We start from the raw sequence: 47,866 nt of genomic DNA, 5'->3' as shown, positions 1-47,866 counted from the left end.
CCCCCAACCCACAAACACCGCCGAACCGACGGCAGGCATGGGTGAGCGCCCCGTGAAGGTCACCGAGCCTGCGGCGGGCATGGGTGAGCGGCCCGTGAAGGTCACCGAGCCTGCGGCGGGCATGGGTGAGCGGCCCGTGAACGTCACCGACCAAACGGCGGGCATGGGTGAGCGGCCCGCGGACGTCATCGAACCGACGGCGGGCATGGCGGAGCGTCCCACGGGCGTGGGGGAAGCGCCTGTGGGCATGGGTGGGCGGCCCGTGGGTGTTGGGCAGTTGGTGGTTGAGGTGTCGGTGCACTTCGACACGGTGGACGCTCGGTTGACGTGTGGTGGGAAGTCGCCGGTTCAGGTGCGGCGATTCGAGTTACACGGGATCGAGTCAGTCGGAGGGTAGTTCGCGGTCGTCGTGGTGGGCGCCGTAGAAGGTGGATTGGCGCGCCATGATGTCGCGCATGGCGGTTCCCCGCGGGACGCCGTACACAGTGCCGGGGAAGTCCAGCTCGCGTTGGATCTGCCACAGCTCCTCGTGCCGGTCGGGCGAGAAGAGCTGGGCCGGGTCTCCGACTGCGATCCAGCCGATCGGGAGGACCGCGCCGGCTTCCAGGCGCGAGTTGACCTGCAGCACGCTGTTGATCCGAAGCTCCGCGCCCGCGCCGACGACAGAACCGGGGAACAACGCGGCGCCCGTGGCGATGAAGACCTCGTCCTCGACCGTGGCGCCGTTCACGTGTGCATGGGGACCTACCAGGACCGCGTCGCCGAGCAGGGCGGGATGATTCGCCCGGCCGCGCACCAGGGCGTTCTCCATCACCACACTGTTCGTGCCGAGCCGGACCTCACCGTTCTCCGCCGTCAGCACCGCACCATGCAGAACCCTGCTGCCTTCGCCGAGGACGACGGCGCCGCAGAGCACGGCCGATGGTGCGACATAGGCGGATTCGGGCACGACCGGTCGCCGGCCGCGGTGTTCGAGCAGCATCGAGTGCATCCCTCCGTCGAGCATCACCTGTTCTCTCAAGTCGTACACGAATTTCGGGCTGGGCGGTTCTCCGTCGCCCGGGACCTCACACCCCGGGCGGCGGGTCCGTCTGCGGCCGTCCACATCAAAGGTGGGAGACTCGGCCGGCCGGACGTCCGGGTGGAGAAACCTCGAACTGAGAAAACATTAGAACAGATGTTCGATCGAGCGCAACGAATCCTGACGCGTCAATCGGTCTGGTTCGGCAGCGTTCGGCCGACCACGGCGAGGGTGCCCGCAGCGACCAGTGCGAGCAGCGCGGTCGCCAGCCAGGGCAGCTCGTGCCGCGCCTCGAACAGCTGTGCAAAGAACGCCGGTGCCAGCACGCTCGCGAACGTGAAGCTGTACTGCCAGTACGACAGGTACTTCCCGCGCCCGGCCATCGGTGCGACCGACGCGGCCAGCGCATTGTTCGTCGCCGCATGCAGCAGATCAGCGAACGCGTACAGCGCAGTCGCAAGCACCAGTACCACCACAACCACCGGGCCGGGCACCTGCGTGAGCGAGGCCATCAGCAACCCCCACACCGCCCACACCACGCCGGCTACGACCATCACCGACGTACGACGGCGCTTCTCGGTGTGCCGGACCACCAGCGTCTGCCCGGTCGCCAGTACGACGGATGCCGCGGCCAGCAGTACCCCGACCAACCACTTGGGCACCGGCAGCGCGTCTGCGACGTACACCGGCAGACCGATGCTCAGCATCATCACGCAGAGCGCGAAGAGCGTGTTGGCCGCTATCAGGATCAGGAACGGCCTGTCCTTGCGCAGCAGCGGTGCTGGGCCGGTGTCCTGCACAGTGCGCTGGTGGTGCGATGCATGCAGACCCATCAGGAGCACGCCGGCCAGGTAGAACGTCACCGCGTTGACGCCCATCGCAATGAGGAACGGCGTGGTTCCGCCGATCGCCAGTAGCGCACCGGCCGCCAGACCGCCGAGTGCGAAGCCTCCGGCCTGCATCATCCCGCCCAGACCGAACCACCGGTCGCGGTCTCCCTCGTCCGCCACATCTGCCAGCAAACTGAAGATCGATGACCAGAACACCCGCTGTCCGGTCGTGGTCACCAGTGCGCAGAGAAACAAGAGCCACAGCGAGCGGCCGAAGAAGAAGCCGGTGAAGGCCAGGCCCTGCGCAAACTGGGCACCGACCACCAGGTTGCGTGGGCCGATCCGGTCGATCACCACCCCCACCGCGGCCGGGGCCGCGATGGAGAACAGGGTGGCGACGGTCAGCAGCACACCCGCCGTACCGAGTGGGATGTCTGCGACGCGAACGAAGTACAGGAGCAACAGCGGCCCTGCGCAGCCGCCACCGAACGAGTCGATCGCCAGACCGATCAGCAGTGGTAACCGCCCGCGGACGTTGGGTAGGCCGAGGGAAGTCGCTGAGGGCATGCTCCATCCTTACCAGTCTCGGGCCGCGGGGCGACCCGATTTCAGTCCGGTACGGCGGCCGTCCGCCGTACTGAGACGTGGCGCAGCGGACGCCACGCCACCGCAGTCATCACCACCATGGCCGCGAAAGCCGCAGTGAACGGAGCTGTCAGACCGAACCGCTGGGCGAGTAGGCCGCCCAGCGCAGAGCCGATCGCTGCACCGCCAACCGAGGCCAGTAGGTAGACGCTGTTGACCCGGCCCATCAGCGCATCAGGTGTCGCCAACTGGCGTGCTGTGGTCGACACAATGCCCCACACCACCGCATGGACGCCGAACACCGCCATAGTCGCGCCGGCGACCCACGGGTTCCGAGTCAGCGCCAGAACCAGGTGGACCAGCGTCTCGATGATCAGACCAGCCCGCAACAGCGTCAGCGAACCCACCCGAGGCTCGAGCAGGTGGTACACCGGCATCCCGACCACACCGCCGACAGCACCGACCGCCACGAGCAGTCCGAACTGTGTGTCGCTCAGCCCGAGATGCTCCCGCGCATAGAGCACCCAGGTCGCGAAGGCCGCGCAGAACGTGACGTTCATAACCAGGATCGAGCAGGCTAGCGTCCGGACACCCGCGTGCCCCCACAGCCAGCTGATACCCACGCGCACCTCGGTCCAGAGCGCCGTACCAGCGGACTCCGTAGGCTCCGGACGGACGGTGACACGCGAGATGAGCGCCGCAGCCGCCAGGACCGTGACTGCGTCGAACACCAGCGGCACGCCCGCACCAACCGCGAACAGCAACGCTCCCAACGGCGGACCGCCGAGCTGCTGCACCACAGTCCCGGTGGCGTACAGCCGCGCATTCGCCTTACCCAGCTGGTCTTTCGGCACAGCACTGACCAGCAGTGCGCCGGATGCGCTGTCGGCAAGCGTCTCCGCCGTACCGAGCAGGAACAGTGCGACGTAGATCGCCCACAAAGGCGACGCGCCGGCCAGCACCGCAACCCCGAGCGCAGTAAGCACTACCGCGCGAAAGAGGTTGGCGGCAACAGTCATCGTCCGCCGGTCGAACCGATCGGCCAACGCACCACTGAACAACGCAAACAACAACCAAGGCAACTGCTGCACGAACGCCGCAGCACCCACCGCAGCGGGCTCACAGGTGATCGAGGCAACCAGCAACGGCCCCGCCGCCAGCAGCGCCCCGTCACCAAGATTGGAAAGAATCGCCGCCGGCCAGATCCGGCGAAAGTCGGATCCGAGCGCAGCAGGCAGCACGGTCTCACGAAGAGAAGGCATGAAAAAACTCCAGAGGGCATGACGAAACAACCGGACCAGCCGGCACTCCGCCGGCCGAGAGCCCGATCAGCGACGAATCAGTACGCCGACCGGACGGTGACTGCCATGTCCTCGACACTCCGTGACATCAGCGCACCTCCGTCCACACACCCCAGGCGGCTCGTCCGCCATGCACCCCGCACCCTACCGCCGCCCCTGCGCTATCCTCAACGCTCGGCGGCAAGCCGCCAGGAGGGCTCGCATAGTGGCCGAGTGCGCTGGTCTTGAAAACCGGTATGGCGGGTGACCGTCATCGTGGGTTCGAATCCCACGCCCTCCGCTTTCTGTCGATGACGTGTCGGATCTGGAGTGTGGCGTTCGTTGCATGGGTGACGGGCGGCGAGTGGCCGCCGGAACGGCAGAGAGGTCTGGCGCCATGCGGAAACTGATCTACGGCATGAACCTGTCCCTGGACGGCTACATCGCCGCGCCCGGCGACGACATCGGCTGGGGTGTGCCGAGCGACGAGCTGTTTCAGTGGTGGCTCGACCGGGAGTTGGCGATCGGGATGCTGCTGTACGGGCGCAAGCTGTGGGAGACGATGAGTTCGCATTGGCCGACCGGTGATCAGCAGCCCGGCGCCACCCCGGCGCAGGTCGAGTTCGCGCGGAACTGGCGGGACACACCGAAGGTGGTGTTCTCCTCGACGATCGACAAGGTCGACTGGAACACCCGCCTGTTCGCCGGCGACGCCGTACCGGAGATCACCCGCCTCAAGGCCGACGACGGCGAGCCGATGCGCGTCGGTGGCGCCACGCTCGCCGCCGCGGCCCTGCGCGCCGGCCTGGTCGACGAGTACGAAATCGTCACCCATCCGGTGCTGGTCGGCAGCGGCACGCCGTTCTTCACCGCCCTGGACAGCTGGGTGAACCTGAACCTGCTGGAGACCCGGACGTTCCCCGGCGGTCTAGTCGTCACCAGGTACGAAACCAGGCGCTGAGCCCTCGGGCGACCGTCGTCGCGGGTTCTAACACCGCCCGACTGCTGCGGCTCGAACGACCCGGGTGGCCTCGCCGTGATCGGCGCCGTCAGGCCACGCAGTGTTGGACCACCAGGTGCCGCCCTCCTCGGTGCTGGTGCCGGCGAGGTACTTCGCCAACGACTCGTCCATCGCGACCGCGAAGATCGAAAAACGATGACCGACGGCAGCGCCGGGATCCGCACGGTCTCCGAGATTGACCTGAGCAGCCCATTGGCCCTTGCCGAGAAAGTGGACGGTCTGCTCGAAATAGATTCGAGTGTCTTCGTCTTCCTGGACCGCCACGACGATGGTCTTTCCCGACGGCACCGCACCGATGCTGCCCTTGACGTCCGCGCAGAGCGGCACGATCGCGTTCTCCTCCGGACTGGTGATCGCTCTGGTAATGGGAATTTCTGGCTGTGGACTGGGCGCGACCGTCACGGTTGTCGTCACGGTAGTTGGTCCACTGCCAGGGTTCTTGCTGTCGAACTCGTCTTTCAGCAGCGCGCCGCCCGTGCCGATCACGGCTACCAGAACGGCAACCCCGCCCGTAATCAGTGTCGTCCTCAGGCCTCCCCCCTTCTTCGACTCATCGAGTTCCGCTGAATCCGGGTTGTTCTCGTTCATTTACCCACCCCCCGATGGCGAGAGTACGACCGGGTGGTGAGCGAGAACAGAGTGCATTCATTCCAAATTCGCATCGCACGTTTTGTGCGCTATTTCTTCGGGGTGCGGCTCCGCTGTCGTTGCTCTTGCGTTTGATTGAACTGGCCGAACTTTAAATAGCGCCGAAATAACGTCGACCGCTGGTCAGAAGCAGAACGGGTGTCCGGCTGGGTCGGCGTAGACGACGTTTCGGAGGTGGATCGCGCCTAGCGCTTCGGCTCGGGCCTTTGCGGCCTTGGCTGCCGGGGTCTGGAAGTGCGGGGTTTCGTGGTCGACGGTGAAGCGGTAGTCGACGTGTAGTTGCGCCGGATACGCGGGATCAGGCCACCGGGGAGCGGGGCACTCCGTGTGCTGGAACGCCAGGTTGGGGAGCTCATCGTCGTCGAGGTCGATCACGACTCGCTCAGGTGAGTTTTCGAGCCGCTCCTGCGTGCCGATGAAGCCCTCGTAGAAGCTCGCCAGTGAGCGCGGGCTGAAGCAGTCGTAGACCAGGCGGGTGATCGTCGGCGCTGTCGCTCCGGAAGGGTAGAGGCAGAGCGGGTGACCAACGGGATCGGCGTAGACCCGGTGGTCCGCGTTCTCGTGAAGTAGCGTCCCGCCCGCGGATGTGGCGCGCGTGCTGGCGGCTTCCAGGTCCGGTACGGCGATGTCGAAGTGGATCTGCTGGGGGAATTCGGGGTCGGGCCAGCGTGGTGGCCGCTGATCCGACCAGCCGTCACCATCGAACCCGATCCGAAACTTGGGGCTTCTCGAGAGGAACAATGTTCCGTAGGCGTCGTACACGGGCCAGCCGAGCACCTGGTGGTAGAAGTCGGCCATGACCGTCCCGCAGTCCTTGCCGGTGAGCAGGCGGGGGCACCCGATGTAGACAGTCATGCCGGAGTCGTCAGCGAGAAGATGTGCCACCGGTACCTCCGAGCTCTTCGCTATCTTCTTCTGATGGGTCATGAATCCCCGACGATATGGTGCTCGGTCGTTGCAGGGCAGTATCAGGCGACCCTTGATGATCTGGGCATTGTCTTGCGGGGTTGTCCGGATGAGTTGTGGGAGGCGAGCCTCTACGCGGTCAGAAAGACTGATCCGGGGACGTGGCCTCCGACCGACCGGGACGGTCGGGCGTTTGAGGACCCGGTCGTTCGGGAGCGCAAGTTTCAGGCGATGACGGCGGTATGGCGGATTGCCGCGCATGCGCTCTGGTTCACGGACCGCGACCTGGGTGTGCTGGAGGCTGGTTGGGCGCCTCCGGAGCCGTTCTCGGTGAGGGACGAGGAGGCGTACGTCGTACCGCCTACGTACTCGCGTGAGCAGCTGTTCGGGTACCTCGACCACTGTCGACGGCGGGCCGATGAGCTCTTTGCTGATCTGACTGACGCGCACGCGGCTGCGGATCTGCCTGAGCAGCATCGGAACGGCGGGACGTCGCTGGCGGCGATCCTCGTGCAGGGAGCGATGCACCTTCAGTTGCACTCGGCCCAGATCCGCACGTTCCTCAGGGCCCAGGGCATCCGCTGCTCCGACGAGTGACACCACAGCCGGCCTTTGTGGAGGCTGGCTGCCGCTATCTGGCAGTACAACTCCACAGATCTCCCATCCGCGCTGATCGGCTGCGGTCTGGCGGCGCGCGGTGGATGCTCGTTGCCTGAGTTTCCGGGCTTCGGTTGCTGTGCGGAAGATGAGGGGATCTCCGCTGAAGTCGCCGGTTCTCCCCTCGAAATATGACCGGAGAAGGGTCAACTTGAACGGACATCCGGCCAAATGATGCGGACCAGCCACCCGGTCGGGCCTGGGGGTTTGCTGGTACGGCGAATTTTCTTGTATGCGCGGCGAATTGGTCAGCATGCTGGCTGGGTGAAGAGGAATGATGCGGGACCGCCACGGACCGGTGGTAGTGAGAAGGAGACGCTGGTGGGTTTCCTCGACTACCTGCGGGAGGCGGTGGCGCGGAAGGTTGAAGGGGCGCCTGAGCCGGCGGTGCGTACGCCGGGGGTGGAGTCGGGGACGAGTGTGTTGGGACTGGCCAAGCATCTGACTGCTGTGGAGCGCTACTACTTTCTGGGAGCGGATGTCCGGAGTTGGCCGGGCACGATGCGGCCGGGCGCCAAAGACACCGTGGAGTCGGTAGTGGCGGCGTACCGGGAGGCGGTGCGGCAGGCGAATGAGGTCATCGCGGGCTACGTCGACCTGACGGCTCCTGCGCCTCCGACTGCGCGCAAGGGGAGTGAGGCGAGCATGCGGTGGTTGCTGGTGCACATGATCGAGGAGACCGGCCGGCATGCCGGGCACGTGGACATCCTGCGTGAGCAGATCGACGGTGCCACCGGGCGGTGAAAAGGCTGTGCGGCCGGTGATGGGTGCGGGCTACTGTCGCGACCATGCATGTGAGCGGGCGGGCGCAGTCCTGGACGGACTGTGACGCGGACATTCGCGAGTATGTGTTGCAGGCGGCCGGTCTGGTGGACGGCTGGGTCTACGTGCATGGCTCGTTGGCGATGGGGTGTTTCTACCGCGCCAAGAGCGACGTGGACCTGCTGGTGGTAGTACCCGCGCCACTGACTGCAGCTGAGCGCGAGCAGGTCGCCAGAGGCTTCGCTGGTACGGCGGCCACGCGGCCGGTGCTCGGTGATCTCGAAATGTCGGTGCTCACGGCTGAACAGGCCGCGACGCATCAGCACCCGCGGCCGTACGAGGTGCACTACTCGGCGATGTGGACAGATGCGATTCTCGACGGCCAGGTGGACTACACGGGGTCAGGTGCTGATCCGGACCTGGCCGCGCACATCACTGTCACCAGGAAGCGTGGAGTGGCGCTGAGCGGTCCGCCGCCGGACGAGGTGTTTGCGCCGGTCCCGTACGACGACTACCTGTCCGCTGTGCTGGAGGACCTCCACGATGTGATGGCAGGAGACGCGCTGCTCAAGTCGCCATACTACGGAGTGCTGAACGCATGCCGCGTCCTGGCGACTCTGGAGCTGGGGCCGGGGACTGTGCTCAGCAAGGAAGAGGGTGCCGTGTGGGCGCGTGAGCACCTGCCGGAAGCGCACCACGCGGTCGTGGAGCAGGCGCTGAGTTGCTACCGGAGTGCCACGCCGGTGTCGGCCGCGGAGCGTGAGACCGACGGACACGACTGGGACAGTACGGCGCTACTTTCCTTCAGGGACTGGGTTCTGACGCAGGTATGACTCGCGGCTGATGCGAAAACACCGAGTGGGCGTAGAGACGCCCAGGTAGGTGTCGACGCCGTGGTCGTCGGTTTCGCTCAGGCCCAAGCGCTGGAGGATGCGGACCGAGGCGTGGTTGGTCTCGGCTGCTTCGGCGTCGACCCAGTCGAGCCCCAGAACAGTGAACGCGTGCTGCAGGCCCAGCCGAGCGACAGCCGTCCCGAGCCCCACGCCCCAGCGGGTCGAGGGGCCGACCACGTAGCCGAGCTCCCGGTGATCCGAGTCCGTTCCGTGCAGGTCGACGTATCCGATCACCTCGTCGCCACGGACGGCCGCAAGGCGCAGGACGCGCCCCTCCTCGATGATGCGCAGCCAGTGCGCTTCGTGCAGGGACCGGGGCCGGTCGACAGTCCACCCGGCGTGCTCGCACAGGCGGCGGTCTGCACCCCAGTCCGCGTACGTCGCGATGTCGGTGAGCTGCAACGGTCGCAGGTACACCGAGGACTCCACGCACTCAGCCTACGAGGCGAGTGGGAAGGAGTGGTGCTCGTGGCTGACGACCCAACGGCCGTTCTCACAGCGGAGGCCCAGTGTGAGCCGGAGGCGGAGGTCAGGGTTGGTCTTGAACTCGTCGGGAGTGCCACAGCGGAGAAGGGCGTAGGCAAAGGCGACGTCGGCGCCGGCGGTCACGTCGAGCGACTCCAGTTCGAAGCACGCGCCAGCCTGCTGCCACTCGAAGAAGCCGGGCCACGTCTGCCGGTAAGCCTCCAGCCCGCGCACACCGTCGTACGGCGGCGGTACGTCGTACATGACGATGTCGGGGGCGTGGTCGGCGAGGACTGTGGCCAGGTCACCGGCGTGGACCGCGGTGACCCAGCGCTCGATCAGGGTTCGGATCTGCTGTTCATCTGTCATACCCCTAGAACCCGGCGACCGCCCGAAACTCATCGCGGGAGTTCTAAAGGCAGTCCGAACGGGGCGAAGTCCGCCTCCAGGAACGAAACGACCTCTGCGATCTCAGCGCCCCGCAGGACCAGCAGGTCGAGTCCTGCGGGTACATAGCGGTCGCCGTCGAGCAGATAGGTGCCCACTGCGAGCTGGCCGTTCGCATGCGCCGGCAGGATGCGCCAGCGGCTCTGCAGCGGCCCTTCCACCAGGAACGACCGGATTGCCGCCCGGCCTGCGAACCACTGCGGCTGCGGCGGCATCGAGTACTTCGCGTCGTCCGCCAGCATCGCCACGATCGAGTCGACGTCACCGGCCTCCCACGCGACCATGTACCGCCGTACCAAGTCCCGCTGCGCAGGTTCGCCCAGGGCGCGCAGAGTGGTCTGTTGTGTCGGAGCTGACCCGACTACCGCCCGCGCACGTTGCAGTGCGCTGTTGACCGCAGCCACTGAGGTATCCAGCAGTTCAGCGACCTCACGCGCAGCAAACGCCAGTACGTCGCGCAGCAGCAGTACTGCGCGTTGCAGAGCCGACAGGTGCTGCAGGGTGGCGACGAACGCCAGTTCCACCGACTCCAGCGTCGCTACTCGAGTCTCCGGCGTGGTCCAGTCGAGACGGCTAGTCGGGTACGGCTCCAGCCACAGAACCTCCCCAGAGCCCTCAACATCCACCGGGAGCTCACGGCGGCCGCGGCGTTCGATCAGAGTGAGACAGCGGTTCGTGGCGATCTTGTAGAGCCATGGCCGGATCGACCCGCGGTCGTCGTACCCGTCCAGGCTCTTCCAGGCCCGCAGCAACGTCTCCTGCACCGCATCCTCCGCGTCGGCAAACGAGCCGAGCATGCGGTAGCAGTGTGCATGCAGTTCACCCCGCCATGGCTCGACGAGCTGACCGAATGCGTCCTGGTCGCCCGCGCGAGCCGCCTCCAACAGTTCCTGCATCACTTGGAGCCTATCCAGCGAGCCAGGGTTGCCGCCGTACGGCCGCTGTCCAGTGCTGCGCGGCACTCGTCCAGGCAGGCGGCCAGTTGGTCGAGGAAGTGGTCGGTCTGCAGGTTCAGTGTGGTCAGAGCCGCTGCAGCATTGAGCAGTACGACGTCTCGCACCGGACCAGGCTCGCCATTGACCAGTGCCTGCAGGACGCGGGCGTTGCTCGCAGCATCGCCACCGCGCAGAGCCGGCAACGTGGTGGGTCGCAGGCCGAGTCCACGCGGATCGAAGACCGTCTCACGCGCGGTGCCTTCAGAAACGAGCCATAGTCGGGAGAACGTGGTTGTGGTGAGCTTGTCCAGCCCGTCGTCCCCGCGAGCGACCAGTGCTGTTTTCCCTTGCTGGCAAAGGGCTTGAGCGATCACCGGCAGCATCTGCGGATTGGCCACTCCAACCAGCTGGTGCTGTGGGTCAGCCGGGTGCAGTAGTGGCGCCAGCACATTGAAGGCGGTCGGTACGCCGAGTTCCCGCCGTACGACGGCCGCCTGGCGCAGTGCAGGGTTGAACCGCGGCGCGAACAGATACGCGAGCCCAACCTCAGCGGCCGACCTGGCAGCTTCAGAAGCAGACAGGTCGAGTGGGACACCCAACTGCTCGACCAAATCGGCAGAGCCGCCCGCAGCTGAGGAGGCGGCTCGGCCACCGTGCTTGACCACGGTCACTCCGGTAGAGGCTGCCACCACCGCAGCCATGGTGGAGACGTTGATCGCACCGGTCCGATCGCCACCTGTCCCGACGATGTCGACGAACGGCCCGTCGATCCGCACAGGTATCGCGTGCGAACGGAGTACCGAGGCCAGTCCGAGCAACTCGTCGGCCGTCTCGCCCTTGGCGCGCAGCGCGATCAGGAAGCCGGAGATCTGGGCCGGGGAGACGTCGCCCAGCACCACTTGGTCCATGGCCCAGCCGGTGTCCGCCGTGGTCAGGTCGGAGCCGTTCAGCAGGGACGAGATAAGCCCGGACCAGGTCCGGAGTGCGGTTGCCATAGCAGTCCTCGGGACAGGGACCGCTCCTCCGAGGAGACATGACAACGGCCGCCTCGGAAGAGACGGCCGGAGTGGGTTACACGCGGAAGCAGCCGTCTAGCCGACGGCCCACCACATCCCCGCGCGCACGAACATGTCAGCGATCCTACGCAACGATGTGGTCGACGGTAAACGTCGGCACCAGGCGGTCGTCGTCGCCGACCGACCGGTCCGGGAAGTCGAACACCGCCAACATCAACTGCAGCGGGTACGTCGGCGCCCCCGTGCACCGGCGGATCGGCGAACCGTCGACGCTGAACACCGCCGTACCGTCGGACCACTCCACCGAGTAGGAGTGGAACTCGCGGATGTCGATCGGCAGCCGCACCGCCTCGAAGTCCTCGGTGACCGAGGGATCACGGAAGCTGTGCAGCCCCATGCCGACCGCAGCGGACTCCCCAGGCACTATGGCGTCGCCGAAGACCTCCATGACGCAGATCTCGGCGCACCGCTCGGGCTGATCCTCCAGTCCGACCATCCAGAGCGAAACCATCGAGCGGGGACTCAGGTCTGCCCGCGCGCGCAGCTCGACGCGTCCACTGGACGGCGTCCAGCCCCAGAACGGCGGCTGCTCTTCCTGGACGAGCAGTCCGTCGCGGTACGGCTGCTGGCCGACAGTGCTGCCGACAGGACCCGAGTACCGACCAGACTGCAGGCCCGAGACCCGCAGGTCAGGCTTGTGGTCACCGGCGCACCACAGTCCCTGGTCAGTGGGGATGCTGAGCGTCAGACATGAATCACTCAGCGCATAGCTGGCCGCTGTCGCAGCACGGGAGCTCCATTGCGGCAGGTAGTACGGCGACCAGACGGACTGGTCGAGCTCTGGGCCGGCGAAGTCGTCGGAGAAGGCCATGGCTCAACATCTTCGCACCGTGTCACATGATGTGGTCCCCATCCGTCAAGAGAATGACCGGACGGGCAAGTAGAGGGAGAACGAGCAGTGGACGAGCTGGCGCGGAGTTTCGAGGAGCAGCGGGACCACCTGCGCGGGGTGGCGTACCGGATGCTCGGTTCGCGCAGTGAGGCCGAGGACGCCGTACAGGAGGCGTGGCTGCGGCTCAGCCGGTCTGATGTGAGCGAGGTGGCCAATCTGGCCGGCTGGCTGACCACTGTGGTGTCGCGGGTCTGCCTGGACATGCTGCGGAGCCGGAAGTCGCGGCGGGAGGACTCACTCGACACGTTCGTACCGGACCCTGTCTCGCTGAAGGCGGACACCAGGGCGCCCGAGGACGAGGCAGTTCAGGCAGATGCGGTCGGGCTCGCACTGCTCGTCGTACTGGAGACTCTGGCGCCGGCTGAGCGGCTGGCGTTCGTACTGCACGACATGTTCGGGCTGAGCTTCGATGAGGTGGCAGAGGTCGTCGGCAAGTCGCCCGCCGCCGCACGGCAGCTCGCCAGCCGTGCACGGCGGCGCGTCCAGGGCGCACCGGCCAATGACGGCGACCCGAGTCGGCAGCGCGCCATTGTGGAAGCCTTCATGGCCGCCTCTCGTGGCGGCGATTTCGAGGGTCTCCTGGTGTTGCTCGACCCGGACGTTGTGCTGCGGGCCGACGCCGGAGACGGCAGCAGTGGGCCGGCCGTCTCGAAGGTCGTCCGCGGTGCCCTGGCCGTGGTGGAGCAGGCGCTGATGTTCACCCGCCTGGCGCCCTACACCGAGTTCGCCCTGATCAATGGCGTCCCGGGCACTGTGACCGTGGTCAACGGCCGCATCCAGTCGGTGATGGCCTTCACCATCACCGACGGCAAGGTCACCGAACTCAACATCCTCGCCGACCCCGACCGCCTCGCCGAACTCACCGTGGAGCGATAAGCCCCAGCAACCGTTCAGCCTGGGCCTCCGCAGTCCCGGGCGGGTTTCGCGAAAAGCTGGGTCCACCAGGCCCGATCAGCCCGAGCCAGAAGGCGGCCCAGAGCGTGCGAGCCGTCTGCAACCGAGCTGTATCCACAGGCCACCTGTGGATAAGAGCCCCCCAGTCGGTACGGCGGCCGGCCAGGTGCTCGAGCAAGTTGGCGAGCTCGACTGTCCGATCACCCAATCCCGCGTCCTCGAAGTCGACGATCCGAACCCGGCTGCCGTCCCACAGGTAGTTCGCCACATTCGGATCGCCGTGCGCGACCACGGGGTCGTGAATCACCAGCAGGCTGGACCAGTCGAGGCCAGCGCAGGCTACAGCAGCCGCCCCGATCACGTCGTCGCGCTCGCTCAAGGAGGCGAGCCCGACAGAGGTTCGCTCGATCAGCGCAGCGATGTCGAGCGGAACCAGGGACGGCGAGACCGACCACAGCGTGTCCAGCGCGACGCCCAGCGCTTCGACCTGCTGAGGCGTCGCCGGATCGGTGAGCGGCTGGCCAGGGACAACCGACATGGTCACCCACATCGGCCCACGGGACAGCGGCGTCGGCACCAGATCCGGCACCGCATCGGCGAGCAGTGTGAGCGCAGCCCACTCGCGGTCCGGTTCGCCACGAGGCGCGGACGTGAACTGCTTGGTGAAGGTCATCAAGAAAAGTTTGGCGGGAGTGTCAATCTGGACGGTTCTCCTTCGACGTCTGGGTGAGAGCACAACGGCGAAGGGGATCGAGACATGTCTACGCAGGTTGAGGTGGCCACGGGGCGGGACCTGGTGGCTGGGCTGCTCGGGGCGGGGTTCAACGGCGAGGTGCGGTTGCCGGGTGAGGCTGAGTACGACGTGCAGCGGCGGGCGATCGTGCCGTCGGTGGACTCGCGGCCGGTGCTGGTCGCCGAGGCATTCAGCCGGACTGACGTCCAGGCGGTGGTTCGGGTCGGGCGGGAGTACGGCGTACCGGTGGCTGTGCAGGCGACCGGTCACGGGACGAAATTGTCGGCGGATGGTGGCATCCTGCTGAAGACGACGCCGATGACGGCGGTCTTCGTGGATCCTGAGCGGCGGATCGCCAAGGTGGCACCCGGCGCGCGGTGGGGTGCGGTGATCGATGCGGCGCGGCAGTTCGGGCTGGCGCCGTTGTCGGGATCGTCGCGGGACGTCGGCGTCACCGGGTTCACGCTCGGTGGTGGAGTCGGTTGGCTGGCGCGGAAGTACGGGTTCGCGGCCGACAGTGTGATCCGGGCCGAGGTCGTGACCGCGGACGGACGGATGGTGACGGCGACCGCCGAGCAGCACCCGGATCTGTTCTGGGCGATCCGTGGTGGCACCGGCAACTTCGGCATCGTCACATCGCTCGAGTTCCGCCTGTACCCGGTTCGCCAGGTGCACGCCGGCATCGTCTACTACGGCATCGACCGCGCCGCCGAGATCCTCCGCCGCTACCGCGACTGGACCGCCACGATCCCCAACGAGCTGAGCACAGCGGTCGTCCTGACCCGCATCCCCGGCACCGAACAGCGCGCGGTCGCGATCAAGGTCCTGTACGCCGGAACGCGTGAACTGGCCGAGCACCTGCTCAAGCCGTTGTTCGCGGTCGCCGGTCCGCGGCTGGCCGGTGAGCTGACCACGATCGAGTACGCCGACGCCGCGATGGGCGGGACGCCTGCCCGGCACCTGGACTTCCTGGACGAACTCACCGACGACGTCATCGACGTACTGACCAGCATCGAGGACGAGCCGACGATCGAACTCCGGCACTGGAGTGGAGCGATGGCTCACCCGGGTCCGGGCGCCGGCCCGATCGGTCACCGCCAGGCGCAGTTCTCGCTGATCATCGACCGCGAGTTGCCGGCCGGGCTACTCCCCGCCTCGGGTCGCACGTTCGTGAACTTCCTCGGTGACCACGGTCGCGCCGAGACGTCGTACAGGCCGGCCGATCTGCAGCGGCTGCGTGCGGTCAAGCGCGCGTACGACCCCACGAACTTCTTCCACCTGAACGCGAACATCAAGCCCTGAAAGCCGTAGAACAGCACAGCAGCCCGGTCCTTAGGAGGGTAGGACCGGGCTGCTGCGGGGTGGAACTCAGACGGTGCCGGAGTTGCCGTAGACGCTCACGTGCACGTGGTCGTAGTGGTTGGCCGTGTCGCCGCCACGGTCCTCCATCGAGCGCCAGCCTTCGCTGCTGCGCTGGACCGTCCAGATGCGCTGCGACCAGATCAGCTCACTGATGCCGAGCTTCCGGTAGTTCGCGCGCAGGTAGTCCGCGACCTCTTGGCCCAGCGAACCTCTGACCATGATGTCGAGCGCGCGCCCCGACGAGTGCTCGGAACCACTGTCACCGGAGCGGAGACCGCCGTACGACGTGATGCTCGGGAAGAGGTTGCAGATCGCGCGGTGGACGCGGATCGCATCCTGCGTGAGACCGGACTCGACCGACGAACCCGACTTGCAGGCGGCCTGTGAGACTCCGCCGGCGACCTGCTCGACCGGCTTGGTGGCCGACAGGTACTGCGCCTTCACCCAGCGGGACTTTCCGTTGCTGACGATCTCGGCCCAGATGCCGTCGACCTTGCCGGTCACGGAGACCTTGGTACCGCGCTTCAGGACATCCAGCAGGACGCCGGTCAGCGGGACGGTCCACACGTTCAGATCCGTGGTGGTGAACTTCGAGCCGGTGATCTTCGGCGGCAGCGCGGCCGCGGCGCGCGTCTTGGTCGCGGTCGCCTTCGGGATCGGCGCCTGCTTCTTCAGGTGCTTCGGCGTCGGCGCCGCGGAGGGCTTCGCCGAGTTCAGGTTCAGCGGGGGTCGCAGTGCGTCCCGGCTGGTGGACGTGTCGCGCGACAGCTGCAGGGACGAGCTGGCGATCGAGGTGTCCATCTTGACGTCGTGCTGGCCAGGAAGAGCGGCGGCGGAACCTGTGGCCACCAGGGCCACTGCCGCTCCGGGAATCGCCACCTTCACGATGCCGGGGCCGATCAGCTTCGGGCGCGGTTGACGGTGCCGCGCCTGTCTATGCCGTCCTGCAGTCATTACGTTGAACCCAATCTGCCGAGACCAAAACGTTATCGACCGGAGGAGTCAAGCACAGATCCGCCGAAGGTTCGCAATCGACCGGCGTTTTTAACGCATTGCGAACATGCCGAAGGGGTGTTGAGCGTGATCTGCCCGCTATTCGGATGTAACCGATCCGAGATCAAACGCTTGGCTCCGGCAACAGGCTCCCGACGAGACCTGCCGTGATGAACTCTCCGTACTTCCGTGGTGACCATCCGCGGATCACGACCAGCAGTTCGTAGAGCTCGACCGCGATATAGGTCCACAGAATGTCGGCGACTTCCTCGACCTCGAGCCCAGGCCGCAGGTCGCCGGTGGCAACCAGATGCCGGGCCAGGAGAGTCATCCCGGTCAGTCGCTCGTCGAGCAGTGTCTGCCAGGTCTCCCGCAGGGTCTCGTCGCTGTGCCGGCCGTCCCGGATCATGATCTGCACTCGCGCGGACCGCTCCGCCCGCTCGACCATCCCGTCGACGTACAGCTGGAGCTTTCGCCGTACGTCGGGCTCGGCCTGGATGGTCTCGGCCTCCGAGCGCTGGGCGATCGGCACTGGTTCGTCGTCACCGGCGATCACCTGGTCGAAGACCGCCTTGGCCAGCGCGGCCTTGGTGCCGAACCCCTTGTAGATGCTCTCCGCCGAGACGCCTGCCTGTCGAGCAACGGCCGCGATCGTGGTCGCCTGGAAGCCGTCGGACTCGAACAGTTCGCGCGCCGCGGCCACGACGGTACGGCGTCGCTGCCGCGCCTGCTCGCGCCGGCCGGACGCGTCGTACTGCCGCTTGACTTCCGCCATTCACCGTCCCATGCTTTTGAGTACAGTAACACTGTATCTAATTAGGGGGAGAACCTGATGGACACCACCGAAGCGATCGGCATCGCCGCTCGCTGTATCAAGATCATGGCCGACGGGGAGCCGGCCGACTTCGAGGAGCTTGTGCACCCGGAGGCGGTCAACCACGAGGACAGCACCGAGCCGCCGGAGTGCCGCAAGCCCGGACCGGCCGGCTACTACGCGACCGCGCTCTGGCTGCGGACCGCGTTCGCGGACCTTGCCTACGACATCCACTACGTCGTCACCGAGGGGGATCTGGTCGCGATCAACTCGACGATGAGCGGGCGGCACGTCGCGCCGTTCGCCGTGTACGACGAGAGTGGCGCGGTGGACTCGGTGTTCCCGCCGACCGGCAAGACCTTCGCGGTGAGCCAGTCGCACTGGTTGCGGATCAAGGACGGCAAGGTCGTCGACCACTGGGCGAACCGGGACGACATCGGCCAGGCCAAGCAGCTCGGCTGGATCCCGCCGACCCCGCTGTACCTGATCAAGATGGCGCGCGCCAAGGCACGGCTCAAGCGCGCGATGTGATCCACGAGGCGGCGCGACCACGGCCTGCGCTGGTTGACTGCGGGCATGGATGACCTCGGGTTCCAGATCCAGAGTGGCGTGGTGGCCCGGCTGGTGATCGATCGGGTGCCGAAGCGCAACGCGCTGACGCGGGCGATGTGGGAGGCGCTGCCTGGTCTGCTGGCCGAGCTGGCCGCGAACGACGAGGTCAAGGTGCTGGTCGTCACCGGAGCCGGTCCGAGCTTCTGCGCCGGTGCGGATATCGGCGAGCTGATCTCCGGCGCCGACCCGGCCGATCCGATGGCTGAGCTGCGGGCCTTCAACCTGCGGGCCCAGCAGGCCTTGCGCGAGTTCCCGAAACCGACGATCGCGATGGTCCGCGGCCATTGCATCGGCGGTGGGTTGGAGATCGCGGTGAACTGCGACTTCCGGTTCGCTGCGCACGGTTCGACGTACGGCGTGACTCCGGCTCGGATCGGGGTCGTGTATCCGCCGGCGGCGATCAAGGTCCTGCTCGACCTGGTCGGTCCGGCGACGACGAAGTACCTGCTCTTCAGCGGTGAGCTGCTGACCGCAGAGCAGGCCGAACTCAAGGGCCTGGTCGATCGCGTGGTCGGCGAGGTCGATCTGGAGTCGGAGGTCGACGAGTTCGCGGCCACGCTCGTGTCGCGGTCGCAGCTGACGATCCGGTCGGCCAAGGAGACCGTGAACGCGCTGCTGGCCGAGACGGATGCGGACGCGGCCGCGCTGGCGCGCTACCAGGAGACGATCGCGAGTGGCGAGCTGGCGGAGGGCATCACGGCCTTCGGGGAGCGGCGCTCGCCGCGCTTCCCCTGGCACTCAAGCTGAGATCAGCGTCCCGCGCAGCTCGACCCGATCACCCACCGCAGCCGAAACCTGCGCAGCAACTGCCTCAGCCCGGGCTTGGTCCGGTACGTCGATCAACAGGAACCCGGCGAGTTGCGCCTTGCTCTCGCCGATCGGCCCGGCCGTGACCATCTGAGCGCCGTTGCGGATCTGAACGATCCGGCCGTCGGTGGGCGGCAGGAGGCCTTCAGAGCTGACCAGCTCACCACTGGCCGTCAGCTCGGCCCGAACTGCATCCAGAGCGGCGGGGGCGTTGGACGAGAAGATCGTCACGACGTACTTCATGGCGACACCGTAACCATCGCCTCCGACAGAAACCTCGCGGAGACAGAAACCCTTGCGGAGACAGAAACCCCCGCGGACCGGATCGGCCCGCGGGGTGGGCGTTCTGCTGCGGCTTAGTACCAGTGTCGGCGTCCGCCGACGGCCCGGCCGGTCGACCCGAGCAGGAACAACACCGCTCCGACCACGAGCAGGATGATGCCGATCGTCCACAGGATCGAGATCTTCAGCAAGAACCCGAGCAACAACAGAATCAGTCCGAGGATGAGCATGGAGCCTCCTTACGAGAGCCGCCCGGCGGAATGAACGGCGGCCGCTCCTCCAGTGCCCACCGGATCGAACGGCAACCTCCAACGATCGTTTTGTCGAAGTCGCTGCCACAGTCCCGACGTACCTGGTGAGAGGCTCGGAACGAGTTAGAGGATGGTGCCTGTGAAGTACATGCTGATGATCTACAGCAGCCCTGAGAGCTGGGCCGGGCTGTCTGCCGAGCAACGCGACGGACTGTCGCGTGCGCACAACGAGCTGACGCAAGAGCTGCGTGAACAGGGCCTACTGGTCAGTGCGGCCGGTTTGGCCGACCCCATCACCAGCCGAACGGTTTCGGTGCGCGACGACGCCACTACGACGACAGACGGACCCTACGCCGAGGCGAAAGAGCACTTGGCCGGGTTCTATGTGGTCGAGTGTGAGGACATCGACCAGGCGATCGGCTACGCCGCGCGGATGCCGGACGCGGAGTACCTCGCAGTGGAGGTGCGCCCTGTGATGGAGACGTCCGGGCTGGAGATGTGAAGGACTTCGAGCTGCTCCTGCGTGAGCAGACGCCACAGGTGCTGAGTGCTCTGGTGCGGCACTACGGTCACTTCGACCTGGCCGAGGAGGCTGTGCAGGAAGCGCTGTTGGCTGCTGCACAGCAGTGGCCGGACCAAGGAGTGCCCGACAACCCGCGTGGGTGGCTGATCCGGGTCGGTTCGCGTCGGCTGATGGACCTGCTGCGCAGCGAGTCGGCCCGGCGCAGGCGCGAGGAGAACGCCGCACAGCTGGCAACACCCGAGGAGTTCGTTGCCTCAGGCCCCGAAATCGACGATCTGGGCGGACAGGACGACACTCTGACGTTGTTGTTCCTGTGCTGCCACCCCGCACTCTCGCCGGCCTCGCAGATCGCGCTCACGCTGCGCGCTGTCGGCGGTCTGACCACCGCACAGATCGCTGCGGCGTTTCTGGTGCCGGAATCGACCATGGCGCAACGGATCAGCCGGGCGAAGCGTGGCATCAAGCAGGCGGGTAGCACGTTCGAGCTGCCGCCCGAGGCAGAGCGGTCCGAGCGGATGAGCGCCGTACTGCATGTCCTCTACCTGATCTTCAACGAGGGCTACACGGCCTCATCCGGTACGGCGTTGCACAGTGCCGAGCTGACTAGTGAGGCGATCCGGCTGGTGCGTGCGGTGCGGAGGCTGCTGCCGGATGACGGTGAGGTGGCCGGGTTGCTGGCGCTGATGCTGCTCACCGATGCACGGCGAGCAGCTCGGACGACCAGCGAAGGCGCACTGGTTCCGCTGGGCGAGCAGGACCGGTCGCTGTGGAACAAGGAGGCGATCGTCGAGGGTGAGGCGCTGGTCTCCGATGCGCTCACTCACACGCGGATCGGGCCCTACCAGGTGCAGGCGGCGATCGCTGCGGTCCACGACACCGCCGAGCGCGCCGAGGACACGGACTGGCGGCAGATCGTCGCTCTGTACGACGTACTCGAGCAGCTCGTCGACAACCCGATGGTGAAGCTCAACCACGCAGTGGCAGTCGGTATGGCGGTCGGCCCGAAGGAGGGTCTCGCCGTACTCGAGCCGTTGGAGTCCGACGGCCGCGTGACCGAGCACCACCGGTTGGAGGCCGTCCGTGCACACCTGCTCGAGATGGCCGGTGATGCGGCGGCTGCACGGGAGAGCTACCTGCTGGCAGCCCGCCGTACGACGAGTGTGCCGGAGCGGGACTACCTGCAATCCAAGGCGGACCGCCTCAGCTGAAGTCGCGGTAGCCCCTCAGGTGTGATCAAGTTGGAGCTGTGGACCTGACGAGGGCGTCGCTCCTGCGGGAGATGCTGACCGGGACCGAGCTGGGCACACAGACTCGGGCCTTCGGCCACTCACTGCGGCGCTACACGACGCGCACCGGCGGGCTGATGCTGTTCGGCCCGGTCGACGAGGAGCCGTGGCACCTAACCGCGCACCTGGACGACGAACTGCACCGGGCCGGCGTAGAGAACATCCGGCCGTCCCTGGTGCGCTGGGCGCCGCCACCGGACGCACCGCCGCACCTAGCGATCGGACTGGACCGCCTGCGCGACGCAGGTCGTGGCGAGTCCCTGCTGGTGGTCGCCGAGGAGCACCCCGCTGCCACCCTGCTGGAGCGCATCAGCGACGTACGGCGTCGTGGTACGACGATCTTCAGCATCGGCAACGGTGACAAGGAGCTGTCGTCGCTCAGCCACGAGGTGCTCACTCCGGAGTTGCTGGTGCCGGACGGGTTCGGCTGGGCCAGCCGGCCGATCAGCTTCGACCATGACGAGCCGGAGTACGAACCACAGCCCGCCGTGACCGACCTGGACTCACAGGTCGCCGAGGGCTTCGAGATGGCGCAGCACCTGGTCAGCCTGGCCGCAGCCGACGAAGAGGCCGGCCAACCAGCCTGGCGCCGCCGCCTCCGCACCGCCATCGAACGCCTCGGAGGCGAACCCGGCTGACCCTCGGTAACTGGTAGAACGAGAGAAACCGGTTAGTGAGGAGTGGCTAGATGGTCGAGATCACGCAGCTGGATCCGCAGATACTGCCGCAGCGGATCGGGCAGTACACGAACGGAATCCTGGTGACCGGCGGCGAGCGGACGGTCTACGTCAGCGGTCAGGTCCCGTGGGGAGACGAGAACGGGCGCGTTCCGGAATCGTTCGAGGACCAGTGCCGGATGGTCTGGCGCAACGTGCTCGCCGTCCTCAGCGAAGCCGGCATGGGTGTGCAGAACATCGTCAAGGTGAACACGTACCTGGCGGATCGGCAGTACCGCGCCGCCAACACCGACATCCGCCTCGAGATCCTTGATGGCCACGCGCCGGCGCTGACCATCATCATCTGCGACATCTACGCCGAGGAATGGCTCCTCGAGATCGACGTCGTCGCAGTCGCCTAACCCTCGAGGTACAGGACCGCGAGTCGCGGCAGGTGGTCGTGGAGATCGTCTTCGTTGTCGAAGTCGATCTCCTGGCCCAGCGGAAGGTCCGGCGTATCCGGTGCCTCGGCCTCGACCGCCTTCCAGTACGCCGCCTCGTCCCCGGTCACGTTCTTGTACGCGTGACTCCCGACATGCAGCATGCCTTCGCCGTCGAACCCCTCGAACCCGTCCGGCCGGTCCTCGTCGACCACATCGGCGAGCGAATCAGGGTCGACCAGCGCGGCCTCCCAGATCTCCCGCCCCTGCGCGACCAGCCAGCCCCGGAACGAGTCGAACCCGTCCTCCGAAGCGCCGCCGTTGATCAGGTACGCCGCCGCCCACAGGTCCCACCGGTACGACTCGACCTGCAGCCGCGCGAGCTCGATCCCGAACTCCGCGATCTCCTCGGCCGTCAGCCCACCCAGCTCCCGCGTCAGCGCGTCCGCAACCCCGTCCGGATCCGCGACGGTGTCGTCCACCGTTTCGCGCGCACCCTCCACTGCTTTCCAGAACCCGTCCCTGTCCACCCCCAAAGCGTCTCAAAACCCCAGCTCATTCGGGAGGGGTTCATCCAGCGAATTCGCGCAGGTTCTCAGCCAGTACGTCGGCAGTGGTGCCGTGGTCGGCGCCGGGAACGGCTTTGAGGGTGGCCGTGGGGATGTGGGCGGCGACTGCCTTGGCGCCGGGGACGAGCGTGGGCCAGGTCTGGTCGCCGTACAGGACGTGGACGGGGACCTCGATGGTCGTCCAGCGGTCGGCGGGCAGCGGGTTGCCGGACATGGTCGTACCCATGATGCGGCCGTCGTACGAGATGGTGTGGGCGACATCGACGACCGGCTGGAAGTACGGCGACTGGCGCATGCCCGCGACCATCTCAGGCGTGAGACCGACGGCAGCGGTCATGAAGACCTCGGCGGCCAGGTCAGGGTGGCCGGCCGCGATGTGGGCTTCGAGCTGCTCGACGTAGTCGCTGGGCAGGGGCGGGCGGCAGTCGTCGACGACGACCGGGGGCTCGAAGGCGACGACCCTGCTGATCGGGAGGCCGGCTTCGGCGGCGTCGAGGGCCAGGAGTGAGCCGGACGACCAGCCGAAGACGATCGCGGGCTGACCGGCGTCCTCGATCAGGGCGGCGATGTCCTCGATCTCGCGCTGGATCGCGTACGGCGCGGTGTCGCCGCTCTGCCCGCGGCCGCGGCGGTCGTAGACGTAGGTGCGGAACTGGTCGCTCAGCAGCTTGGCGGTCTCTGCGTTCAGTGGGTTCACCGCGCTGTGGGCGGTGGCGCCGTCGACGATAATCAGCGGCTGACCCTCGCCGTACACGTCGTAGCTGATGACGGTGCCGTCGGCGGACTTCACGGTGCTCATGGTGGTCTCCTCAGGGGATCGTTCGGAACTAGACCGTACAGTACTCGACGGAAAACTAGACTGTCCAGTATGATTTCGGGATGGAGCTGAACCCGGAAGGCCGCACCGCCACCAAACGCCGCGCGATCCACGCGGCGGCCACCGAGGTGTTCCTCCAGCACGGCTATCTCGGCGCGAGCATGGACGAGGTCGCGGCCAAGGCCGGCGTCTCCAAACAGACCGTCTACAAGCAGTTCGAGAACAAGGAACGCCTCTTCGCCGAGATCGTCCTCGCGACGAACGACCAGCTCGCGGTCAACCTGGCCAAGGCGTACGCCGAAACTCTCGACGGCGCGACCGACGCCCGTGAAGCCCTGCGAGCACTGGCCTTCCGGCTCCTCGAGAGCCTGACCGCCGACCACGTCCTCCAGCTCCGCCGCCTCGTGATCGCCGAGGCCGACCGTTTCCCCGAAGTCTGCGGCGCCTGGTTCACCAGCGGATTCGAGAAATCCCTGGAAACCCTGGGCCAGGCCCTCACCGGCCTCACCGACCGCGGCCTGCTCCGCACCCTCGACGACCCCACCCTCGTCGCCTACCAGTTCGCCGGCCTCGTCATGTACAAACCCATGAACCGAGCCATGTTCGCCGGCACCCGAGAACGCCCCAAACCCAACGAGCTCGAAACCCTCGCCACCCAAGCCGTAGACGTCTTCCTAGCCTCCTACGGCGCCTAGACCACCCGCCCGCGACCATCCGCCGTACAAGGGTTGCCGGCTCTAACGTCCGAAAACCCGGAGGCGGGCCCTCCGATCTTTCGGACGTTACGTGAATGCTGCCGCTAACGTCCGAAGCGCCGGAGGCGGGCCCTCCGGTCTTTCGGACGTTGTGGGGCGGGTCAGGTGGTGCCGCGGGTGGAGGTGCGGACTACTAGTTCTGGGGTGAAGGTGACTCGTTGGTGTTCGTGGTCGGGGTTGGAGGACTCGTCGAGCAGGAGTTCGGCGGCGGTTCGGCCGAGGAGCTGGCGGGGCTGGCGGACCGAGGTGAGCGGTACGGCGGCGGCCTCGGCGAACTCGATGTCGTCGTACCCGACGATGGCGAGGTCCTCGGGGACGCGCAGGCCGAGGCTCACGCATTGCTGGAGCAAGCCCAGTGCCAGCAGGTCGTTCGCGCAGAAGGCGGCGGTCGGGCGGCGGGATGCGGGGAGGCCGGCGAGTCGTTGCCCTGCGCCCCTACCTTCGGCGACGGTGAGGGCGCCGGTGGTGATCTCGATCAGGTCGTCCTCGGAGCGGCCGGCCTTGCGCAGCGCGTTGCGGGCGCCGTCGCGGCGGTCCACGACCTGACCGATCGTGAGCGGGCCGCCGACGTACGCGATCCGCTCGTGGCCGAGCTCGAGCAGGTGCGCGATCGCGAGCTCACCGCCGAGGATGTCGTTCACCGCGACCGAGCAGTGCTCGCCGCCGTCGATCGCGCGGTCGACCACGACCACCGGCGTACCGCGGGCGGGTAGTGAGCGCAGGCGCGACGAGTGCTGGTCGACCGGGGTGATGAGCACACCCTGGACGCGCTGCTGCTCGAGCAGGTCGAGGTAGTCGGCCTCGCGCTCGGCGTCCTCGTTGCTGTTGCAGAGGAAGACCGAGAGACCGGCCGCGCGGGCCGCCTCCTCGACGCCCTTCGCGACATCGGTGAAGAATGGGTTGCCCGCGTCGAGCATCAGATACGCGAGGATCCGGCTGCTGCCGGCCCGGAGCTGCCGGGCGGACTCGTTGCGGACGAAGCCGAGTGAGGCCATCGCCGCCTCGACCTTGGCCCGGGTCAGCGGGCTGACCATCTCTGGCCGGTTCAGCACGTTCGAGACCGTGCCGAGGGAGACGCCGGCCGCGGCGGCGACCGCCTTCACGCCGGCGGTGTGCCCGCGGCGCCGGGTGTCGTCGGCCACGCAACCTCCCCGCCTCAGGTCAAACGTTGAAACGTCTTAGGAGCCGAAGCGTACCGCGAGATCTGCGCAATCCGCACTCCACCTCTTGACGCCCACAAGCCGCCACCCGTACTTTCCTCCCAAGACTTTGAAACCTTTCAGAGCCGAGCTGGAGGTGACCGATGGCGGCACTGCTGCGGGTCCGGGGCGTGTCGAAGTCGTTCGGCGCGGTCGCCGCCGTCCGGGACGTCTCCTTCGACCTGTACGGCGGGGAGGCGCACGCCCTGGTCGGCGAGAACGGCGCCGGCAAGTCCACGATCGTGAAGATGCTGGCCGGTGTGCACCGCCCGGACGACGGCACGCTCGAGCTCGACGGTACGGCGCTCGCCCTGAACGGACCCGCTGATGCGAAGGCGGCCGGGATCGCGGTCATCTACCAGGAGCCGACCCTCTTCCCCGACCTGTCGGTGGCCGAGAACATCGCGATGGGCCGCCAGCCACTGGGTCGTTTCAACACGATCGACCGGGCCGCCATGGTGAGCCAGGCCGCGCGCCTCTTCACGCGCTTGGGCGTGTCGATCGACCCGAACCGCCCTGCTCGCGGCCTGTCGATCGCCGATCAGCAGTTGGTCGAGATCGCGAAGGCGCTGTCCGTCGATGCCCGCGTCGTGGTGATGGACGAGCCGACCGCAGCGCTCACCGGTGTCGAGGTCGAGCGCCTGTTCGCGGTCGCCCGCTCACTTCGTGACGACGGCGCCGCGCTGCTCTTCATCTCGCACCGCTTCGAGGAGATCACCGCCCTCTGCCAGCGCGTCACGATCATGCGCGACGGCAAGCACGTGTCGACCGATCTCCTCGCAGACACCAGCGTCGACGAGATGGTTCGCCGGATGGTCGGCCGTGATCTCGAGGCGCTCTTCCCCAAGCAGGACGTCGAACCAGGCGCGACCGTCCTCAAGGTCCAAGGCCTGACCCGCGACCCGGTCTTCCAGGACATCTCGTTCGAAGTGAAAGCAGGGGAGATCGTCGCGCTCGCCGGTCTGGTCGGCTCCGGCCGCTCCGAGGTAGTGCAGTCGATCTTCGGAGTCGACCCGCGCGACGCCGGCACGGTCGAGGTGCTCGGCAAGACCCTCAAACCGAAGAACCCCAAGCAGGCCATGGCCGCTGGTGTCGCGCTCGTCCCGGAGGACCGCCGCCAGCAGGGCCTGGTGATGGAGCTGTCGATCGAGCGCAACGTGACGCTGCCGCGGTCCCGATCGCTGTCACAGCTCGGCTTCCTCACCGGCAACAGCGAACGCCGCTCGGCCAAGGAATGGACCGAGCGCCTGAAGACGAAGTACGGGCGTCTCTCCGACGAAGTCGGCACGTTGTCCGGTGGTAACCAGCAGAAGGTCGTGCTGGCCAAGTGGCTCGCGACCGGGCCCCGGGTGCTGATCGTCGACGAGCCGACCCGCGGGATCGACGTCGGTACCAAGGCCGAGGTGCACCGGTTGATGTCCAGCCTCGCCGCGGAAGGAGTCGCCGTACTGATGGTGTCGTCGGAGTTGCCCGAGGTGCTCGGGATGGCCGATCGCGTGCTGGTGATGCGCGAGGGCCGCCTGGTCGCCGAGCTGAGCCGCACCGAGGCAACCGAGGAGTCGGTCATGTTCGCCGCCACCGGACAGGAGGCGACGGTATGACGGCTGTGCAGCTGACTGCAGCCCGCCGCAACTCGCTGAGCGTCGTACTGCGGGCCCGCGAGCTCGGCATCGTGATCGCGCTCGGACTGCTTGTAGTGGTGACGGCGATTTCGAATCCGCGGTTCCTGTCCGGGCAGAGCGTCCGCGACATCCTGCTCAACACCGCGATCCTGGCCGTTCTGGCGGTCGGCCAGGCGGTGGTGGTGATCACCCGCAACATCGATCTGTCGGTCGGCTCGGTGCTTGGCCTGAGCGCCTTCACCGTCGGCACGCTGCTCCAGAACAACCCGGGGCTGCCCGTCGTTCTGGCGCTGCTGGTCGGCGCTGCGGTTGGCGGGGTTTGCGGTGTCCTGAACGGCGTGCTGGTCCGGTACGGCAAGGTGCCCGCCCTCGTCGTGACGCTCGGCACCTTGTACGTCGTCCGCGGGGTCACGTACTTCTGGGCCGGCGGCAGTCAGATCAACGCCGACGAACTTCCGCCGGGGTTCCTGAGCTTCGGCAACGCGTCGTTGCTCGGTGTCCCGGTGCTGGTGCTGATTGCGGCGCTGGCCTTGGTGGTGACAGCGATCGTGCTGCGCAACTACCGAGTCGGCCGCGAGCTGTACGCGATGGGCTCCAGCCCGCAGGCCGCTCAACTCGCCGGCATTCCGGTTGGTCGCCGTACCGTCGGTGCCTTCCTGGTGAGCGGCGCGCTGGCTGGCGTGGCGGGCGTGCTGTTCGCAGCCCGGTTCGGCACGATCGATGCGGCGGCCGGTACAGGCCTCGAGCTGAACGTGGTTGCGGCCGTGGTGGTCGGCGGGGTCGCCGTCTTCGGCGGCAGCGGGTCCGTCTGGGGTGCCGCGCTCGGCGCGTTGCTGCTGACCACGATCGGCAGTGCGCTCGCCGTCCTCGAGATCAACCAGTTCTGGCAGCAGGCGATCGTCGGCGGCCTGATCCTGCTCGCGATCGGCGCCGACCGGCTGGTCGCCGTCCGGGTCGCGGCCGGTCTGAAGAAGCGAGGCTCCCATGTCGGCTGAGCTCACCCAAACCCGCGTTGGACGCATCGCCAACTGGAACGTGGCGATCATCGCGATCACCGTGCTGGTGCTGATCATCGCCGCGGCGAGCGTCGACAGCTTCGGCACCGGTCAGAACTTCGGCTTCTTGGTCCTCGACCTGCTGCCGATCGCCCTGGTCGCCCTCCCGATGACCCTGGTGATCGTCACCGGTGAGATCGACCTCAGCGTCGCCAGCACCCTCGGCCTGTCCAGCGCGGTCATGGGCTACCTCTGGAACGCGAACCAGCCGATCGAAACGATCATCCCGATCTGTCTGCTCCTCGGCGCAGTCCTGGGCGCGGTCAACGGCTTCTTCGTCACCGTCCTCGGCCTCCCGTCCCTCGCCGTCACCATCGGCACCCTCGCCCTCTACCGCGGTCTCGCCTTCGTCGTCCTCGGTGATAGCGCAGTGGCCGACTTCCCGGCCGTCTACACCGACTGGGTGACCGGGACCATCGGGAGTACGCCGATCCCGAACGTCCTGATCGTGATCGTCATACTTGCCGCCGTCTTCGGGGTCATCCTGCACGCCACCCCGATCGGCCGGGCCGTGTTCGCGGTCGGCGCCGGTGAGCAGGCTGCCCGGTTCGCCGGGATCCGGCCCGGTCGCCTGAAGTTTTGGCTGTACGTCGCCAGTGGCGTGATCGCGGGGCTTGCCGGGGTGCTGTGGACGCTGCGCTACTCCAGCGCGCGCGCCGACAACGGCGCCGGCCTCGAACTCGCGGTGGTCGCCGCCGTACTGCTCGGTGGTGTCTCGATCTTCGGTGGCAAGGGCGCCCTGCCCGGTGTCATCGCCGGCGTCGTCCTGCTCGGCTCGCTGCAGAACGCGCTCCGCCTCTCCGATGTGTCCAACGAGGCGCTGAACGTCGTCACCGGCGTACTCCTCATCGCCTCCGTTCTCGGCCCCAACCTGGCCGGAAAACTCCGTCGTACCTGAAAGGACGAACCATGCGTAAGCCCATCACCGTTGCGGTCGCGCTCCTGGCGTTGACCGCATGTGGCGGTACGACGAAGTCGAGTACCGAAGGCCAGAACACCCCTGCCCCGCAAGGCACTGCAGGTAAGGCGGATCCGAACGCGCCGCTCAAGGAGGGGCTGAAGATCGCCTATCTCCCCAAGCAGCTGAACAACCCGTACACCGATGTCGAGGTCGGTGGCGGCAAGGTGGCGGTCGACGAGATCAAGGGCACCTACAAGCTGGTCGGCCCGAACGACGCCAGCGCGTCCTCGCAGGTCAGCTACATCAACACGCTGATCCAGCAGCAGCAGGACGTGATCGTGGTCGCGGCCAACGACCCGAACGCGGTCTGCCCGTCGCTGAACCAGGCCCGCAAGGCCGGGATCAAGGTCGTCACCTTCGACTCCGACGCCTCCAAGACCTGCCGGGACGCGTTCATCAACCAGGCCACCACCCAGGGCATCGGCGAGAGCCTGGTCAAGATGGCGAGTGAGCTGGCCGGCGGTTCTGGTGAGATCGCCGTCCTGTCCGCCACCCCGAACGCCACGAACCAGAACTCCTGGATCGAGGTGATGAAGACCGAGCTGGCCAAGCCGGAGAACGCGAAGCTCAAGCTGGTGAAGATTGCCTACGGCAACGACGACGACCAGAAGTCGTTCACCGAGGCCCAGGGCCTGCTGCAGTCCTACCCGAACCTGAAGGTGATCGTCTCGCCGACCACGGTCGGTATCGCTGCGGCCTCGCGGTACGTGAGCGCCTCCAGCTACAAGGGCAAGGTCGCGATCACGGGCCTCGGGCTCCCGAACCAGATGCGCCAGTACGTCAAGGACGGCACGGTGAAGAAGTTCGCGCTCTGGAACCCGGCCGACATCGGCTACCTCGCGGCGTACGCGGGTGCGGCGATGAGCTCGGGGCAGATCACCGGTGCGGAGGGCGAAAAGTTCAAGGCCGGCAAGCTCGGTGAGTACACCGTCGGCGCGGACGGCGAGATCGTCCTCGGCCCGCCGACCGAGTTCACCGCCGACAACATCGACAAGTTCAACTTCTGATGCAGCGCTACTGCTTCTGCCTCCAGGTCCGACCGGATCGGTTGGACGAGTACGTCGAGCGTCATCGCGACGTCTGGCCGGAGATGCAGGCGGCGTTGCGGGAAGCCGGTTGGCACAACTACTCGCTCTTCCTGCGCGACGACGGACTGCTGATCGGGTACGTCGAGTCGCCGGATCTGGACGCGGCGCAGCGGGCGATGGCGGCCACCGAGGTGAACGCCCGGTGGCAGGCCGAGATGACCGAATTCTTCCAAGGGACCGACGGTGCGGCGCCGGACGAATCGTTCCAGCTGCTTCCGGAGATCTTCCATCTACAAGAGGACTGAACATGACCAGCACGGATGCCCTCAAACGTCAGGAGATCGAGCTCCCCTCGTGGGCGTTCGGGAACTCCGGGACCCGGTTCAAGGTGTTCGCCCAGCCGGGCGTGCCGCGATCGCCGCAGGAGAAGATCGCCGACGCGGCCGTCGTGCACCGGTTCACCGGGGTGGCCCCGAGCGTGGCGCTGCACATCCCTTGGGACAAGGTGGACGACTACGCCGAGCTGGCGGCGTACGCGAAGGAGCAGGGCGTCCGGCTCGGCGCGATCAACAGCAACGTCTTCCAGGACGATGACTACAAGCTCGGTAGCGTCACCAACCCCGATCCGCGAGTACGACGCAAGGCCACCGACCACCTGCTCGAGTGCGTCGACATCATGGACGCGACCGGGTCCCGTGATCTGAAGCTGTGGTTCTCCGACGGTACGAACTACCCGGGCCAGGACGACATCCAGGACCGGCAGGACCGGCTCGCGACCGCGCTGAAAGAGGTGTACGACCGGCTCGGCGACGACCAGCGGATGCTGCTGGAGTACAAGCTGTTCGAGCCGGCCTTCTACACGACCGACGTGCCGGACTGGGGAACGTCGTACGCGCACTGTCTCGAACTGGGGCCCAAGGCAACGGTGTGTATCGACACCGGGCACCACGCGCCGGGGACCAATATCGAGTTCATCGTGGCGTTCCTGCTGCGGGCGAAGAAGCTCGGTGCGTTCGACTTCAACAGCCGGTTCTACGCCGACGACGACCTGATGGTCGGGTCGGCCGACCCGTTCCAGCTGTTCCGGATCATGTCCGAGATCGTCCGTGGTGACGCGCTGGATCCGGATCGTGGGATCGCGTTCATGCTCGACCAGTGCCACAACATCGAGGTGAAGATCCCGGCGATCATCCGCTCGGTGATGAACGTCCAGGAGGCCACCGCGAAGGCGTTGCTGGTCGACCGGGACGCGCTGAAGAAGGCGCAGCTGGAAGGCGACGTACTGGAGGCGAACGCCGTCGTGATGGATGCCTACAACACTGACGTGCGGCCGCTGCTGGCCGAGCTGCGGGAGTCGCAGGGGCTCGATCCGGAGCCGATCAAGGCGTACAAGCGCAGTGGGTACTTCGAGCAGATCGTCAAAGACCGTGCCGACGGCCAGCAGGCCGGATGGGGAGCCTGATGTCAGTCGCAGACCTCGTTGCCCGGAGCAACCGCCTCGGGTCCGATCCGCGCAACACCAACTACGCCGGCGGGAACACGTCGGCGAAGGGTGCCGAGACCGACCCGGTCACCGGCCAGCCCGTCGACCTCCTCTGGGTGAAGGGTTCCGGTGGCGACCTCGGCACGCTGACGGCCGCAGGCCTCGCCGTACTGCGGCTTGATCGGTTGAACGCGCTCGTCGACTCGTACCCGGGTGTGGAGCGCGAGGACGAGATGGTGGCCGCGTTCGACTACTGCCTGCATGGCAAGGGCGGTGCGGCGCCGTCGATCGACACCGCCATGCACGGGCTCGTCGATGCGCCGCATGTCGATCACCTGCACCCGGACTCCGGGATCGCGCTGGCGACGGCCGCGGACGGCGAGAAGCTGACGGCCGAGTGCTTCGGGGACCGAGTGGTCTGGGTGCCGTGGCGGCGGCCCGGATTCCAGCTCGGCCTGGACATCGCTGCGGTACATCGCGACAACCCCTCAGCCATCGGCTGCATTCTCGGCGGCCACGGGATCACGGCGTGGGGTGCGACCTCGGCGGAGTGTGAGGCGAACTCCCTCGAAATCATCCGTACGGCGGAACGCTTCCTCGCTGACCGGGGTATCGCGGAGCCGTTCGGTGCCGTGGTGCCCGGATTCGAGGCCCTGCCGGTGGATGAGCGCCGGGCGCGCGCCGCTGCGTTGGCGCCGGTGATCCGCGGGCTCGCGTCCACCGACAAGCCGCAGGTCGGACACTTCTCCGACGCGGACGTCGTACTGGAGTTCACCGCGCGCTCGAAGTTGGCCTCGCTGTCAGCCCTGGGTACCTCGTGCCCGGACCACTTCCTGCGGACCAAGGTGCGGCCGCTGGTACTCGACCTCCCTCCGAGTGCGCCGGTGGAGGATGTGGTGGCGCGGCTGAAGGAGCTGCACGCGGAGTATCGCGAGGAGTATTCGGCCTATTACCAGCGGCACGCGGACGCCGACAGCCCGGCGATGCGGGGTGCGGATCCGGCGATCGTGCTGGTGCCTGGGGTCGGGATGTTCAGCTTCGGCAAGGACAAGCAGACGGCTCGGGTGGCCGGCGAGTTCTACGTGAACGCGATCAACGTGATGCGTGATGCGGAGGCTGTGTCGTCGTACGCGCCGATCGATGAGCGGGAGAAGTTCCGGATCGAGTACTGGGCGCTGGAGGAGGCCAAGCTGCAGCGCATGCCCAAGGCGAAGCCGCTGGCGACCCGGGTGGCGTTCGTGACGGGTGCCGGCTCGGGGATCGGTAAGGCGATCGCGCAGCGGCTCGCGGCCGAGGGCGCGTGCGTCGTGGTGGCCGACCTCGATCTCGCCGCGGCCGAAGCGGTCGCGAAGGAGATCGGCTCCACCGACGTCGCTGTCGCTGTCGGAGCTGATGTCTCTGATGCAGCGGCGGTGGCAGCGGCATTTGACGAGGCGGTGCTCGCTTTCGGAGGTGTCGATCTGGTCGTCAACAACGCCGGATTGTCGATCTCGAAGTCGTTGCTAGAGACAACTGAACGCGATTGGGACCTGCAGCACGACGTAATGGCCAAGGGGTCGTTCCTGGTCTCGCGGGCGGCCGCGAAGGTGCTGATCGACCAGGGGATCGGCGGCGACATCGTCTACATCTCCAGCAAGAATGCCGTCTTCGCCGGCCCGAACAACGTCGCGTACGGCGCGGCCAAGGCCGACCAGGCGCACCAGGTTCGACTGCTGGCGGCCGAGCTCGGGGAGTACGGCGTCCGCGTCAACGGCGTGAACCCGGACGGCGTCGTACGGGGGTCGGGGATCTTCGCGAAGGGCTGGGGTGCCAAGCGGGCAGCCGTGTACGGCGTACCGGAGTCGGAGCTGGGTGCGTTCTACGCGCAGCGAACGCTGCTCAAGCGGGAGGTGCTGCCGGAGAACGTCGCGGCGGCTGTCTTCGCGTTGGTGGGCGGGGATCTCTCGCATACCACCGGTCTGCACGTGCCTGTCGATGCCGGCGTAGCTGCCGCGTTCCTGCGGTAAGGACTGCCATGCGAAAGACGCGGATTGGTTTGGTGGCTGGTGGGTTGGGAGCCTACTGGCCGCAGTTCCCTGACCTGTTGCCGCAGTTGCAGGCGTCTGCTCGGCGGGTGTCGGAGCGGTTCGCCTCGATGGACTGTGAGGTTGTCGACGTCGGCTTCATCTCGGATGCGCAGGAAGGTGCTGTGGCCGCGGAGAAGCTGCGGTTGGCGGACTGCGATCTGATCGTGGGCTTCCTGACCACGTACATGACGGCGTCGATGCTGGTGCCGGTGGCGCAGCGGAGTGGTTCGCCGGTGCTGCTGCTGAACCTGCAGCCGACGGAGTCGATGGATCACGCGAGCTTCGACACTGGCGCTTGGCTCGCGTACTGCGGTGCTTGTCCGCTGCCGGAGATGGCGAATGCGTTCGAGCGGTGTGGAGTGCCCTTCCGGTCGGTGTCCGGCTATCTGGAGGACGAGCGGGCGTGGGAGCGGATCGGCCGGTGGATCCGGGCGGCCGGCGTACGGGCTGCTTTTCGGCATGGGCGGCATGGTCTGCTCGGGCATCTGTATCCGGGCATGATGGATGTCGTCACCGATCCGACGCTGGTGTCCGCGCAGCTCGGTGGACACGTGGAGATCCTGGAGATCGACGATCTGCGGGTCCGGGTCGAGAAGGTCACCGACGACGAGACCGCGGCCCGGATGGACCTGGCCCGGGAGATCTTCACGCTGGACGACTCGGTGGTGGAGGACGACTTCCGCTGGGGTGCGCGGGTGTCGGTCGCGCTGGATCGGCTGGTCGAGGACTTCGATCTGACCACGCTGGCGTATTACCACCGCGGCCTGGACGGCGAGATGCACGAGCGGGTGGCGGCCGGGATGATCCTCGGCGCATCGTTGCTCACGGCAAGGGGTGTGCCGGCGGCGGGTGAGTACGAGCTGCGGACGTCCTTGGCGATGCTGGTGATGGACAAGCTCGGTGCGGGTGGTTCGTTCACCGAGCTGCAGGCGCTGAACTTCCACGACAACGTGGTGGAGATGGGGCACGATGGGCCGGCGCATCTTGCGATCAGTTCGGCGAAGCCGTTGCTGCGTGGGCTGGGTGTCTACCACGGGAAGCGTGGATGGGGAGTGTCTGTTGAGTTCGACGTTCGCCAGGGACCCGTCACGTTGTGTGGGCTGGGGCAGCGGCGCGACGGTACGTTCCACCTGATCGCTTCCGAGGGGAACGTCGTACCGGGGCCGTTGCTGCAGATCGGGAACACGACGTCGCGGGTGGACTTCGGCCGTGACCCGGGTGAGTGGACCGATGACTGGTCTGCGTCGGGCGTTGCACACCACTGGGCGCTCGGCACTGGCCACCGCGTCAAAGATCTGGAGGCTGTCGCCGGCCTCCTCCGCCTCGACCTCACTGTCATATGAAGCGCGTCGCGGCGGTCGACCTCGGTGCCTCCAGTGGACGCGTCATGCTCGGCGAGGTCGGCCCTGACCTGCTGAACCTGACCGAGGTCAACCGGTTCTGGAACGGTCCGGTCGACCTCCGCGGCACCCTGCACTGGGACATCCTCCACCTCTACCGCTCGATGCTGGACGGCCTGCACAGGGCCGGTCCGGTGGACTCCCTCGCCATCGACTCCTGGGCCGTCGACTACGGCCTCCTGGACGCGGGAGGTCACCTGCTAGGCAACCCGATCCACTACCGCGACAGCCGCACCGAAGGCGTGATGGATCGCGTCTTGCAGACGGTGTCAGCGGAGGAGCTGTACGAGGTCACCGGCCTCCAGCAGCTGCCGATCAACACCCTGTACCAACTGGCTGCTGAGACCCGGCTGGGTGCTGCCGAAACGCTGCTCCTCATCCCCGACCTCCTGGCCTACTGGCTCACCGGGCAGATCGGGGTGGAGCGGACCAACGCTTCCACGACTCAGTTGTACGACGTGCGCCGCCGGGAATGGGCTACCGGGCTGGCGGAGCGGATCGGCGTACCGGCTCGGGTCCTGCCTCGGCTGTGGGAGGCGGGGGACGTGATTGGGCAGTACGACGGGACTCCGGTGATTGCGGTTGGTTCGCATGACACGGCGTCTGCTGTGGTGAGTGTGCCGACGGAGACCGAGCGGTTCGCGTACATCTCGTCGGGGACCTGGTCCCTGGTGGGACTGGAGCTGCCTGCACCCGTGCTGACCGAGGAGGCACGTCTCGCCAACTTCACCAACGAAGGGGGAGTGGATGGGCGGATCCGCTTCCTGCGCAACATCATGGGGCTGTGGATCCTGCAGGAGTGCCAGCGGGTCTGGCAGGACGACGACCTGCCCCGGCTGCTTGCAGAAGCGGCCGCTGCGCCACCCTTCGCCGTACTGGTCGATCCGGATGCGCCGGAGTTCCTCGCTCCGGGGGACATGCCTGCGCGGATCGCGGCGTACTCCGGTGACTCACCTACATCGAAAGGTGCTGTGGTGCGGTGCGTGCTGGAGAGCCTGGCGCTCGCCTACCGACGGACGCTGCGGTCGGCGCAAGAGCTCGCGGACCGGCCAGTCGACGTACTGCATGTCATCGGAGGCGGCTCCCAGAACGAGCTGCTCTGTCAGCTCACCGCAGACGCCTGCGGCCTGCCGGTACTGGCCGGCCCGGTCGAAGCGTCCGCACTGGGCAATGTCCTCGTCCAAGCTCGCGCACTAGGCGAGCCCCTGCCGGATCTGGATGCCATGCGCGCCCTGGTCCGCTCCACCCATCGCCTGCGGCGCTACACCCCGCAGGGCAAACCGGCCGACTGGGACGCCGCCGAGTCCCGGGTGTTCGGATCAAGGTGATACGCAATGACCGCACTCCCCCAGGAACTGCGCCCGCTGCGGGTACCGCCGCGGGAGATCAGCCATGACGATCTGCAGTTGCTCCGCCTCCTCGCCACCGGCTTGCCGATGGACGCGGTCGCGCGGCGGCTGCAGTTGTCCGAACGGACTGTCCGCCGCCGGACCCGCTTGATCTGCGACCGGCTCGGCTTCAGTACCGCGATCGAAGCCATCGTCTGGGCCGCCCGCCGCGGTCTGGTCTAAGCCCTTCCTACTCCCCTGCAGTTCCGCCCCACTGACTGAGGAGTCTTTGTCATGCCTCGACACCTTCGAGGGCTCTGCCTTGCCTTGGCAGCCCTCCTGGCCATGCCTGTTCCCACGGCATCAGCCGCCCCAGCACCTCAGGTGCACAACCTCCGAACCAACGCCCTCACCGATCCACTCGGTATCGCGGCCGGCCCACCCCGGCTGAGCTGGCAGCTCGACAGCAGCAGCCGCGGGGTGACCCAGACGCGCTATCAGGTCCGGGTTGCAACCAGTCCGTCGCGGCTGAGCCGTCCGGACGCGTGGGACAGCGGTGTGGTCCACTCCGACCGTTCCGTCGACGTCGAGTACGCCGGTACTGCGCTGAAGCCGTACACGCAGTACTTCTGGGCTGTGCGGGTCTGGGACGGCAACGGCCGCGCCACGCGCTGGTCCGACCCTGCGACGTTCGAGACCGCCCAGCTGAAGCCCTCGGACTGGACTGGTCAGTGGATCGGCGCTGCGAGCCAGCCGGGTCCCGAGTGGACCGACTACACGGTCGATGCCGATGTCACGGTCGTCAAAGAGGCGCTGGGCGTCTTCTTCCGCGGCCGCTCCGGCATCGGCTACATGTGGCAGCTCAACTCGATCAACGGCGCGAAGCTGCGGCCGCACGTCCGCCAGCCGGGCGGTGGGTACGTCGTACTCGGCGAGATCCCTTTGAACGTCGACCTGAGCCAGCGGCACCACCTGCGCATCACTGTCGCCGGTAAGACCATCACCACCTGGATCGACGGCACTCAGGTCGACCAGCGCGAGCGGACCGACCACAACGCGGCCGGGGTCGTGGGTTTCCGCACCAATGGAGCAGAGAGCGGCGTTGTGCATAACCTGGTGGTGACCAACGCCGCGGGGACCAAGCTGATCGACACCGCGTTCGCCAGCGGTGACCAGACCTTCCCCGACGGGACGGTGCTGCCGGGTGGCGGTCTGCAGGTCAAGGGCAACACCGACCTGTGGCTTCCCGGTCCGCCGCTGCCGGTGTTCCGCCGTACGGTGACGATTCCGGCGGGGAAGAAGGTTGTCCGGGCCCGGATGTACGCCGCCGCGCAGGGGATCTACGAGCTGAGCCTCAACGGCAAGAAGGTCGGCGACCAGGAGTTGGCGCCGGGCTGGACGGACTACCGCCTGCGGATCCAGTCCCAGGCGTACGACGTCACGCGGCAGCTCCGGCCCGGCCAGAACGTGCTGGGCGCCGAGCTGGCCACCGGCTGGTTCGCGGGCAACGTTGCGATGTTCGGATCGCAGAAGTACGGCAGCGAAACCGCACTGACCGCCCAACTGCGCGTCACGTACTCGGACGGCACCACGGATGTCATCGGCACGGACCAGACCTGGCAGACCGCACCAGGCGCCGTACGGGTGGCTGATCTACTCAACGGCGAGAGCTACGACGCCCGTCGTACGGCTACGGAGTGGACGCCTGCGTTGCTCAGGCCTAGCGCAACCGCACAGCTGGTACCGCAGACCGATCAGCCCGTCCGCGTGACACAGCACCTGGCTGCTAAGGCCATTGCGTCGCCGACACCGGGTAAGTACCTCTACGACCTCGGACAGAACATGGTTGGCGTCGGACGGTTCAAGCTGACCGGACAGCCGGGGCAGACCGTGACCATCCGGTACGGCGAGGTGCTGAACCCGGACGGGACGCTCTACACCGACAACCTGCGCGGTGCGAAGGCCACTGACCACTACACGTTCGCCACTAATCAGCCGGAGACCTACCAGCCCCGCTTTACGTTCCACGGCTTCCGGTACGTCGAGTTGAGCGCGCCGGCCGATGCGGTCACCGGCGTGGTGATGGGCACTGATGGCGCCCAGACGAGCAGGTTCCGCACCAACTCCACACTGGTGAACCAGCTGCACAGCAACATCGTCTGGGGCCAGCGCGGCAACTTCTTGTCGATTCCGACCGACACTCCGGCCCGTGACGAGCGGATGGGGTGGACCGGCGACATCAACGTGTTCGCGCGCACTGCGGTCTACAACCTGGACTCACAGGCGTTCCTGACCAAGTGGCTGCAGGACCTGCGCGACAGCCAGGCGGCCGACGGCTCGTACCCGAGTGTCGCGCCGACTGTGCCTGACTCGTTCGACGGCGGTCTCGGGAACGCAGGCTGGGCAGATGCCGGTGTCAACGTGCCCTGGACGCTCTGGCAGGCCTACGGTGACACGAACGTCATCCGCTCGCACTACGCGTCTATGGCTCGGTACGTCGACTACCTGGCCTCGCACTCGCCCGGTCTGATCCGCGGTGGCGGTGACTACGGTGACTGGCTGAACCTGGACGACCCGACACCCGGTGACCTGATCGGTACGGCGTTCATGGCCAAGGGTGCCCGCCAGCTCAGCCAGATGGCTGCGGCCATCGGGAACAGTGCGGACGAAACGAAGTACCGGAAGCTGTACGACGACGTCCGGGCAGCGTGGATCGCGCGGTTCGTGGCAGCTGACGGGAAGGTCGGGTCGGACAGCCAGACCGGCTACATCCTCGGGTTCACCAACGACCTGATCCCCGACGTCACCAAGTCCGGTGAGCACTTCGCGAACACCATTCTGCGCCGGGACACGCACCTGTCCACCGGCTTCCTCGGAGTGGACGGGCTGCTGCCGGTGCTGACCAAGGTGGGCCGGTCGGATCTCGCGTACAAGCTGCTGCAGAACACGTCGTACCCGTCCTGGGGCTATGAGATCGGCTGGGGCGCGACCACGGTCTGGGAACGCTGGAACTCGATCAACCCGGACGGCACCTTCAACGACGTCGGGATGAACTCCTTCAACCACTACGCGTACGGCGCGGTCGGCGAATGGATGTACGGGACGCTGGCCGGGGTTTCGGCGGCCGAGCCGGGGTACCGGAAGATCCTGATCGCACCGAAGCCGGGCGCGGGGATCACCCGGTCCGACTTCGCGCTGGAGACGCCGTACGGCGAGGTGGTCAGCAACTGGAAGACCACTGCCCGCGGCTTCGAGCTGGACGTGACGGTGCCGGCCAACACCACGGCAATCATTCGTTTGCCTGATTCGACGGGTGACCTGAACGTTGCTTCAGGCACCTATCGGTTCGTGGTCCCCGCAGGTTAGCCGGCCAGGGCGGCGGGTACCGGACAGGAACCCCGACAGAGGAGGAACCATGGACGGAATGACCGTCCTCTGGATCGTCGTCGCCCTCGCAGTCCTGGTGATCCTGGTTGCGTTGATCGCCGGCGCATCCAAGACATCGTCGAAGCGCCGCGCGGAACACGAGCGGCAGCAGGCCGAGCAGCAGCGGCAGGAGGCGTACGAGAAGGAGCAGGAGTCGCGGATCGCCGCGGCCCACGCCGAGCGTCAGCACGCCACGGCCGATGAGGTCGACGCCCGGGCCAAGCGCGCGCAGGCGGAGGCCGAGGAGAAGGCCGCCGAGGCCCGTCGTCTGGCCGCCGGGGCCACCGAACGCCGCGAAGCCGCCAAGACCGCCGACCGCGAGGCCGACCAGCACCACACCCAGGCCGCCGACAAGATGCCGGCCACGGATGACTCCGCGGACACCCACTGGGCTGACGGGAGTCACCCGCACGACCCGCGGCACTCGAGGCACACCAAACACTGAGTGAGGACGTCTGATCCCGCCGTGGCATGTGAGGTCTGCGGCGGGATCAGATTAAGTACCGGAACTCGGGGGAGTTCGGGTTGATCCGTTCGATGTCGAGCGGCGCCGCGTCCATGCGGGCGAGCAGGCCCGCAAGGTCGTCGGCCCGCCCGATCTCGATCCCGACCAGCGCGACCCCGGTCTCCCGGTTGTTGCGCTTCACGTACTCGAACAGGGCGATGTCGTCGTCCGGCCCGAGCACCCCGTCCAGGAACTGGCGCAGCGCGCCCGGCTCCTGCGGGAACGTCACCAGGAAGTAGTGCTTGAGCCCTTCGTAGACCAGCGATCGCTCGAGGATCTCGCTGTACCGGCTGACATCGTTGTTCCCGCCGGAGAGCAGACAGACCACCGTCTCACCCGGCTGCACGACCAAACCGTTGCCCAGGGCACTTGTCGACAAAGCGCCTGCGGGCTCCGCGATCAACCCGTCGACCTGGTACAGCTCGAGCATCTCGCTGCACACCAGTCCCTCCGGGACCGACATCATCTCGACCCCGGCGCCGGCCACCAACGGCAGCGTGACGTCGCCAACCCGCCGTACCGCAGCTCCGTCGACGAAGCTGTCCAGCTGCGGCAACGTAACCGGTTCACCAGCAGCAAGCGCAGCCGCCATACTCGCCGCACCGGCCGGCTCCACACCAACGACCCGTACGCCGGGATGCCGGGCCGTCAACCAACTCACGACGCCGGCGATCAGCCCGCCACCACCGACCGGCACCACCAGTACGTCGGGCGCGTGGCCGAGCTGCTGGACGATCTCGACAGCGACCGTGCCTTGGCCGGCCACGGTCCGCGGGTCGTCGAAGGCGGGGACCATCGTCGCGCCGGTCGCTTCCGCATCAGCGAGCGCTGCGGCGGCAGCATCGTCGTACGTGTCGCCGGTGACGATCACCTGGATCTGCTTGCCACCCAGAGCAGCGATCCGGTCCCGCTTCTGGCGCGGTGTGGTCCGCGGAACGAAAACTTTTCCGTGAACTCCGAGTGCGTGGCACGAATATGCCAACCCCTGCCCGTGGTTGCCCGCACTGGCACACACCACTCCCGCGGACTTGCTCTCGTCATCGAGCTGGGCGATCAGGTTGTAGGCCCCGCGGAGCTTGTAGGAACGGCCGATCTGCAGGTCCTCGCGCTTCAGCAGAATCTGCGCCCCGGTGCGCTCGGACAGGCGCAAATTGCGTTCCAGCGGGGTCCGGATCGCGATGCCGTCGAGCCGCGAGACGGCGGCCTCGACGGCGGCCGCGGCGGCCGTTTCTGAGACGATTGCTGAACCGGTTCTGCTGGTCGATCGAGCGACTGAACTTCTGCCCTGCATGACGTTCCTTCCCGTGCATCTGCACGATCTTCGCCGTTTCGCTCGCTGCACAAGACGATCTCCGTCCAAAGGGCGGACAGACGGCTACCGTTGCGCAACGGAGCCTGATTCCATGCGTGAAACGGCCCTTCACGGGGCAGTCTAGTTTTCATACGCTCACTCGGTGTAACGGCCAGGGCTCTGGACGAGATGAGCCGAGTCAACCGGTCAGCGGGGACTGGAGGGCACATATGGAACTGATTCCGTTCAGTCTGTGGGGCGACGCACTGTGGTGTGGTCAGGAGGTCGTGCGGGAGGCTCCGCACGAGCAGGCGATTCGCAGCCTGTTCCCTGATCCCATCCCGGCACGTGGCGCAGATCTGGACACCGAGGCGGACCTCGTCCCGGAACCGCACAACAGATTCGACCCCCGATCGATCGCAGTCCGCGTTCAGGGGAAGGTTGTCGGCTACTTGCCGAGGGACGACGCACATCGCTACCACCCGGTGCTCTCGGAGCTGGTGGCCCAAGGACTGCAGCCCCAGGTGCCGTGCCACCTGTGGGTGAGTGAATGGGAGCCGGCCGACTGGGTCGGCAAAGATGACGACGGCACGGAGTTCCACGCCAGTGTCGCGGTGGCCCTGGGCCAGCCGCACATGCTCGTCCCGGTGAACTTGCCACCGCCGGGCAGCTTCCACCTGCTACCGCCCGGCAGCGGCATCGTCGTACCGGGCAGTGAGGTGCATCCAGAGGTTCTGGCGCCGTTCTTCCGAGCGGAGGGCGAGTGCTGGGCCTACGCCACCATGCATGCGATCGAGGAGGAAGACAGCATCCAGGACCGGCCGCGGAACGTGGTCGAGATCCGTCTCGACGACGAACCGGTCGGGCGGCTCAGTCCCCGGCTGAGCGCGGAGTTCCTGCCGGCTGTGCACTACCTGGCCGACATGCGCGCCGAAACCGCCGCACGCGTCGCGGTCCGCGGGGACCGCACCGCATCGGAGGTGACCTTGTACGCGGCACGGAGTCATGACCTGCCGGCCACGTGGCCGGACGGCCTGACCCGTTCCCCAGTCGCGTCCCCACAATGGCACTACTGGGCGACGAAAGAAGCCAACTAGGCGGCTGCGCTGTACTCACCCCGCCCACTGGGTGGGTACAGCGGAGCTACTTTTCGAGCTGGGTGGCAAGGCGTGCTTACTTGCCTTCCGAAACTTAACCTCGTGGCATGAGACTCCGCCTCCTTGCAGTGCTGCCTGTTGTCGCTGCCGCGATCCTCGTGCCGACCAGTCCGCAGGCCGTTGCCGACCTGGCTGCCGGTGACTACGTGCTGAGCCCCCGGCACTCCGGACAGACTCTCGACGTGTACAACGGCAACACCGGTGACGGTGAGCTGGCCATCCAGTGGTCGTACCACGGGAGCGCCAACCAGCAGTGGCGTGCGGCTGTGCAGTCCGACGGGACGTACGAGCTCAAGGCTCTGCACAGTGGACGGCTGCTGTCGGTGGCTGCCGACGGAGTCACCGTCGTACAGGTGGCTGATGCGGACCTGTCCACTCAGCGCTGGCGTATCGTCACTGACCCAGTGCGTGGCAGCCGGATCGCATCGGTGGCGTCCGACAAGGTCCTGTCCGTTGCTGATGCGTCGCGGACGCAGGGCGCGCAGGTGGTCGTGGCGGCCGACCAGAACGTGCCGAGCCAACGCTGGTACGCCGACCACACTGCACCGGTGATGCCACTCGGTGACTCGATCACGTACGGAAGCGGCGCGTCGACTGCGGTCAGCTATCGGACCTCGCTGTGGCAGCACTTCATGGGGACGCGTGGCTTCCGGCCGGACTTCGTCGGGTCGGTGTTGTGGGGAAACATCCCGGACCGTGCCAACGAGGGACACCCGGGGTTCCGGATCGACCAGGTGCGCGCGGAGATCGACAGCTGGCTCACGCTGAACCGGCCGCGGTATGTGCTCGTCCATCTCGGTACGAACGACATCAACCAGAACCACGACCTGGCCAACGCTCCTGCTCGACTGCGTGACCTCGTGGAGCGCATCACTCAGCAGGTGCCCGGTGTGACGGTTCTGGTCGCAACAATCGTTCCGTCCCGCGACGGCGTACTGAATCAGCGCATCAACAACTACAACGCCGCTATCCCGGGTGTGGTCGACGCTGTGCGCGCTACCGGTGCAGACGTTCGTTTCGTCGGCCTGAACGCTCGGATGACGCTGGACGACATCTCGTCCGACGCCATCCACCCGACCGACGCGGGCTACCTCAAGATGGGAGACATCTGGTACGACGCGTTGTCGCCACTGGTCTAGATTTACCTGCATGAGACGGCTGCTCGCGGTGGCGTTGGCTGTGGCGGCTGTCCTGCTGCTGGGACCGGCGGCCCCGGTTGTCCGAGGGGTGCCGCTGATGCCACTCGGCGACTCCATCACCTACGGCAACCCGGAGACCGGCGTCAGCTATCGCACGTCGCTGTGGCAGCACCTGCAGGGCGGACCGCAGGTGGACTTCGTGGGTTCGGTCCGGTGGGGCAACCTGCCGGACCGGGACAACGAAGGTCACCCGGGGATGCGGATCGACGAGCTGCGCTCCTGGATCGACTACTGGCTCGCCCTGAACCGGCCGCGCTATGTGCTGCTCCACATCGGCACGAACGACGTCGTACAGGCTCATGACCTGGCCAACGCTCCTGCGCGTTTGCAGGATCTGATCGAGCGCATTGTTGTGAAGGTGCCCGGTGTGACGATTCTGGTCGCCTCGATCGTGCCCTCGTCCGATGCTGGGCTGAACGAGCGCATCAAGGCCTACAACGCTGCGGTGCCTGGTGTGGTGGCTTCGGTGCGCGCTACCGGCGCCGATGTGCGTTTCGTTGACCTGAATGCGCGGATGTCGTTGTCCGACCTGTCGCCGGACAAGTTGCACCCCAGTGACGCGGGCTTCTTGAAGATGGGCGACATCTGGTACGACGCGCTGGCGCCGGTGGTGTCAGGGCTTCCGTAGTGCGTCGTACTGCTCGGCCGACCACTCGGCGAAGGTCTCCGCGATGAGTGGCAGCTCGTAGCTCTGCACGCGTCGGAGGCTCTGCCTGATCGCCTCGGGGTCGCCGGCCAGGTACTGCTCGATGGTGTGCAGCAGCTCTTCGGTGGGCCAGCTGGGAAGCGGGTGGTGCTGCAGGGCCCAGGTGAGGTACTTGTTGTACGGCCGGACCAGACCGTTCAATGCGAACACCACATCCAGGAACGGCGCAATCGCCTCAACAGCGTCCATCCGTGCTGCGAGGACGTTGCCGTCGCGGGATGACTTCAGTGAGCGGTAGGCCTGGTTGATCCACGCATCCAGCCGCTGCAGCAGGAGCTCCTGTGACTCCTCGGGGCTCAGTCGGGCCTGCCGTTTCATTGCCTGCTCGATGCGGCCGCCGGTCTTGTCCAGCAGCGTCGGCACCCACGCATACGTCCAGCGGTAACCCCACTGGGCGTCTCCGTACGTCGCCAGCGTCTCCAGGTGCTGGAGTGTGACTGGGAGCAGCTCTAGCTCGGTGTTGCGGGTCAACGGCTTGTCGACGAGTTCCGGCGTCACCACTACCAGTACGTCGAGGTCGGAGCGCTCGGTCTCCACGCCACGCCCCGCTGACCCCGACAACACCAGTCCGAGGAGGCCGTCGCCGTACTGGCTCTGGAGTTGCGTTGCGGCGTTCTCGATCAGTACGCGCCGCTCAGCCGAGAGTGTCTCCGGGAACTCCATGCTGCGACCGTACCGGCGACGTACGCTGGCCGCATGGGAGTTTCTGCCGGTCCGGCGTGCCCCGTCTGTGGTGAGGCGGGTGTACCGATCCTCTACGGCCTGCCGACGCCCGCTGCGATGCGTGCTGCGTCCGCCGGCCGGGTCCGGCTGGCCGGGTGCGTGATCACGCCCGACCATGACCAGTGGGCCTGCCCGGCCAACCACGAGTGGCGCACCGGTGACGACGCTCAGCTGAGCGCCGCCATCAGCGCGGCCATCTCGGACTGAGGTTCTAACGCAGCAGGGTTGTCTCCTCTTCGAGGCGCTCGAGCTTCTCCGGGTTGCGGACGACGTACATGCCCGTGATGAGGCCCTGGTGCATGTGGAACGCCATGACCTGTTCGATCTCGCCGTCCATGCGGACCAGCAGGCCGGGGGCGCCGTTGAGCTGGATGTGCTCGGTAGTGACGACACCGGTGAGGCGCGGGATGCCGGCGCCCAGGATGCGTCCGACGCGCTCGGAGCCGACGATCGGGTTCAGGACTGCCTGCTTGATCCCTCCACCGTCGCCGATCAGCACGACGTCCGGAGCCAGCATGTCCAGGAAGCCCTGGATATCACCTGTCTCCACTGCACGGCGGAACGCATCCAGTGCGCCCCGTGCCTCGGTCGACGAGACCACTCCGCGCGGTCGGCGCGCAGCCACGTGGGACCGGGCCCGGTGGGCGATCTGACGAACAGCCTCGGGCGACTTGTCGACAGCCTGCGCGATCTCGTCGTACTCGAGGGCGAAGACATCACGGAGTACGAACACTGCGCGCTCGGTCGGTTTGAGCGTCTCCATGACCAGGAGCATCGCCATCGACACACTGTCGGCCAGCTCGACGTCCTCAGCCACGTCCGGCGTGGTGAGCAGCGGCTCGGGCAGCCACTGACCGACGTACGACTCGCGTTGCCGTCCGACCGTCCGCAGCCGGTTGAGGGCCTGCCGGCTGGTGATGCGGATCAGGTACGCGCGCGGTTCACGGACGGTGTCCAGGTCGACACCGACCCAGCGCAACCACGTCTCCTGCAGCACGTCCTCGGCGTCTGCGGCCGAGCCGAGCAGCTCGTACGCGATCGTGAACAACAGGTTGCGATGGGCAACGAATTCCTCGGTCGCGGGATCCATGGGCGTCTCCTCCACAGTGGTCAGAACTCCCTTCAGACACCGGTCGGCGCGATCTTGTGACAGTGGCTCTGATCACAGCCGCAGCCTGTCACGGATCCGGGCCGGCGCGCATCTTGTGGGCAACACCGACCGACCACGAGAGAGGAACGCACCATGCGTATCAACCTGATGGAGACCGAACTCGGCGGCAAGCTCGGCAAGCGGTTCGCCGGTCTCGCGATGCTGATCGAGCAGTCGTCACTGTCCGGCACGATCAAGGAGCTGGTGAACATCCGCGCCAGCCAGATCAACGGCTGCGGCTTCTGCCTCGACATGCACACCAAGGACGCCACCGCCGCCGGCGAGGACCCGCAGCGGCTGCACATGGTCGCCGCCTGGCGCGAAGCCACCGTCTTCACCCCGGCCGAGCGCGCCGTACTCGCCTTCGCCGAAGAGGGCACCCGCCTGGCCGACCTGCACAAGGGCGTCTCCGACGACACCTGGGCGGCAGTCCGCGAACACTTCGACGACGAGCAGGTAGCAGCCCTGATCATGCTGGTAGCTCTCATCAACGCTGCCAACCGGATGAACGTCATCGCCCAAACCCCCGCCGGCTCCTACCAGCCCGGCATGTTCGACGCCCTCGTCAAGAACTGAGGAACTCGAGCAGTAGCTCCACATCCATCTCGTGCCTGAGGCCCGCGCTGACGTGCAACGTCACCTCATCGCGGGCCCCGGCCGCGGCATAGATCTCCTGAAGCTTGGCGAATGCTTCCGGCACACTCGCGTTGTACGCCGCCGAGCCATTGTCCGGCCCCGGCACATCCAGCTCGCCGTAGTGCACCGCGATCTTGCGCGGCGCATTCAGCCCCGCGATATCCGCCCTGTCGAACCACTCCAGGACTCCGGGCACACACGGCGCGGGTGCGTTCCCCGCCTCCGCGAACACCGCCTCGAACGACCCCAACGTTCCACTGGCGAAGATCGACCGCACGCGATTGCTGAACACCGGATAGGTGCACGCGAGATCCCCACCCCATGAGATCCCGACGACGTCGCACTCCACGTCCAGCCAGTCCTCCCACCGCAACAGATCCTCGATGGTGTCGCCCATCAGGGTCCGCCCGTGCTGGAACGTATCCGTGAGCAGCGTGTAAACCATGTGCTCGCCCCACCGCCAGTAGCTCAAGCTCTCCCCGTCCCGCTGCGCTGCAAGATCCTTCAGCGCACCGAACCCCCGCAACTCCGGCAGCAGCACCGTGTGCCCGGCCCTCGCGAGCTCGATCGCAAAGTTGTGGTGGTAGTCCTCGTGCACTCCGTCGATCCGCAGGCACTCATCCACCTGCCCATGCCCGTGCAACGCCATCACCACGCGCTGCCCACCCGGATTCAGCAGGTACGCCGGCACCGACAGCCCCTCCCCAACCGCCATCACC

Annotated in this window: 53 protein-coding genes and 1 tRNA gene; 32 read left to right on the top strand and 22 right to left on the bottom strand. The window is 66.9% G+C overall.

The window, feature by feature from the left end; genetic code table 11:
- Positions 1-397 (top strand): hypothetical protein (locus tag E1261_RS10795; protein WP_238176130.1); only part of this gene is annotated, 397 nt, incomplete at its 5' end.
- On the opposite strand, the gene E1261_RS10790 is transcribed toward E1261_RS10795, so the two are convergent.
- From E1261_RS10790 to E1261_RS10780, 3 genes are all read right to left on the bottom strand, one after another.
- A complete protein-coding gene (locus tag E1261_RS10790) occupies positions 383-1,030 on the bottom strand; it encodes a gamma carbonic anhydrase family protein (RefSeq protein ID WP_238176129.1) in 648 nt (215 codons plus the stop codon). The genes E1261_RS10795 and E1261_RS10790 overlap by 15 nt on opposite strands.
- A gap of 179 nt (positions 1,031-1,209) precedes the next feature.
- Positions 1,210-2,418, bottom strand: a complete 1,209-nt coding sequence (locus E1261_RS10785) for an MFS transporter (protein WP_132405383.1) — start codon at positions 2,416-2,418, stop codon at positions 1,210-1,212.
- Between the two features lie 41 nt (positions 2,419-2,459).
- Positions 2,460-3,698 carry an MFS transporter gene (locus E1261_RS10780; protein ID WP_132405381.1) on the bottom strand — a complete coding sequence of 413 codons (1,239 nt, stop codon included), beginning with the start codon at positions 3,696-3,698 and terminating at the stop codon, positions 2,460-2,462.
- A 230-nt stretch (positions 3,699-3,928) separates the two neighbouring features.
- Here E1261_RS10780 and E1261_RS10775 point away from each other — a divergent pair.
- Together E1261_RS10775 and E1261_RS10770 are read left to right on the top strand one after the other, a co-directional pair.
- A tRNA-Ser gene (locus tag E1261_RS10775) sits at positions 3,929-4,017 on the top strand.
- A gap of 96 nt (positions 4,018-4,113) precedes the next feature.
- Positions 4,114-4,677 (top strand): dihydrofolate reductase family protein, encoded by a 564-nt coding sequence (locus tag E1261_RS10770; protein ID WP_132405379.1) that lies wholly within the window; start codon positions 4,114-4,116, stop codon positions 4,675-4,677.
- A 27-nt stretch (positions 4,678-4,704) separates the two neighbouring features.
- Here E1261_RS10770 and E1261_RS10765 read toward each other — a convergent pair whose 3' ends face one another.
- Positions 4,705-5,325: a hypothetical protein gene (locus E1261_RS10765; protein ID WP_132405377.1), complete on the bottom strand. Its 621-nt coding sequence runs from the start codon at positions 5,323-5,325 to the stop codon at positions 4,705-4,707.
- Positions 5,326-5,508: 183 nt separating this feature from the next.
- Positions 5,509-6,270 (bottom strand): VOC family protein, encoded by a 762-nt coding sequence (locus E1261_RS10760; protein WP_202874618.1) that lies wholly within the window; start codon positions 6,268-6,270, stop codon positions 5,509-5,511.
- Positions 6,271-6,522: 252 nt separating this feature from the next.
- Here E1261_RS10760 and E1261_RS47100 point away from each other — a divergent pair, with 252 nt between their 5' ends.
- The 3 genes from E1261_RS47100 (at position 6,523) to E1261_RS10745 (ending at position 8,543) form a co-directional block, all read left to right on the top strand.
- Positions 6,523-6,888: a DinB family protein gene (locus E1261_RS47100; RefSeq protein WP_420813994.1), complete on the top strand. Its 366-nt coding sequence runs from the start codon at positions 6,523-6,525 to the stop codon at positions 6,886-6,888.
- 324 nt (positions 6,889-7,212) lie between these two features.
- Positions 7,213-7,692: a DinB family protein gene (locus E1261_RS10750; protein ID WP_238176127.1), complete on the top strand. Its 480-nt coding sequence runs from the start codon at positions 7,213-7,215 to the stop codon at positions 7,690-7,692.
- Positions 7,693-7,736: 44 nt separating this feature from the next.
- A complete protein-coding gene (locus E1261_RS10745) occupies positions 7,737-8,543 on the top strand; it encodes an aminoglycoside adenylyltransferase domain-containing protein (RefSeq protein ID WP_132405373.1) in 807 nt (268 codons plus the stop codon).
- Here the strand turns inward: E1261_RS10745 and E1261_RS10740 are convergent.
- The 5 genes from E1261_RS10740 to E1261_RS10720 form a co-directional block, all read right to left on the bottom strand.
- Entirely contained in the window at positions 8,505-9,032 is a 528-nt protein-coding gene (locus E1261_RS10740) for a GNAT family N-acetyltransferase (RefSeq protein WP_132405371.1), read from the bottom strand. The two genes, E1261_RS10745 and E1261_RS10740, sit on opposite strands and share 39 nt — an antisense overlap.
- Positions 9,033-9,041: 9 nt before the next feature.
- On the bottom strand, positions 9,042-9,437 hold the full coding sequence (locus E1261_RS10735; protein WP_132405369.1) for a YybH family protein: 396 nt from the start codon (positions 9,435-9,437) through the stop codon (positions 9,042-9,044).
- 29 nt (positions 9,438-9,466) lie between these two features.
- Positions 9,467-10,411, bottom strand: a complete 945-nt coding sequence (locus E1261_RS10730) for a sigma-70 family RNA polymerase sigma factor (RefSeq protein WP_132405367.1) — start codon at positions 10,409-10,411, stop codon at positions 9,467-9,469.
- Complete coding sequence (trpD, locus tag E1261_RS10725; protein ID WP_132405365.1) at positions 10,411-11,445, bottom strand: anthranilate phosphoribosyltransferase; 1,035 nt, start codon at positions 11,443-11,445, stop codon at positions 10,411-10,413. Before trpD ends, E1261_RS10730 begins: the two co-directional genes overlap by 1 nt.
- 145 nt (positions 11,446-11,590) lie before the next feature.
- Positions 11,591-12,337, bottom strand: coding sequence for a glycoside hydrolase family 16 protein (locus E1261_RS10720; protein ID WP_132405363.1), 747 nt, complete (start codon positions 12,335-12,337; stop codon positions 11,591-11,593).
- Between the two features lie 87 nt (positions 12,338-12,424).
- On the opposite strand from E1261_RS10720, the gene sigJ reads away from it, so the two are divergent.
- Positions 12,425-13,294: an RNA polymerase sigma factor SigJ gene (gene sigJ / locus E1261_RS10715; protein WP_132405361.1), complete on the top strand. Its 870-nt coding sequence runs from the start codon at positions 12,425-12,427 to the stop codon at positions 13,292-13,294.
- On the opposite strand, the gene E1261_RS10710 is transcribed toward sigJ, so the two are convergent.
- Entirely contained in the window at positions 13,278-14,048 is a 771-nt protein-coding gene (locus tag E1261_RS10710) for a phosphotransferase family protein (protein ID WP_272948570.1), read from the bottom strand. The two genes, sigJ and E1261_RS10710, sit on opposite strands and share 17 nt — an antisense overlap.
- A gap of 21 nt (positions 14,049-14,069) precedes the next feature.
- On the opposite strand from E1261_RS10710, the gene E1261_RS10705 reads away from it, so the two are divergent.
- Complete coding sequence (locus E1261_RS10705) at positions 14,070-15,347, top strand: FAD-binding oxidoreductase (RefSeq protein ID WP_132405357.1); 1,278 nt, start codon at positions 14,070-14,072, stop codon at positions 15,345-15,347.
- A 66-nt stretch (positions 15,348-15,413) separates the two neighbouring features.
- Here E1261_RS10705 and E1261_RS10700 read toward each other — a convergent pair whose 3' ends face one another.
- Together E1261_RS10700 and E1261_RS10695 are read right to left on the bottom strand one after the other, a co-directional pair.
- On the bottom strand, positions 15,414-16,361 hold the full coding sequence (locus E1261_RS10700; RefSeq protein ID WP_238176126.1) for a VldE C-terminal domain-containing protein: 948 nt from the start codon (positions 16,359-16,361) through the stop codon (positions 15,414-15,416).
- A gap of 163 nt (positions 16,362-16,524) precedes the next feature.
- Positions 16,525-17,175 carry a TetR/AcrR family transcriptional regulator gene (locus E1261_RS10695; RefSeq protein ID WP_132405355.1) on the bottom strand — a complete coding sequence of 217 codons (651 nt, stop codon included), beginning with the start codon at positions 17,173-17,175 and terminating at the stop codon, positions 16,525-16,527.
- Positions 17,176-17,232: 57 nt separating this feature from the next.
- On the opposite strand from E1261_RS10695, the gene E1261_RS10690 reads away from it, so the two are divergent.
- Together E1261_RS10690 and E1261_RS10685 are read left to right on the top strand one after the other, a co-directional pair.
- Positions 17,233-17,745, top strand: a complete 513-nt coding sequence (locus E1261_RS10690; protein ID WP_132405353.1) for an ester cyclase — start codon at positions 17,233-17,235, stop codon at positions 17,743-17,745.
- Between the two features lie 45 nt (positions 17,746-17,790).
- Positions 17,791-18,573 carry an enoyl-CoA hydratase/isomerase family protein gene (locus E1261_RS10685; RefSeq protein ID WP_132405351.1) on the top strand — a complete coding sequence of 261 codons (783 nt, stop codon included), beginning with the start codon at positions 17,791-17,793 and terminating at the stop codon, positions 18,571-18,573.
- Here the strand turns inward: E1261_RS10685 and E1261_RS10680 are convergent.
- Positions 18,565-18,876: a YciI family protein gene (locus E1261_RS10680; protein WP_132405349.1), complete on the bottom strand. Its 312-nt coding sequence runs from the start codon at positions 18,874-18,876 to the stop codon at positions 18,565-18,567. The genes E1261_RS10685 and E1261_RS10680 overlap by 9 nt on opposite strands.
- Positions 18,877-18,989: 113 nt before the next feature.
- Positions 18,990-19,145, bottom strand: coding sequence for a DUF6131 family protein (locus tag E1261_RS45220; protein WP_165952446.1), 156 nt, complete (start codon positions 19,143-19,145; stop codon positions 18,990-18,992).
- A 169-nt stretch (positions 19,146-19,314) separates the two neighbouring features.
- Here E1261_RS45220 and E1261_RS10675 point away from each other — a divergent pair, with 169 nt between their 5' ends.
- Genes E1261_RS10675 through E1261_RS10660 form a run of 4 tightly spaced genes read left to right on the top strand, consistent with a single transcriptional unit; the run spans position 19,315 to position 22,053 of the window.
- Complete coding sequence (locus E1261_RS10675) at positions 19,315-19,668, top strand: YciI family protein (RefSeq protein ID WP_238176131.1); 354 nt, start codon at positions 19,315-19,317, stop codon at positions 19,666-19,668.
- Complete coding sequence (locus tag E1261_RS10670; RefSeq protein WP_132405347.1) at positions 19,665-20,897, top strand: RNA polymerase sigma factor; 1,233 nt, start codon at positions 19,665-19,667, stop codon at positions 20,895-20,897. Before E1261_RS10675 ends, E1261_RS10670 begins: the two co-directional genes overlap by 4 nt.
- 38 nt (positions 20,898-20,935) lie before the next feature.
- Positions 20,936-21,613 carry a hypothetical protein gene (locus E1261_RS10665; protein ID WP_132405345.1) on the top strand — a complete coding sequence of 226 codons (678 nt, stop codon included), beginning with the start codon at positions 20,936-20,938 and terminating at the stop codon, positions 21,611-21,613.
- 50 nt (positions 21,614-21,663) lie between these two features.
- On the top strand, positions 21,664-22,053 hold the full coding sequence (locus E1261_RS10660) for a RidA family protein (protein WP_132405343.1): 390 nt from the start codon (positions 21,664-21,666) through the stop codon (positions 22,051-22,053).
- Here the strand turns inward: E1261_RS10660 and E1261_RS10655 are convergent.
- On the bottom strand, positions 22,050-22,601 hold the full coding sequence (locus E1261_RS10655; RefSeq protein ID WP_132405341.1) for a DUF4240 domain-containing protein: 552 nt from the start codon (positions 22,599-22,601) through the stop codon (positions 22,050-22,052). The genes E1261_RS10660 and E1261_RS10655 overlap by 4 nt on opposite strands.
- A gap of 40 nt (positions 22,602-22,641) precedes the next feature.
- Positions 22,642-23,439, bottom strand: a complete 798-nt coding sequence (locus E1261_RS10650; RefSeq protein ID WP_132405339.1) for an alpha/beta fold hydrolase — start codon at positions 23,437-23,439, stop codon at positions 22,642-22,644.
- Positions 23,440-23,519: 80 nt separating this feature from the next.
- On the opposite strand from E1261_RS10650, the gene E1261_RS10645 reads away from it, so the two are divergent.
- Positions 23,520-24,152 (top strand): TetR/AcrR family transcriptional regulator, encoded by a 633-nt coding sequence (locus E1261_RS10645; protein WP_132405337.1) that lies wholly within the window; start codon positions 23,520-23,522, stop codon positions 24,150-24,152.
- A gap of 161 nt (positions 24,153-24,313) precedes the next feature.
- On the opposite strand, the gene E1261_RS10640 is transcribed toward E1261_RS10645, so the two are convergent.
- Positions 24,314-25,354, bottom strand: coding sequence for a LacI family DNA-binding transcriptional regulator (locus E1261_RS10640; protein WP_238176125.1), 1,041 nt, complete (start codon positions 25,352-25,354; stop codon positions 24,314-24,316).
- Positions 25,355-25,515: 161 nt separating this feature from the next.
- Here E1261_RS10640 and E1261_RS10635 point away from each other — a divergent pair, with 161 nt between their 5' ends.
- From E1261_RS10635 to E1261_RS10580, 12 genes are all read left to right on the top strand, one after another.
- On the top strand, positions 25,516-27,012 hold the full coding sequence (locus E1261_RS10635; protein ID WP_132405335.1) for a sugar ABC transporter ATP-binding protein: 1,497 nt from the start codon (positions 25,516-25,518) through the stop codon (positions 27,010-27,012).
- Positions 27,009-28,028, top strand: coding sequence for an ABC transporter permease (locus tag E1261_RS10630; protein WP_132405333.1), 1,020 nt, complete (start codon positions 27,009-27,011; stop codon positions 28,026-28,028). The genes E1261_RS10635 and E1261_RS10630 overlap by 4 nt, the downstream gene beginning before the upstream one ends.
- Positions 28,018-28,986 carry an ABC transporter permease gene (locus E1261_RS10625; RefSeq protein ID WP_132405331.1) on the top strand — a complete coding sequence of 323 codons (969 nt, stop codon included), beginning with the start codon at positions 28,018-28,020 and terminating at the stop codon, positions 28,984-28,986. Before E1261_RS10630 ends, E1261_RS10625 begins: the two co-directional genes overlap by 11 nt.
- An 11-nt stretch (positions 28,987-28,997) precedes the next feature.
- Positions 28,998-30,056, top strand: a complete 1,059-nt coding sequence (gene rhaS, locus E1261_RS10620; protein WP_132405329.1) for a rhamnose ABC transporter substrate-binding protein — start codon at positions 28,998-29,000, stop codon at positions 30,054-30,056.
- Positions 30,056-30,382 carry an L-rhamnose mutarotase gene (locus tag E1261_RS10615; RefSeq protein ID WP_132405327.1) on the top strand — a complete coding sequence of 109 codons (327 nt, stop codon included), beginning with the start codon at positions 30,056-30,058 and terminating at the stop codon, positions 30,380-30,382. The genes rhaS and E1261_RS10615 overlap by 1 nt, the downstream gene beginning before the upstream one ends.
- 2 nt (positions 30,383-30,384) lie before the next feature.
- Positions 30,385-31,539 carry an L-rhamnose isomerase gene (gene rhaI, locus E1261_RS10610; protein ID WP_132405325.1) on the top strand — a complete coding sequence of 385 codons (1,155 nt, stop codon included), beginning with the start codon at positions 30,385-30,387 and terminating at the stop codon, positions 31,537-31,539.
- The gene (locus E1261_RS10605) at positions 31,539-33,566 is read left to right on the top strand and encodes a bifunctional aldolase/short-chain dehydrogenase (protein WP_132405323.1); all 2,028 of its coding nucleotides are present in this window, start codon (positions 31,539-31,541) and stop codon (positions 33,564-33,566) included. Before rhaI ends, E1261_RS10605 begins: the two co-directional genes overlap by 1 nt.
- 8 nt (positions 33,567-33,574) lie before the next feature.
- Entirely contained in the window at positions 33,575-34,969 is a 1,395-nt protein-coding gene (locus E1261_RS10600) for an L-fucose/L-arabinose isomerase family protein (protein ID WP_132405321.1), read from the top strand.
- Entirely contained in the window at positions 34,966-36,354 is a 1,389-nt protein-coding gene (locus tag E1261_RS10595) for a rhamnulokinase (RefSeq protein ID WP_132405320.1), read from the top strand. Before E1261_RS10600 ends, E1261_RS10595 begins: the two co-directional genes overlap by 4 nt.
- 6 nt (positions 36,355-36,360) lie before the next feature.
- Complete coding sequence (locus tag E1261_RS10590; protein WP_132405318.1) at positions 36,361-36,597, top strand: helix-turn-helix domain-containing protein; 237 nt, start codon at positions 36,361-36,363, stop codon at positions 36,595-36,597.
- 141 nt (positions 36,598-36,738) lie between these two features.
- Positions 36,739-39,720 carry an alpha-L-rhamnosidase gene (locus E1261_RS10585; protein ID WP_238176124.1) on the top strand — a complete coding sequence of 994 codons (2,982 nt, stop codon included), beginning with the start codon at positions 36,739-36,741 and terminating at the stop codon, positions 39,718-39,720.
- Positions 39,721-39,769: 49 nt separating this feature from the next.
- On the top strand, positions 39,770-40,225 hold the full coding sequence (locus tag E1261_RS10580; RefSeq protein ID WP_132405314.1) for a hypothetical protein: 456 nt from the start codon (positions 39,770-39,772) through the stop codon (positions 40,223-40,225).
- A 46-nt stretch (positions 40,226-40,271) separates the two neighbouring features.
- Here the strand turns inward: E1261_RS10580 and ilvA are convergent, their stop codons facing one another.
- Positions 40,272-41,576 carry a threonine ammonia-lyase IlvA gene (gene ilvA, locus E1261_RS10575; protein ID WP_132405312.1) on the bottom strand — a complete coding sequence of 435 codons (1,305 nt, stop codon included), beginning with the start codon at positions 41,574-41,576 and terminating at the stop codon, positions 40,272-40,274.
- 230 nt (positions 41,577-41,806) lie between these two features.
- Between ilvA and E1261_RS10570 the strand changes: the two genes are divergently transcribed.
- The 3 genes from E1261_RS10570 to E1261_RS10560 all read left to right on the top strand — a co-directional run bounded on the left by E1261_RS10570 (position 41,807) and on the right by E1261_RS10560 (position 44,560).
- Entirely contained in the window at positions 41,807-42,673 is an 867-nt protein-coding gene (locus E1261_RS10570; protein ID WP_132405310.1) for an HIRAN domain-containing protein, read from the top strand.
- A 107-nt stretch (positions 42,674-42,780) separates the two neighbouring features.
- Positions 42,781-43,872: an RICIN domain-containing protein gene (locus E1261_RS10565; protein ID WP_132405308.1), complete on the top strand. Its 1,092-nt coding sequence runs from the start codon at positions 42,781-42,783 to the stop codon at positions 43,870-43,872.
- 10 nt (positions 43,873-43,882) lie between these two features.
- Positions 43,883-44,560 (top strand): SGNH/GDSL hydrolase family protein, encoded by a 678-nt coding sequence (locus E1261_RS10560; RefSeq protein WP_132405306.1) that lies wholly within the window; start codon positions 43,883-43,885, stop codon positions 44,558-44,560.
- On the opposite strand, the gene E1261_RS10555 is transcribed toward E1261_RS10560, so the two are convergent.
- Positions 44,546-45,301, bottom strand: coding sequence for a nucleotidyltransferase domain-containing protein (locus E1261_RS10555; protein ID WP_132405304.1), 756 nt, complete (start codon positions 45,299-45,301; stop codon positions 44,546-44,548). The genes E1261_RS10560 and E1261_RS10555 overlap by 15 nt on opposite strands.
- Positions 45,302-45,334: 33 nt before the next feature.
- Between E1261_RS10555 and E1261_RS10550 the strand changes: the two genes are divergently transcribed.
- Positions 45,335-45,568 carry a hypothetical protein gene (locus tag E1261_RS10550; protein ID WP_132405302.1) on the top strand — a complete coding sequence of 78 codons (234 nt, stop codon included), beginning with the start codon at positions 45,335-45,337 and terminating at the stop codon, positions 45,566-45,568.
- A gap of 4 nt (positions 45,569-45,572) precedes the next feature.
- Here the strand turns inward: E1261_RS10550 and E1261_RS10545 are convergent, their stop codons facing one another.
- A complete protein-coding gene (locus tag E1261_RS10545) occupies positions 45,573-46,451 on the bottom strand; it encodes an RNA polymerase sigma-70 factor (protein WP_132405300.1) in 879 nt (292 codons plus the stop codon).
- A gap of 153 nt (positions 46,452-46,604) precedes the next feature.
- Here E1261_RS10545 and E1261_RS10540 point away from each other — a divergent pair, with 153 nt between their 5' ends.
- Positions 46,605-47,087, top strand: a complete 483-nt coding sequence (locus E1261_RS10540) for a carboxymuconolactone decarboxylase family protein (protein WP_132405298.1) — start codon at positions 46,605-46,607, stop codon at positions 47,085-47,087.
- Here the strand turns inward: E1261_RS10540 and E1261_RS45215 are convergent.
- The coding region (locus E1261_RS45215; protein WP_165952445.1) for an alpha/beta hydrolase at positions 47,077-47,866 on the bottom strand (790 nt) is incomplete at its 5' end. The two genes, E1261_RS10540 and E1261_RS45215, sit on opposite strands and share 11 nt — an antisense overlap.

Source organism: Kribbella albertanoniae (assembly GCF_004348455.1).
In the GTDB taxonomy this organism is placed as follows: domain Bacteria; phylum Actinomycetota; class Actinomycetes; order Propionibacteriales; family Kribbellaceae; genus Kribbella; species Kribbella albertanoniae.
Note: the sequence above shows the minus strand (reverse complement) of the source record. Positions and strands in the feature narration are given on the sequence as shown.

Coding starts and splice junctions, on each gene's coding strand:
- E1261_RS10785 (WP_132405383.1), bottom strand. CDS start 2,418: ATGCCCTCAGCGACTTCCCTCGGCCTACCCAACGTCCGCGGGCGGTTA.
- E1261_RS10780 (WP_132405381.1), bottom strand. CDS start 3,698: ATGCCTTCTCTTCGTGAGACCGTGCTGCCTGCTGCGCTCGGATCCGAC.
- E1261_RS10770 (WP_132405379.1), top strand. CDS start 4,114: ATGCGGAAACTGATCTACGGCATGAACCTGTCCCTGGACGGCTACATC.
- E1261_RS10765 (WP_132405377.1), bottom strand. CDS start 5,325: ATGAACGAGAACAACCCGGATTCAGCGGAACTCGATGAGTCGAAGAAG.
- E1261_RS47100 (WP_420813994.1), top strand. CDS start 6,523: ATGACGGCGGTATGGCGGATTGCCGCGCATGCGCTCTGGTTCACGGAC.
- E1261_RS10745 (WP_132405373.1), top strand. CDS start 7,737: ATGCATGTGAGCGGGCGGGCGCAGTCCTGGACGGACTGTGACGCGGAC.
- E1261_RS10735 (WP_132405369.1), bottom strand. CDS start 9,437: ATGACAGATGAACAGCAGATCCGAACCCTGATCGAGCGCTGGGTCACC.
- E1261_RS10730 (WP_132405367.1), bottom strand. CDS start 10,411: ATGCAGGAACTGTTGGAGGCGGCTCGCGCGGGCGACCAGGACGCATTC.
- trpD (WP_132405365.1), bottom strand. CDS start 11,445: ATGGCAACCGCACTCCGGACCTGGTCCGGGCTTATCTCGTCCCTGCTG.
- E1261_RS10720 (WP_132405363.1), bottom strand. CDS start 12,337: ATGGCCTTCTCCGACGACTTCGCCGGCCCAGAGCTCGACCAGTCCGTC.
- E1261_RS10705 (WP_132405357.1), top strand. CDS start 14,070: ATGTCTACGCAGGTTGAGGTGGCCACGGGGCGGGACCTGGTGGCTGGG.
- E1261_RS10700 (WP_238176126.1), bottom strand. CDS start 16,361: ATGACTGCAGGACGGCATAGACAGGCGCGGCACCGTCAACCGCGCCCG.
- E1261_RS10695 (WP_132405355.1), bottom strand. CDS start 17,175: ATGGCGGAAGTCAAGCGGCAGTACGACGCGTCCGGCCGGCGCGAGCAG.
- E1261_RS10690 (WP_132405353.1), top strand. CDS start 17,233: ATGGACACCACCGAAGCGATCGGCATCGCCGCTCGCTGTATCAAGATC.
- E1261_RS10685 (WP_132405351.1), top strand. CDS start 17,791: ATGGATGACCTCGGGTTCCAGATCCAGAGTGGCGTGGTGGCCCGGCTG.
- E1261_RS10680 (WP_132405349.1), bottom strand. CDS start 18,876: ATGAAGTACGTCGTGACGATCTTCTCGTCCAACGCCCCCGCCGCTCTG.
- E1261_RS45220 (WP_165952446.1), bottom strand. CDS start 19,145: ATGCTCATCCTCGGACTGATTCTGTTGTTGCTCGGGTTCTTGCTGAAG.
- E1261_RS10675 (WP_238176131.1), top strand. CDS start 19,315: ATGCTGATGATCTACAGCAGCCCTGAGAGCTGGGCCGGGCTGTCTGCC.
- E1261_RS10660 (WP_132405343.1), top strand. CDS start 21,664: ATGGTCGAGATCACGCAGCTGGATCCGCAGATACTGCCGCAGCGGATC.
- E1261_RS10650 (WP_132405339.1), bottom strand. CDS start 23,439: ATGAGCACCGTGAAGTCCGCCGACGGCACCGTCATCAGCTACGACGTG.
- E1261_RS10645 (WP_132405337.1), top strand. CDS start 23,520: ATGGAGCTGAACCCGGAAGGCCGCACCGCCACCAAACGCCGCGCGATC.
- E1261_RS10635 (WP_132405335.1), top strand. CDS start 25,516: ATGGCGGCACTGCTGCGGGTCCGGGGCGTGTCGAAGTCGTTCGGCGCG.
- E1261_RS10630 (WP_132405333.1), top strand. CDS start 27,009: ATGACGGCTGTGCAGCTGACTGCAGCCCGCCGCAACTCGCTGAGCGTC.
- E1261_RS10625 (WP_132405331.1), top strand. CDS start 28,018: ATGTCGGCTGAGCTCACCCAAACCCGCGTTGGACGCATCGCCAACTGG.
- rhaS (WP_132405329.1), top strand. CDS start 28,998: ATGCGTAAGCCCATCACCGTTGCGGTCGCGCTCCTGGCGTTGACCGCA.
- E1261_RS10615 (WP_132405327.1), top strand. CDS start 30,056: ATGCAGCGCTACTGCTTCTGCCTCCAGGTCCGACCGGATCGGTTGGAC.
- rhaI (WP_132405325.1), top strand. CDS start 30,385: ATGACCAGCACGGATGCCCTCAAACGTCAGGAGATCGAGCTCCCCTCG.
- E1261_RS10605 (WP_132405323.1), top strand. CDS start 31,539: ATGTCAGTCGCAGACCTCGTTGCCCGGAGCAACCGCCTCGGGTCCGAT.
- E1261_RS10600 (WP_132405321.1), top strand. CDS start 33,575: ATGCGAAAGACGCGGATTGGTTTGGTGGCTGGTGGGTTGGGAGCCTAC.
- E1261_RS10595 (WP_132405320.1), top strand. CDS start 34,966: ATGAAGCGCGTCGCGGCGGTCGACCTCGGTGCCTCCAGTGGACGCGTC.
- E1261_RS10590 (WP_132405318.1), top strand. CDS start 36,361: ATGACCGCACTCCCCCAGGAACTGCGCCCGCTGCGGGTACCGCCGCGG.
- E1261_RS10580 (WP_132405314.1), top strand. CDS start 39,770: ATGGACGGAATGACCGTCCTCTGGATCGTCGTCGCCCTCGCAGTCCTG.
- ilvA (WP_132405312.1), bottom strand. CDS start 41,576: ATGCAGGGCAGAAGTTCAGTCGCTCGATCGACCAGCAGAACCGGTTCA.
- E1261_RS10570 (WP_132405310.1), top strand. CDS start 41,807: ATGGAACTGATTCCGTTCAGTCTGTGGGGCGACGCACTGTGGTGTGGT.
- E1261_RS10565 (WP_132405308.1), top strand. CDS start 42,781: ATGAGACTCCGCCTCCTTGCAGTGCTGCCTGTTGTCGCTGCCGCGATC.
- E1261_RS10560 (WP_132405306.1), top strand. CDS start 43,883: ATGAGACGGCTGCTCGCGGTGGCGTTGGCTGTGGCGGCTGTCCTGCTG.
- E1261_RS10555 (WP_132405304.1), bottom strand. CDS start 45,301: ATGGAGTTCCCGGAGACACTCTCGGCTGAGCGGCGCGTACTGATCGAG.
- E1261_RS10550 (WP_132405302.1), top strand. CDS start 45,335: ATGGGAGTTTCTGCCGGTCCGGCGTGCCCCGTCTGTGGTGAGGCGGGT.
- E1261_RS10545 (WP_132405300.1), bottom strand. CDS start 46,451: ATGGATCCCGCGACCGAGGAATTCGTTGCCCATCGCAACCTGTTGTTC.
- E1261_RS10540 (WP_132405298.1), top strand. CDS start 46,605: ATGCGTATCAACCTGATGGAGACCGAACTCGGCGGCAAGCTCGGCAAG.